This is a genomic window from Chitinophaga varians, assembly GCF_012641275.1.
Lineage (GTDB): Bacteria > Bacteroidota > Bacteroidia > Chitinophagales > Chitinophagaceae > Chitinophaga > Chitinophaga varians_A.
Genome location: NZ_JABAIA010000001.1, coordinates 2,652,398 through 2,710,068, shown reverse-complemented (window position 1 = coordinate 2,710,068; position 57,671 = coordinate 2,652,398). Strand labels below are relative to the sequence as shown.

General features: G+C 50.2%; 51 protein-coding genes and 1 riboswitch (2 of these 52 running past the window's edge). Of the genes, 19 read left to right on the top strand and 32 right to left on the bottom strand.

Features of this window, described 5'->3' with window-relative positions; translation table 11 throughout:
* The 4 genes in view from HGH92_RS10995 to HGH92_RS10980 are tightly spaced (at most 30 nt apart) and all read left to right on the top strand, a layout consistent with a single transcriptional unit that may run on beyond the window.
* Positions 1–1,150, top strand: partial view of a SusC/RagA family TonB-linked outer membrane protein gene (locus HGH92_RS10995; RefSeq protein ID WP_168870762.1) — the 3' end only. 2,120 nt of this gene lie to the left of the window's left edge; only the last 1,150 of its 3,270 coding nucleotides appear in the window; the start codon falls outside the window, past its left edge; the stop codon is at positions 1,148–1,150.
* 9 nt (positions 1,151–1,159) lie between these two features.
* Entirely contained in the window at positions 1,160–2,803 is a 1,644-nt protein-coding gene (locus HGH92_RS10990; RefSeq protein WP_168870761.1) for a RagB/SusD family nutrient uptake outer membrane protein, read from the top strand.
* Positions 2,804–2,833: 30 nt separating this feature from the next.
* Entirely contained in the window at positions 2,834–4,114 is a 1,281-nt protein-coding gene (locus tag HGH92_RS10985) for an IPT/TIG domain-containing protein (protein ID WP_168871526.1), read from the top strand.
* A 2-nt stretch (positions 4,115–4,116) separates the two neighbouring features.
* On the top strand, positions 4,117–5,253 hold the full coding sequence (locus tag HGH92_RS10980; protein ID WP_168870760.1) for a family 20 glycosylhydrolase: 1,137 nt from the start codon (positions 4,117–4,119) through the stop codon (positions 5,251–5,253).
* Positions 5,254–5,311: 58 nt separating this feature from the next.
* On the opposite strand, the gene HGH92_RS10975 is transcribed toward HGH92_RS10980, so the two are convergent.
* From HGH92_RS10975 to HGH92_RS10960, 4 genes are all read right to left on the bottom strand, one after another.
* Positions 5,312–5,605, bottom strand: a complete 294-nt coding sequence (locus tag HGH92_RS10975; protein ID WP_168870759.1) for a DUF1330 domain-containing protein — start codon at positions 5,603–5,605, stop codon at positions 5,312–5,314.
* A 12-nt stretch (positions 5,606–5,617) separates the two neighbouring features.
* A complete protein-coding gene (locus HGH92_RS10970; RefSeq protein ID WP_168870758.1) occupies positions 5,618–6,025 on the bottom strand; it encodes a DinB family protein in 408 nt (135 codons plus the stop codon).
* Between the two features lie 73 nt (positions 6,026–6,098).
* Positions 6,099–6,935, bottom strand: a complete 837-nt coding sequence (locus HGH92_RS10965; RefSeq protein ID WP_168870757.1) for a helix-turn-helix domain-containing protein — start codon at positions 6,933–6,935, stop codon at positions 6,099–6,101.
* Positions 6,936–7,056: 121 nt separating this feature from the next.
* A complete protein-coding gene (locus tag HGH92_RS10960) occupies positions 7,057–7,413 on the bottom strand; it encodes a hypothetical protein (RefSeq protein ID WP_168870756.1) in 357 nt (118 codons plus the stop codon).
* Between the two features lie 394 nt (positions 7,414–7,807).
* Between HGH92_RS10960 and HGH92_RS33755 the strand changes: the two genes are divergently transcribed.
* Complete coding sequence (locus HGH92_RS33755) at positions 7,808–11,692, top strand: glycosyl hydrolase family 18 protein (protein ID WP_168870755.1); 3,885 nt, start codon at positions 7,808–7,810, stop codon at positions 11,690–11,692.
* A gap of 104 nt (positions 11,693–11,796) precedes the next feature.
* On the opposite strand, the gene HGH92_RS10950 is transcribed toward HGH92_RS33755, so the two are convergent.
* From HGH92_RS10950 to HGH92_RS10920, 7 genes are all read right to left on the bottom strand, one after another.
* Positions 11,797–14,256 carry a TIM-barrel domain-containing protein gene (locus tag HGH92_RS10950; RefSeq protein ID WP_168870754.1) on the bottom strand — a complete coding sequence of 820 codons (2,460 nt, stop codon included), beginning with the start codon at positions 14,254–14,256 and terminating at the stop codon, positions 11,797–11,799.
* Between the two features lie 141 nt (positions 14,257–14,397).
* Positions 14,398–15,948 (bottom strand): RagB/SusD family nutrient uptake outer membrane protein, encoded by a 1,551-nt coding sequence (locus HGH92_RS10945; RefSeq protein WP_168870753.1) that lies wholly within the window; start codon positions 15,946–15,948, stop codon positions 14,398–14,400.
* Positions 15,949–15,972: 24 nt separating this feature from the next.
* Positions 15,973–18,927, bottom strand: a complete 2,955-nt coding sequence (locus HGH92_RS10940; protein ID WP_247654867.1) for a SusC/RagA family TonB-linked outer membrane protein — start codon at positions 18,925–18,927, stop codon at positions 15,973–15,975.
* Positions 18,928–19,296: 369 nt separating this feature from the next.
* A complete protein-coding gene (locus tag HGH92_RS10935; RefSeq protein WP_168870752.1) occupies positions 19,297–20,898 on the bottom strand; it encodes a DUF6377 domain-containing protein in 1,602 nt (533 codons plus the stop codon).
* A 62-nt stretch (positions 20,899–20,960) separates the two neighbouring features.
* A complete protein-coding gene (locus HGH92_RS10930) occupies positions 20,961–21,410 on the bottom strand; it encodes a copper resistance protein NlpE (protein WP_168870751.1) in 450 nt (149 codons plus the stop codon).
* 59 nt (positions 21,411–21,469) lie between these two features.
* A complete protein-coding gene (locus HGH92_RS10925) occupies positions 21,470–22,621 on the bottom strand; it encodes an esterase-like activity of phytase family protein (RefSeq protein WP_168870750.1) in 1,152 nt (383 codons plus the stop codon).
* Between the two features lie 101 nt (positions 22,622–22,722).
* A complete protein-coding gene (locus HGH92_RS10920; RefSeq protein ID WP_168870749.1) occupies positions 22,723–22,875 on the bottom strand; it encodes a lmo0937 family membrane protein in 153 nt (50 codons plus the stop codon).
* Positions 22,876–23,131: 256 nt separating this feature from the next.
* On the opposite strand from HGH92_RS10920, the gene HGH92_RS10915 reads away from it, so the two are divergent.
* Positions 23,132–23,593 (top strand): ferritin-like domain-containing protein, encoded by a 462-nt coding sequence (locus tag HGH92_RS10915; RefSeq protein WP_168870748.1) that lies wholly within the window; start codon positions 23,132–23,134, stop codon positions 23,591–23,593.
* Positions 23,594–24,026: 433 nt separating this feature from the next.
* On the opposite strand, the gene thiH is transcribed toward HGH92_RS10915, so the two are convergent.
* From thiH to thiS, 7 genes are all read right to left on the bottom strand, one after another.
* A complete protein-coding gene (gene thiH / locus HGH92_RS10910) occupies positions 24,027–25,133 on the bottom strand; it encodes a 2-iminoacetate synthase ThiH (protein WP_168870747.1) in 1,107 nt (368 codons plus the stop codon).
* A 14-nt stretch (positions 25,134–25,147) separates the two neighbouring features.
* A complete protein-coding gene (locus HGH92_RS10905; RefSeq protein ID WP_168870746.1) occupies positions 25,148–25,924 on the bottom strand; it encodes a thiazole synthase in 777 nt (258 codons plus the stop codon).
* Complete coding sequence (locus HGH92_RS10900) at positions 25,924–26,553, bottom strand: thiamine phosphate synthase (RefSeq protein ID WP_168870745.1); 630 nt, start codon at positions 26,551–26,553, stop codon at positions 25,924–25,926. The genes HGH92_RS10905 and HGH92_RS10900 overlap by 1 nt, the downstream gene beginning before the upstream one ends.
* Positions 26,550–27,302 (bottom strand): hydroxymethylpyrimidine/phosphomethylpyrimidine kinase, encoded by a 753-nt coding sequence (locus tag HGH92_RS10895; protein ID WP_168870744.1) that lies wholly within the window; start codon positions 27,300–27,302, stop codon positions 26,550–26,552. The genes HGH92_RS10900 and HGH92_RS10895 overlap by 4 nt, the downstream gene beginning before the upstream one ends.
* Entirely contained in the window at positions 27,275–27,868 is a 594-nt protein-coding gene (locus HGH92_RS10890) for a thiamine phosphate synthase (RefSeq protein ID WP_168870743.1), read from the bottom strand. The genes HGH92_RS10895 and HGH92_RS10890 overlap by 28 nt, the downstream gene beginning before the upstream one ends.
* Before the next feature lie 12 nt (positions 27,869–27,880).
* Positions 27,881–29,737: a phosphomethylpyrimidine synthase ThiC gene (gene thiC / locus HGH92_RS10885; RefSeq protein WP_168870742.1), complete on the bottom strand. Its 1,857-nt coding sequence runs from the start codon at positions 29,735–29,737 to the stop codon at positions 27,881–27,883.
* A gap of 82 nt (positions 29,738–29,819) precedes the next feature.
* A complete protein-coding gene (gene thiS / locus HGH92_RS10880) occupies positions 29,820–30,023 on the bottom strand; it encodes a sulfur carrier protein ThiS (RefSeq protein WP_168870741.1) in 204 nt (67 codons plus the stop codon).
* 50 nt (positions 30,024–30,073) lie between these two features.
* Positions 30,074–30,177: riboswitch (TPP riboswitch) on the bottom strand.
* A gap of 283 nt (positions 30,178–30,460) precedes the next feature.
* On the opposite strand from thiS, the gene HGH92_RS10875 reads away from it, so the two are divergent.
* Complete coding sequence (locus HGH92_RS10875) at positions 30,461–30,940, top strand: lipocalin family protein (RefSeq protein ID WP_168870740.1); 480 nt, start codon at positions 30,461–30,463, stop codon at positions 30,938–30,940.
* An 8-nt stretch (positions 30,941–30,948) separates the two neighbouring features.
* Here the strand turns inward: HGH92_RS10875 and HGH92_RS10870 are convergent, their stop codons facing one another.
* The 3 genes from HGH92_RS10870 to dnaN form a co-directional block, all read right to left on the bottom strand.
* Entirely contained in the window at positions 30,949–31,200 is a 252-nt protein-coding gene (locus HGH92_RS10870) for a hypothetical protein (protein ID WP_168870739.1), read from the bottom strand.
* Between the two features lie 36 nt (positions 31,201–31,236).
* The gene (locus HGH92_RS10865; RefSeq protein WP_168870738.1) at positions 31,237–32,079 is read right to left on the bottom strand and encodes a sterol desaturase family protein; all 843 of its coding nucleotides are present in this window, start codon (positions 32,077–32,079) and stop codon (positions 31,237–31,239) included.
* Positions 32,080–32,407: 328 nt separating this feature from the next.
* Positions 32,408–33,526 carry a DNA polymerase III subunit beta gene (gene dnaN, locus HGH92_RS10860; protein WP_168870737.1) on the bottom strand — a complete coding sequence of 373 codons (1,119 nt, stop codon included), beginning with the start codon at positions 33,524–33,526 and terminating at the stop codon, positions 32,408–32,410.
* Positions 33,527–33,910: 384 nt separating this feature from the next.
* Here dnaN and HGH92_RS10855 point away from each other — a divergent pair, with 384 nt between their 5' ends.
* From HGH92_RS10855 to HGH92_RS10820, 8 genes are all read left to right on the top strand, one after another.
* Positions 33,911–35,170, top strand: a complete 1,260-nt coding sequence (locus HGH92_RS10855; RefSeq protein WP_168870736.1) for a pyridoxal phosphate-dependent aminotransferase — start codon at positions 33,911–33,913, stop codon at positions 35,168–35,170.
* A 577-nt stretch (positions 35,171–35,747) separates the two neighbouring features.
* A complete protein-coding gene (locus HGH92_RS10850; RefSeq protein ID WP_168870735.1) occupies positions 35,748–36,353 on the top strand; it encodes a TetR/AcrR family transcriptional regulator in 606 nt (201 codons plus the stop codon).
* 12 nt (positions 36,354–36,365) lie between these two features.
* Positions 36,366–36,980: a TetR/AcrR family transcriptional regulator gene (locus tag HGH92_RS10845; RefSeq protein ID WP_168870734.1), complete on the top strand. Its 615-nt coding sequence runs from the start codon at positions 36,366–36,368 to the stop codon at positions 36,978–36,980.
* 10 nt (positions 36,981–36,990) lie between these two features.
* Positions 36,991–38,349 carry a TolC family protein gene (locus HGH92_RS10840; protein ID WP_168870733.1) on the top strand — a complete coding sequence of 453 codons (1,359 nt, stop codon included), beginning with the start codon at positions 36,991–36,993 and terminating at the stop codon, positions 38,347–38,349.
* A gap of 66 nt (positions 38,350–38,415) precedes the next feature.
* On the top strand, positions 38,416–39,486 hold the full coding sequence (locus tag HGH92_RS10835) for an efflux RND transporter periplasmic adaptor subunit (RefSeq protein ID WP_168870732.1): 1,071 nt from the start codon (positions 38,416–38,418) through the stop codon (positions 39,484–39,486).
* A 21-nt stretch (positions 39,487–39,507) separates the two neighbouring features.
* A complete protein-coding gene (locus tag HGH92_RS10830) occupies positions 39,508–42,690 on the top strand; it encodes an efflux RND transporter permease subunit (RefSeq protein WP_168870731.1) in 3,183 nt (1,060 codons plus the stop codon).
* A gap of 169 nt (positions 42,691–42,859) precedes the next feature.
* Complete coding sequence (locus HGH92_RS10825; protein WP_168870730.1) at positions 42,860–43,744, top strand: hypothetical protein; 885 nt, start codon at positions 42,860–42,862, stop codon at positions 43,742–43,744.
* Between the two features lie 138 nt (positions 43,745–43,882).
* Entirely contained in the window at positions 43,883–44,842 is a 960-nt protein-coding gene (locus tag HGH92_RS10820) for a hypothetical protein (protein ID WP_168870729.1), read from the top strand.
* Here the strand turns inward: HGH92_RS10820 and HGH92_RS10815 are convergent.
* The 7 genes from HGH92_RS10815 to HGH92_RS34155 all read right to left on the bottom strand — a co-directional run bounded on the left by HGH92_RS10815 (position 44,772) and on the right by HGH92_RS34155 (position 52,012).
* A complete protein-coding gene (locus HGH92_RS10815; RefSeq protein WP_168870728.1) occupies positions 44,772–46,358 on the bottom strand; it encodes a transferase in 1,587 nt (528 codons plus the stop codon). The genes HGH92_RS10820 and HGH92_RS10815 overlap by 71 nt on opposite strands.
* 93 nt (positions 46,359–46,451) lie before the next feature.
* Complete coding sequence (locus tag HGH92_RS10810) at positions 46,452–47,867, bottom strand: nicotinate phosphoribosyltransferase (RefSeq protein WP_168870727.1); 1,416 nt, start codon at positions 47,865–47,867, stop codon at positions 46,452–46,454.
* A 22-nt stretch (positions 47,868–47,889) separates the two neighbouring features.
* A complete protein-coding gene (locus HGH92_RS10805) occupies positions 47,890–48,795 on the bottom strand; it encodes an NUDIX domain-containing protein (RefSeq protein WP_168870726.1) in 906 nt (301 codons plus the stop codon).
* A gap of 249 nt (positions 48,796–49,044) precedes the next feature.
* The gene (locus HGH92_RS10800; protein ID WP_168870725.1) at positions 49,045–49,731 is read right to left on the bottom strand and encodes an NUDIX hydrolase; all 687 of its coding nucleotides are present in this window, start codon (positions 49,729–49,731) and stop codon (positions 49,045–49,047) included.
* Between the two features lie 12 nt (positions 49,732–49,743).
* Entirely contained in the window at positions 49,744–50,151 is a 408-nt protein-coding gene (locus HGH92_RS10795; RefSeq protein ID WP_168870724.1) for a hypothetical protein, read from the bottom strand.
* 11 nt (positions 50,152–50,162) lie between these two features.
* A complete protein-coding gene (locus tag HGH92_RS10790; protein WP_168870723.1) occupies positions 50,163–50,558 on the bottom strand; it encodes a nuclear transport factor 2 family protein in 396 nt (131 codons plus the stop codon).
* A gap of 128 nt (positions 50,559–50,686) precedes the next feature.
* Positions 50,687–52,012, bottom strand: coding sequence for a M28 family peptidase (locus HGH92_RS34155; protein WP_168870722.1), 1,326 nt, complete (start codon positions 52,010–52,012; stop codon positions 50,687–50,689).
* A 199-nt stretch (positions 52,013–52,211) separates the two neighbouring features.
* On the opposite strand from HGH92_RS34155, the gene gcvT reads away from it, so the two are divergent.
* From gcvT to HGH92_RS10770, 3 genes are all read left to right on the top strand, one after another.
* A complete protein-coding gene (gene gcvT / locus HGH92_RS10780; protein ID WP_168870721.1) occupies positions 52,212–53,300 on the top strand; it encodes a glycine cleavage system aminomethyltransferase GcvT in 1,089 nt (362 codons plus the stop codon).
* Positions 53,301–53,451: 151 nt separating this feature from the next.
* The gene (locus HGH92_RS10775) at positions 53,452–53,925 is read left to right on the top strand and encodes an SRPBCC family protein (protein WP_168870720.1); all 474 of its coding nucleotides are present in this window, start codon (positions 53,452–53,454) and stop codon (positions 53,923–53,925) included.
* Between the two features lie 18 nt (positions 53,926–53,943).
* Positions 53,944–54,666, top strand: a complete 723-nt coding sequence (locus HGH92_RS10770; protein WP_168870719.1) for a 2-phosphosulfolactate phosphatase — start codon at positions 53,944–53,946, stop codon at positions 54,664–54,666.
* 69 nt (positions 54,667–54,735) lie between these two features.
* Here the strand turns inward: HGH92_RS10770 and HGH92_RS10765 are convergent, their stop codons facing one another.
* Positions 54,736–55,107, bottom strand: a complete 372-nt coding sequence (locus HGH92_RS10765) for a DoxX family protein (protein WP_168870718.1) — start codon at positions 55,105–55,107, stop codon at positions 54,736–54,738.
* An 84-nt stretch (positions 55,108–55,191) separates the two neighbouring features.
* Positions 55,192–56,079, bottom strand: coding sequence for a helix-turn-helix domain-containing protein (locus HGH92_RS10760; RefSeq protein WP_247654918.1), 888 nt, complete (start codon positions 56,077–56,079; stop codon positions 55,192–55,194).
* Positions 56,080–56,164: 85 nt separating this feature from the next.
* On the opposite strand from HGH92_RS10760, the gene HGH92_RS10755 reads away from it, so the two are divergent.
* Positions 56,165–57,070: an MBL fold metallo-hydrolase gene (locus tag HGH92_RS10755; protein WP_247654866.1), complete on the top strand. Its 906-nt coding sequence runs from the start codon at positions 56,165–56,167 to the stop codon at positions 57,068–57,070.
* A gap of 41 nt (positions 57,071–57,111) precedes the next feature.
* On the opposite strand, the gene HGH92_RS10750 is transcribed toward HGH92_RS10755, so the two are convergent.
* On the bottom strand, positions 57,112–57,585 hold the full coding sequence (locus HGH92_RS10750) for a cytochrome P460 family protein (RefSeq protein WP_168870716.1): 474 nt from the start codon (positions 57,583–57,585) through the stop codon (positions 57,112–57,114).
* Between the two features lie 4 nt (positions 57,586–57,589).
* A protein-coding gene (locus tag HGH92_RS10745; RefSeq protein WP_168870715.1) for a cytochrome P460 family protein crosses the window boundary here: on the bottom strand, positions 57,590–57,671 show its 3' end. The gene runs 854 nt beyond the window's last position; 82 of the gene's 936 nt are visible here — the last part of the coding sequence; its start codon lies beyond the right edge, outside the window — the gene reads right to left on this strand; it ends in the stop codon at positions 57,590–57,592.

Below are 57,671 nucleotides of genomic sequence, written 5' to 3'. Positions count from 1 at the left end.
TTTCTCCCACGGTTATGTGGGCAATGACCAGGTGGGCAACGGCCGCTGGCTGTATATCTCTGATTTTGCCAAAACCGATGGTTTTACTTTCGGCAGCGTAGCTTCCGGTGTGGGCGGGTATGTGGAAAACAGGATCGGTAATACTGCCATCACCTGGGAAAAGGCCTCCAAAACGGATCTTGGCATAGAAACAGGCTTTCTGAAAGACAAAATAAAACTGAACGTCGATCTGTTCCGCGAGCTGCGCAGCGATATTCTGACGCAGGCAGGCTCCATACCCGGATACCTGGGCATTACGGCTGCGCTGAACCGCAACCTGGGCCGTGTGTTGAACAGAGGTGTGGAAGTGGAGCTGAATGTGAACGCCAACGTCGGCAAAGTGGGCGTCTTTGCGAAGGCCAACTATCAATATGTAAAAAACAGGATACTGGAGATGGACGAGCCCAAGCTGGCTTACGCCTATCAAAGCCAGGTAGGCAATCCTATCGGCTACGGGCTGGGATATATTGCAGAAGGCCTCTTCCAGAGCAAAGACGAAATTGCCAAAAGCCCGAAACAAACGTTTGCTCCTTTAATCCCTGGAGATATTAAATACAAAGACATCGACGGAAACGGTGTTATAAACGAAGCAGACCGTGTGATGCTGCCCATGCTGAACGTGCCGACAGGATACTTCGGCGTTACCCTGGGAGTTGATTACAAAGGCCTTGATATGAGCGTATTGTTCCAGGGCGCTACCGGCGGCCGCCAGATGTACTCTGCGCAGCTGGTGTACAATTACCGTGAAAGCTACCGCCCTGTCCACGAAGGCCGCTGGACGCCGGAAACAGCCGACAAGGCCACTTTCCCCGCGCTGCACCTGGTGGAAAGCAATATGTCCAACAACTTCATCAGCTCTACTTACTGGATCAGGAAAACGGATTATATCAAGCTGAAAAACCTGGAGATAGGCTATCGCCTGCCGCGTGAATGGATGAAAAAAATCAAGCTCAAGACAGCGCGTGTATACGTGAACGGTATGAACCTGGTAAGCTGGGACCATGTGAGGGACCTCGGTGTGGACCCCGAAGCGAATACCGCAGACCGCTGGGGATGGCAGCCATATCCCATCATGCGCATCTACAACGCCGGCATTACCATCAACCTTTAAACCACGATCATGAAACTAACAGTGAATATAAGAACAGGTATACTGTCAGCATTGATACTCTGTATCTGTGCCTGTAAGAAAAACTACCTCGACAGAAAACCCAGTGACCTGATCACGGAGGAAGAGGTGTTTAAAAATATCGAGAATGCAGAACGCTTTGTGAATACCACTTATCAGAGCCTGCCCAATATATTCCAGACAGGATGGCCCCTGAGCAGCGCCACGGACGAAACCAATCAGTCGATTGACAATTCCAGCGCAGACGCAGGGAGTTTTAACACCGGTTCCATGAGCCCGTCCAATTTTCCGCTAAGCTGGCAGTGGGACGAGTACTACGGAAAAATACGTGCCTGCAACATCTTTCTGAAGAACTACGATAAAGTGCCTAATGACCCCAATTATCCCGACCGCCGCTCCCGGCTAAAAGGTGAAATACTGGTGCTGCGTGCCTTTTATTATTTCCAGCTAGTGGTCCGCTGGGGAGAAGTGCCGTTGCTACAACAGGTAGAAAACCCTTTCGATAATCCGGAAGGCATCTATTTTAAACGTAACAGTATCGCCGATGTGCTGGGAGCGGTTATTAAGGACCTGGATGAAGCCGCGTCATTGTTGCCTCCCTCCTATGCAGAACGTCCCGGTAACTGGGGACGGGCATCGAGAGTGATCGCGTTGTCGCTGAAAGGCCGCGCCCTTTTATACTTCGCAAGCCCGTTGTACAATCCTGCCAATGACCAGAACCGTTGGACACAGGCCGCCAATGCCTGTAAAGCCGCGCTGGACTCAGCCCTCACCAACGGCTATACGTTGAATGATAATTACGGTGAGATCTTTACCCAGTATTTCAACAAAGAAGTGATCTGGAGCAGGCCCGCGCCCGGCGCATTTGGCGATGGCGGCATCGACCGGGAAATGAACCCACGCGGCGCTAACGGTTACGGCAACGTAAACCCCATACAGGAACTGGTGGACGACTATGAAATGAAAAATACAGGACTGCCGATTACTGATCCGGCTTCAGGCTATAATCCTCAGCGCCCCTACGAAGGCCGTGATCCACGCTTTTATGCTACCATTCTGTATCCTGGCTGTATCTGGAAGGGCCGTCCGCTCAACCCCAACAGCGATGACGCTCCCCGTCCAGGCCAGAATGCTACCGGATACTGGCCACGCAAGTACCTGCTGGAAGGGGTGAACCTGTTTTCCAGCACCGGCGCCACTGATCGTAAATGGGTGCTGATCCGCACAGCTGAACTGTACCTCAACTATGCAGAGGCACAGAATGAAGCTGTCGGTCCCGGTGCTGACGTGCTCGGCGCACTCAATGCCGTCAGAGGCCGTGCCGGTATCCCTGCTGTCAACAGCGGTACTAAAGCATCCATCCGTGAGCGCATCCGCCATGAAAGAAGGATAGAGCTGGCGCTGGAAGCCCACCGTTTCTGGGACGTGCGCCGCTGGAAGATAGCGGAAGTCACTGATAACAGAGAGATACATGGCGTAACAATTACCGGCAGTGGTAATGTAACCTATAGCTACCCTGTTGTGGAGAAACGTGTTTTTGATCCCAAACGCGCCTACTGGCTGCCCGTTCCGCAGGCGGAAATGGACAAAGTGAGCGGCCGTAATCCGGAGTTTGTCCAGAACCCGGGCTGGTGATAATGGCTTCATCCCAAAATCTAAAATGACATGAAACACATCCGATATTATTTTCTGCCGCTGCTGAGCATACTGGTATTCAGCAGCTGTCAAAAAGAAGAGACATTTAAACATGATGCCTCCTCTCCGATCGTCATCGATAAATTTACGCCGGCAGCGGGCGGCTCCGGCACGGAAGTACTGATCTATGGCAGCAATTTCAGTCCGGACACCAGTCGTATAACCGTTACCGTAAATGGCGTAAAAGCTTATGTGGAAGGCGTAGTGGAAGACCGTATCCTGGTTGTGGTGCCCCGTAAAGCCGGTACCGGTAAAATATCGGTTACCATCGATGGGCAGGCAGGCGTCAGCAAAGAAGACTTCAATTATCAGACATCTTACGTGGTGAGCACGCTCGCGGGCAACGGCTCCGCCGGATATGCCGACGGGAAAGGGCTTGCGGCCGCTTTTAATTTCGGTAACCGCTGCGGCCTGGATATCGATGCCGATGGCAACCTCTATGTGGCAGAAGCTGAAAACCGCCGTATCCGTAAAGTAGCGCCCGACGGCACTGTTACCACGCTGGCCGGCAGTGGCAAAAACGAATATGCAGAAGGCAAAGGCATGGAAGCCTCATTTTACCTGCCTATGGACGTAGTAGTGGATAAAGACGGCAATATTTTCACTTCCGATCCGGCGGCATGGACGATCCGTAAGATCACCCCCGACGGCACGACATCGCTCCTGGGCTGGTTCGAAGCCTGGGGCATCGGCATCGATAAAAGAGACGGTACACTGTATTACACTGACGGCAAAGGCAGCGGCAGCGTGTATAAAGTAAAACCGGATGGCAGCGCAGACCAGATCATCACCGGCCTCTCCTATCCCTCTGACGTGGCAGTAGACAGTAAAGGCAACCTGTTTGTGGTGGTGAACGGAAACTCGATTATTCAGGAATACAAGTACGGCACCTGGGAAAAAGGCGTTACCATCGGTCAATCCGGTGCCACAGGCCTGGTAAACGGCGCTGCCAGCGACGCCAAATTTGAATACCCCTGGATGATAGCGACAGATACCCATGACAACCTGTATGTGGCCGGCAATGGTACCTGGGACGGATCATCTGTCAATACCAATCAGTGTATCCGCTTCATCGCTGCAGGTACCTGGCAGGTAAGCACCTACACTGGCGGCAGTACCGCCGGTTTTGCAGATGGAACAGGTGCCGCCGCTTTATTTAACGCACCAACCGGCGTAACGGTAGGAAAAGACGGCACCGTATACGTAGTAGACAGAAAAAATAATCGCATCAGAAAAGTAATTGCAGAATAGTTATGGGAAAAAAAGCTTTAAGATGGATATTGTTATGGGCGGCTGTTATCACCGTCCTGCAACTCAATGCGCAGGACAACCGTTCCTTTAAATGGAATGAACTGCCGGTTAGAGGCCTGATGATGAGTGTACCCGCCAAACAGGATATTCCGCTGTTCTGCGATTTTATCAGAAAAGCGTTGCCCAAAGAAGGGGTTAATACGCTCGCCCTGCGCATTGAATGCTGGTACCAGTATGAAACACACCCGGAGGTAGTGGAACCCAATGCCATCAGTAAAGAGGGGCTGCAGCAGATTGTTCAGGCCTGCCGTGATGCAAAGGTGCGCTTCATTCCCATGATGAACCTGCTGGCCCATCAGAGTGAACAGTCGGAGATAGGGAAACTGTTGAAACAATATCCGCAGTTCGATGAATCGCCGGATTACAATCCGCCGGTGCCCTGGAAAAACGGCGGTATGTTCGACTTCTACAGCAAATGTCTTTGCCCGGCGCATCCCGATCTGCCTAAGCTGCTGTTCCCTATGATGGATGAACTGATTGACGTATGTGGTGCCGACGCATTGCATGTAGGGCTTGATGAAGCATGGATCATTGGGTATGATAAATGCCCCCGCTGCGGTGGTCGCGACAAATCAGAAATATTGGCCGAATACATCAACCTGTTGCACGCCCATCTCAAACAAAAGGGCTGTGAGATGTGGATGTGGAGCGATCGCCTGATAGATGGTAAAACGACCAACCTGCTTGCCTGGCAGGCAAGTATGAACGATACACATCGTGCTATTGACCGCATCCCGAAAGATATTATGATCTGCGACTGGAAATATGAAAGCGCTCCTCCTACCCCGGCTTATTTTGCTTTGAAAGGATTTAATGTACTGGCGAGCGCCTGTTCTAAGACTGATGTGGCACTGGCACAACTGGACCAGATACTGGCTGGCCGCAAAGACGGTACCCGTGCGGATTTCGCGATGCCGGTAGCGGAGCGTATGAAAGGTGTTTTTGAAACGATGTGGATCAACAGCAAGGATTTTATCAATGCCTATTACGGCAAAGGAGATTATACCTCCGGTGCAAAAGCCAATGCGGATACTTTTAAAGCGTTGTTCAAAGGCATTCGGGATGCCGCCAAACGGTAACCATGTTCATGATATTCGTAAATGCGGGGCGCTCTTCCAAAAGGGCGCCCCGCCTGTATCAGGGGGTGAATGCTTTCACCAATACCATGGTGCAGTTGCGTACTGCCTTTAACCTGATGGCTTTCAGTGGTTGGTAGGCAGGGTCCTGATAACACTGTAATGCCGCTTCCTGTGAAGGAAACCGGATGATAGCGTTCATCATGCGGGGAGTGCCTTCCACTGCCATGCCTTCGAGATCTGACGCCACCACCGCGGCGCCGTATTTTTCCAGAAGGGCTATCACGCCTGGTGGATACTGGCTGAAAAGCTCCATGTCAATGATATCGTAGCTGTTAATATAGTATACTGTCATATGAATCGAAGATTAATAGGTGTATTCCGGTGGTGTAACGCCCTGGCAGCGCAGGTAGGTCGTTGCCTGGCCGCGGTGGTGCGTAATATGGTCCAGTGTGGCATAGAAACCGTGAATGATGTTTTCATCAGTATCAGTTTTCTCTATACTTTTTTGTAAGATGTTGAAGCATTCAGACAGATATGCCTGTGTGGCTGCCGCATCTTTGGTGACAGCAGGCGGGTTCCAGTCGGCCTGCTTCCGGAGAATATAGTTTTCATTGCACCAGGTAATTCCATAGCCAATATGATGCAGTAGGTCATTAAAGCTCCAGGTGGCGGTATCCGGTTTAAAGGCATAGTTGTCTGCCGGCATGGCTGCGGCCACGTTCATCGTGTATTGACGGGCATTCTCCAGCGTGCTTAATAATTGTGCTTTCATAAACATAACAAGTTGTTTGATAGCACAAAACTATGGCAGGCTGTCAGGCTGGATTTAAGAAAAATTGCTGTTTTTACCGCCGCATTTGGGATGGCGCCAGGCCGAATTGTTTTTTATAGGCGGCGGAGAAATGTTCGAGGCTGTTGAAGCCTGTATCAAAGGCGATGTGTGTTACCGGTTGGCTGCTATGGCGTAGCTGGAGATGGGCTTCTTTTAATCTTACCTGTAGCAGGTAGTTATAGGGGGTGATGCCTGTCATCTGTTTGAACAGCCGGTTAAAATGAAAGGGGCTGAGATGACCGGCTGCAGCCAGTTGTGGGAGGGTAATATCTTCAGAAAGATTTTCATTGATAAATGTTTTTACGGAAGATATCACCGGCAGATGATTTCTTTTTTGTTTGTCTGTCAGCGGTGGGATGACTTTGTGCTGCCCGCGGGAAAGGACCAGCGAAAACAATTCCAGCATCATTTGCTCTACCCACAGGCGGGGAAAATGTGGTTTTTGCAGCAGGTTGAAAATGCGGTGATGCAGGTATTCCATTTCGGGCGTAGCTTTTATCAGCACCGCATGGAGGTCAGGGTTTTTCAGGAACCATGACAGTTCCCGGCCCTGTTCTTCCAATTGATCGACATTAACTGCCGGAAAGGAGAATATCGTGCACTGGTCCGGCATTTCGTGGACATGTCCTACCCGGTGTTCGTATCCGGGCTTACACACAAGGAATAAGCCGTTAAAAGCGTCCAGGTCATTCCGGAACACTTTGAAAACAAAATTCCCCTGTCGGATGAAAGCAATGGAAAACGTATCCTGGTGTTCCCAGGCAGACAGGTTACACTGCTGGCACTGGCACAGAAAGTTATGCACATTGCCGATAGGCGACTGATAAATATTTTGAACGATAGCTTCCATAGTTGCAGTTAGCGGTCTGTTTGCTGTGTTGTTCGATTGTTTACATCGTTAATGTGTTAACAGCCTGCCTGCAAAAATAAACAAATGATGTCTTTAATAAGGTAGACGTTGTTGACAATAACTAAAATGGAATTCCTTCCACAGGAACCGTTATATCGCTTAGAAAATAGGCGTCTTCTATTTCTTCCGGTTCCTCCAGCCAGCGCGGATATTTTTCCGGTGTGTTAAAGTGTTGCTGCAATAACTTCAGCAAATGTTCGGAAGCAATATGAGCTTCTTTCAGGATGGCTTCTTCCTCAGCTTTGCTGAGAAAAGACTTTCGTCCTTTTTTGCCCGCTGTGGGATAATGGCACCTCATTTTGCGGTAAAACGTTGGTTCGCTCCAGTTACACGCGGTACATACCATCTGGCGGAACTTTCCACAGAAGATATTAAAAACGGAATAAACGTCTCTGAGTAAGTTAGGATCTGAAGTCATTTTGTTTTTTGTTGTGCGTGAGGGAAAGTAAAATCAGCACTCTGAAAACAACGATCACATGATGCTGAAAGCAAGTTAACCAATCAATACGCAAAGGATTTGCGTGCTCCTGTTTTTTATCATCCATACGGCAAAGGAATCCTTACGATATATAATCCATCCGGCAGCAAATATGCAGCAGTGCCGATGAAAAAAATTTTTTTATCGCATAGTACTTTTTTAAAATTGTGCCGACTCCCCCATCGTGCTGTTTTTGCGTGAAACCCTTAATGTTTTAGTATAGATCTGAAAACCTTACAAACGATAGCCTAGCATTAACCCGAACGCACATGTAATTCCCTTTGAGGTGAGCACTAGTTTTTATTAACCATTATCTTAACAAACAATCATCACTATGACACCAAAGTCTACCAATGGAGGCGCAGCATTCCGCTGTCTTGCATTCGTCTGTTGGCTGTTACTGTCACTATCGCCCGGTACCTTCGCCCAGGTGAGCCCGACTGTTCCTGCCACCACTCAACAACACAACAAACAGGTGATCGGTTACATCACCCAATGGGATGCCTGGAAAAATGTGGCAGGCACTGTTCCCCTGGGCGGTTACAATCATCTGAATGTGGATTATTCCCAGTACACCATCCTGAACTTTTCGTTCTTCGGCGTGGCGAACGACGGATCGCTGCACAGTGGCGACTTCCGCAACAAAAACATCTACCAGGTGGGCGCGGTACAGGCACCTGCACCCCTGGTCAATGAAGACATTTACAGCAGCTGGGACATGTACCTGCTGTATGGCGAACTGGACGTGCTGTACTACATCCCGGACAACAGTTACGCTTACTCTCTCGGCTACCGCAACGGCGGCAGCGGATGGACCAACGTCAACACCGGAAAGTCAGGCAGCTTCCCGCTGTCTGTGCCCAAACAGGGCGGCGCTCCCGGCGTGATAGACCTGGCCCACCAGAAAGGGGTGAAAGTACTGGCTTCCATCGGTGGCTGGAGCATGTGCAAACACTACCCGGAAGTAGCTGCTGACCCTACTAAAAGAGCCAAATTTGTAGCCGGCTGCCAACAGCTGATCAGCATGGGCTTTGACGGTATCGACTTCGACTGGGAATATCCCAACGATGCAGGGATGAACATTGAACACTACAGCACCGCGGACTATACCAACTTCGCGATACTGCTGGAAGCTGTAAGAGCAGCCATCGGCCCCAATAAACTGATGACCAGCTGCTTCTCCCCCGCACTTGCCAAACTCCCGGGCTTTGACTGGCCGCGCCTCAACAACGTCCTCAATTATTTCAACATGATGACGTACGATTACAACGGCGGATGGTCTAACAAAGCTGGTCACAACTCCCCCCTGTACGAATACCCCGGCCAGGAATTTGCGGGATTCTCGCTCGACGCCACCACCAAAGGGTTGCGCGCGCTCGGCATCAACATGAGCAAAGTGAACCTCGGTGCGCCTTTCTATGGCCGCGGCGTAATCACCACCGGCACCGCCGCCCTGAACGCACCTACCACCAAACGGGCCGAAACCGTGCAGCCTGACGGCCCTATCCAAACCTGCGCAGACTATACCAACTGGGCAAAAGACGTATGGGACGGAACTCCCAACTACAGCTACATCCTCAATACCACCGGCTCCGGCTCCGGTTGGACCGACAACTGGGACGATGTGGCCAAAGCGCCTTACAAAACAAAAGGCAACTTCTTCCTCAGCTATGACAACGAACGTTCTGTTGCAGCCAAAGCGCAATATATTAAAGACAATGGCCTGGCAGGCGTGATCATCTGGCAGGTATACGGCGATATGACCAACATGACCAGCAGCACTGTGCCTAAAGGAAAACTCATCTATTGCCCCAACACTAAAAATCCGCTGGTAAACAAAATCAATGAAGTGTTTGCCACCGGCGGCAGTGGTACCAATGTGCCTCCTACTGTAAGCATCACATCGCCGGCTAACAATGCCACCTTCACCGCTCCCGCCGGCATTACCATTCAGGCTGCCGCCAGCGATACCGATGGCCAGGTGATCAAAGTAGACTTCTATAATGGCACTACCCTTTTGGCTACTGACAGCGCGGCTCCATACAGCTATGCGTGGAACAACGTGCCGGCCGGCAATTATACCATTAAAGCCATCGCTACAGACAATAAAGGGGCTTCCACCACTTCTTCTTCAGTAAGCGTGGTGGTAAATACCTCCGGTCCCGGTCAGCCCGGCGACTCCGGCAAGGTCATTGTAGGTTACTGGCAGAACTGGGGATCTCCTACGGACGCTTCTCCGTATATCCCTCTCCGTAATGTCAATCCCAAATATAATGTGATAGAAATTGCCTTCGCTGTCAGCGGATCTGATCTGGCCACCATTTCCTTTGTGCCGGAAAACGTAACACCGGCGCAGTTCCTGTCAGACGTGCAGTACCTGCAGTCGCAAGGCAAAAAAGTATTGTTGTCGCTGGGTGGCGAAAACGGCTCACTGAACCTCTCCACCGCTGCAAAGAAACAAGCTTTTGTCACTTCCATGAAAGCACTGCTGGACCAGTACAATTTCGATGGTTTTGACCTGGATATAGAAGGCGGTACCAACCTGCAGCTGGACAATGGCGACAAGGATTTCACCAATCCTACCACAGCCAAGGTACAGAACCTGATCGCAGGCGTAAAAGAAATCATCGCCTATCGCAAAGGCCAGGGCAAAAACTGCTGGCTCACCATGGCGCCGGAAACCTACTATGTGCAAACGGCCTATGGCTCTACTTATTCACCCCTGGTAGGCGCGTACCTGCCTATCATCTACGGACTGCGTAACGAACTCACTTTCATCCAGACGCAATATTATAATACCGGTTCCGTAATGGGCCTCGATAACGGTGTATACAACCAGGGCACTCCTGATTTTATCGTATCGATGTCTGAAATGTTGTTGAAAGGCTTCCCCGTATCGGGCACCACACAAACCTTCCCGGCCTTGCGCCCGGACCAGGTGGCCTTCGGTCTTCCTGCTACGGCCAGCGCTGCCGGCGGTGGTTATATTGCTCCGGCCAATGTGAAAAAAGCGCTGGACTACCTGATGAAAGGACAGTCCTTCGGCGGTACTTATCAGCTGCGTAATGCGGCAGGATATCCGGGCCTGCGTGGTATCATGACATGGTCCATTAACTGGGATAAAGCTAATGGCGATGAATTTGCCAATAACTATTACGATTACTTCTTCGGCTCTGCGCCAATCAACAAACCACCGGTGGTGAACATTACATCACCTGCCAACAACGCCACCTACACCGCTCCGGCTACCGTAAATATTCAGGCCGCAGCTTCCGACAGTGATGGTGTGGTAACCCGCGTGGCTTTCTACCAGGGCAACACCCTGCTGGGCGTAGACAGCGTAGCGCCATACGCCTGGACCTGGAACAACGTTGCGGCCGGCAGCTACAGCCTTACCGCTAAAGCTACTGACAACAAAGGGGCTACTACCACTTCTGCCGTGGTGAACATCAGCGTAACTTCAGCGGGCAACAAACCGCCGGTAGTGAATATTACTTCTCCTGCCAATAACGCTACCTTCACCGCTCCGGCTACCGTGAACATACAGGCGGCAGCTTCCGATAGCGACGGGGTGATTACCCGCGTTGCCTTCTATCAGGGCTCCACCCTGTTGGGCACAGACAGCGTAGCGCCTTACACCTGGACCTGGGGCAATGTGGCGGCAGGCACCTACAGCCTGACTGCCAGGGCAACAGACAACGGTGGCGCCACTACGATTTCCGCTGCGGTAAACATTACTGTAAACGGCGGCAGCAATAACTGCAATGGTATTCCGGCATGGTCCCCTACGACTGCTTATAATGGCGGCGCACAGGTGGTGTATAACGGTAAAGTATACTCTGCAAAATGGTGGACACAGAACGAACAACCGGATATCAGCACCGGCGATGGCAAACCATGGAAATATGTCCGTGATTGTACCGGTGCGACAGCAGCCATGGCCGCTTCTCAGCCGGAACAACTGACTGTCTATCCGAACCCGGTAACAGGTAGCAACCTGCAGATACTGGTGGATGCACCTGCCGGTGAGAAACTGCTGGTGGAAGTACTGGACCTGAAAGGAAGCGCTCCTTTATTGCAACAGATACATACCGCCAATGCAAAAGGCAATATACCTTTACGCGTAGATATGTCTAAAGTGCCGAATGGTACCTGGATTATCCGGGTGACCGGCCAGCAAAGCAGGAAAATCTGGCGTAGTAAAGTAGTGAAGCTGTAAAGAAAACCGAATATATAAAAAGCGCAAAGCAGTCCACCGTGGCTGCTTTGCGCTTTTTGCATTTAAAAAGGCCCCCCGGAAAATCCAGGGGGGCCGTTCTTTTCTCATAAACCCACGTTAAGAAGCTCGTTACTGTTGGCAAAGGTGGCCACTTGTACCGGACAGCTTTCAGCCGGTATAAATGATCCCTGCGGATCAAACCGGGATATGGGTGATAAAAAAGAAAAAGGACCTGCGCTGACAGTTGTCGCGCTACCGTTGACGGTTATACGCTGTTTGCTATCAAACCCGTGCAGGATCAGCTTAATGTGATGAAACTGGCTGCCATAGCTACCCTTTGGCCTTTGCAGCGTCAGTGTTTGCTGCGCCGGATCGTAGGTAATGGCCCTTTCATAGAAATCACCTTTTTCGTACGAGAAGCTTTCGCCGTCATCTTCGTAGTATACGAACGTATTAGGCTGACTGCCTTTATATAGATGAAGGAAAAGCGTATCAGCAGGTTTTTCGCGGGTAGATTGCACCAATGATTGCATGGGCACAATGCTGCTTTCTTTTACATATACCGGTAAGGTTTTGATATTGAGGGGTGTGATGATGTCTTGTCCGCCGGTGGTGACGGCGTCTGTATAGAGATTGTACCATTTCCCTTTAGGGAAATAAATACTGCCAAAATCTTTTGTGCTCTCAAACGGAGCGATCATATACGCGTCGCCAAACTGGTACTGGTTCTGGAACCGGGTATCATACACCTGCGGATCGAAGGTGTTTTGAAGTGCGAGGGTGCGCATAACAGGCATGCCTGTACGACTGGCGGCGTACATAGTGCTATAGAGATAGGGCAACATATGATAGCGAAGGTTTACATAATTGCGGGTGATCTCCAGTGCTTCCTCGCCGAAAGCCCATGGCTCTGCGGACTTGGTGTTGACGCCGGTATGGTTCCTGAAATAGGGAATGAAGGCGCCAATCTGCATCCAGCGGGTGTAGAGGCCAACGGAAGGATTGCCGGTGAAGCCGCCCACGTCCATGCCGGCAAAGGGAAAACCGCTGACACCGAGGCTGTTCAGGAGCCGTACGCCCAGCAGCATATGGTCTTCTTCTGCTCGGTTGTCACCTGTCCAGATGGCGCTGTAGCGCTGACTGCCGGAATAGGCTGCACGGGTGAGCAGGAACGGCCGTTTTTGAAGGGCCTCGCGGGTACCTTCATAACTGGCGCGTACCATTTGCAGGCCGTAAATATTATGCGCCTGCAGATGTGTGGTCGGGTGTCCTTCGTAATCAAAGATCACGTTGTTTGGCATTTTCTGGCCCCATGTGGCAATTTCATTCATATCGTTCCAGATGCCGCTGACACCGTCACGGATATACGATTTTACCTGGCTTTTCCACCAGCTGCGGCCTTTCTCACTGGTGAAGTCCGGGAAATGGCACCAGCCGGGCCATACCTGTCCGGTGTAGTTTTGGCCGTCGTTGTATTTAATGAAGATATTTTCCTTTTTTCCGTTTTCGTAAGCGTGATAACCTTCTTCTACCTTAATGCCGGGATCTACGATAACGGTTACACGAAAACCCATATCTTTTAAGCGGCCGGTGAGCTGTGCCGGATCAGGGAAACGGTCTTTATTCCAGGTGAACAGTTTGTAGGCATCCATATAGTGGATATCGAGGGTGATGCCATCGGCCGGGATTTTCTTTTCCCGTAAAGTTTGAGCGATCCGGTATACTTCCGTGTCAGGATAGTAACTGTAGCGGTTCTGCTGATAGCCGAGGCTCCACAACGGAGGCATGGGCATCCGCCCGGTGAGGCTGGTATAAGACCGGATGATGTCTGCCATCTGCGGATGATAGATGAAATAGTAGTTCATTTCTCCTCCCCTTGCACCGAAGGAAGAGAAACGATTGTTGCTGGCGCCAAAGTTAAAATCGCTCTGATAGCTGTTATCGAAGAAGATGCCGTAGTTCTGCTGGTGGTGAATACCGATATAAAAAGGAATGGTGGCATAGATGGGGTCACGGTTAGCAGCATAGCCAAACACGTCGGAGTTCCAGTTCGTATAGCCTTCCCCTTTACGGTCCAGGTTACCTGTCTTTTCACCAAGCCCGATAAACCGTTCGTTTTCCTGCATTTTTTTGTAGGTCGTCACCTCGTCGCCGATCCAGGAGGTACCGAGGCCGGCTTCATCTTCGCTGATCACATCGCCCGAAGGGCTGAAAAAGCTGACCGCAAAAGGGGCTTTCTGAATCCGCATTTTTAGGGAATCAGTTACAATATTGATTTCACTATTGTTTTGGGTGATTTGTGCTTTTACGGGTAATGGTTTTGCTGTTACGGCGTAAGAAAAGTCCGCTGGCAGCGGGCGCTTGTCCATTCTTACCCGGATAATGGACGGGCTGTATACAGTGACCTCCGCAAAAGCATTGGTCGTTTTTATTTTTACCTGTTGACCGGAAATGCTGACGCTGTTGACATTTCCTGCCGGCACCACCTGTGTTTGAGCGGTAAGCGGGAGGCGCGTCAGCAATAATAACAGCAGCGAAAAAACCGGTAGCGGAATTTTATTCATGGGATGATGATTTGATGAAAAAACCTCCCCCGGACGCCTGATGAGACCAGGCGCAGCAGCGGGTAACAGGTAAAAATAGCCGGAGGATATACCGGGAACAGTGCCGCTCAGGGCACTATTCCCGGTAATGGAAAATATGGTTTAGTAACCTGGGTTTTGTGTCAGGTTTTTGTTGACAGCAAGATCGCTGGTAGGAATCGGGAACAGCAGGTTCCTTGGGTTATCAACAGGTTTCAGTTGCCATGGCTGCAGGAACTTGCCAAAGCGGATCAGGTCCTGTCTTCTCCAGCCTTCCCAGTAAAGTTCGCGTCCTCTTTCGTCCAGCAGGGAGTTCACGTCCAGTGCGCCCAGCGGGCTGGCGCCACGGGCAAGCCGTATTTCGTTTACCAGTGCCAGTGCGCCGGCAGCATTACCGGTACGGAGCAGTGCTTCAGCTTTCATGAGCAGCACGTCTGCATAGCGGAAGAAAACATAGTCGTTGCTGGCTTCGTTGTTGTCCTTAGAGTTCTGGGAGGTAAAGAAGTCCGGGATATATTTAATAACGCGGATACCGGTTACTTCCAGATTGGCGCCGGACTCTTTAAGCTGCACATCACGGGTGAAGGCCAGCGGATTGCCTTTACGGTCTTTCAGCGGGTTATGGTTTACATCGTATTGCTGGCCGATGAGGAAACCGGCGAGCATGCCGCAGGTGTCGGTAAGGCCGGTATAGGCGCCGCCTCTCCTTCTGTCTGTTGCTTCAAACTTGTCATAAAAATCGGAGAGCGTGGTAAAGCCGTTCCAGCCGCTGGGCGTCATGTTGTAGTGAACGGTGAATTTCCAGCGGGCATAGGTAGCGTTACCCTGACGTACGGTGCTGAAGCCGGGGCCATTTTGCTGTGTGAAGATATTTTCAGTGGACTTCACATCGTTGTCGCGGGCGAAGTTATCGAAGTAGTCGGACGCCAGTTTGTAGGCGCCGGTGGCTTTGATCTGATCGGCGAGCGTGATCACCTGTTGCATATCGGCAGCATCAAAGGTCGGTGCGGCCCTGTTGATAAATGCGCCTTTATTAAGGTAACATTTCATCAGCAAGGCACGGGCGGCATCCTGGTTGGCCACATAGGCGGCTGTTGCAGGACGTGCGCCCAGATCAGGAAGGATGGCGTTCAGCTCGGAGATGATATAATCCAGCGCTTCCTGTGTTTTCAGCACTTTAGGCGCGTTCAGCAAGGTGTCTGTAGGATTCCTGAAAGGCACCTGTCCCCAGAGGTCCACTACGGTGAACATGGAGAGGGCGCGGAGGAAGCGGGCCTGTGCGGCCTGGTTCTTACTGGGTTTGAAATTGAGCACGTTACTGGCGCTGAACTGAAGTGTCAGCAGATTGGTAAAGGCACGTTGTATGTGCGCGTGGTCTGCGTTCCAGGTATGTTCATGGAGGGAGCGCCATACACCGTTGTCATCCCAGTCGCCGCCACGGGTGGGGCCTAAGGTTTCGTCTGTTGACATCTGCGAGAGTCCCCAGCTGTTATCGAATTCCTGGTATGGCAGCTGCATGTTGTCATAAGCGCCTTTTAACAGGGCCGGTACTTTGATCACAGAGTCGGCATCTTTCCGGGTAATGGTGGAGCCGAGCTGTTCATTGAGCCCGCAGGCCTGAAAGCCTACGACAGAGGCGATTACGATAGCGGATCGGAAAATATGTTTAGTCATGATAGCAGTTTTTAGGTGAATGGTTTACAAGGAAAACAGGATGCCGAGCATGACCGTTCTGGCTGTTGGGTACGGACCGTACTCGATGCCGAAGGAGGTCACCCCATTCACGTTTTTATCGGTATTCACCTCAGGATCGAAGCCGCTGTATTTGGTGATCACGAAGAGGTTTTGGCCGGTGGCATACACCGCTGCGTTTTTCAGGACGCGGCCTACGTTGCCAATGTTATAGGTAAGCGTCACGTTGTCCAGTTTGAAGAAGTTGCCTTTTTCGAGGTAACGGGAAGACACGGTGATAGGATTGGAAAGTGCTTCGCCGTTGCCCAGTATTGACTTGGCAATGTTGCGGGAGCCAAGGTTGCCGATTGGCAGTACAGTGTTAGCGGTATTGTTGTATACCTCGTGGCCGAACGCGCCGTGGCCGCTGGCTGCCAGTACCCACTTTTTGAATACCACTTCGGTGTTGACACCGAGCAGCACTTTCGGGTTGGGATTGGTGAGGTAATACAGGGTATTGCCATTGTCGGTATATACTGCCTGACCTTTATCATCGAAGCCTTCGAACTTGCGTACGTAGAAGGTGTTCAGCGGATAGCCGTTGGCCAGCCGTTGTGCGGTGGCACCGGAAACGCCCTGGCCGCTGATGGCGCCGGTGAGCACCGGAGGACCGTCATAGTTTTTCAGTTCGTTATGCAGGAAGGTGCCGTTTACACCTAATGTCCATCTCAGGTCTTTTTTCCGGAGAATGTCTCCTTTGAGGGATACTTCCACCCCGTTGTTGATCACATTGCCTGGCAGGTTGATCCAGTAGGTGGAGGCAGGTGCCGGCTGGATGGCGGGGAAGCTGAACAGCAGGTTGCTGGTGTTTTTATAGAAGTAATCCACACTACCATAGATGCGGTTGTCCACGATACTGAAGTCCACACCGGCGTTGAACTGTTTGGAGCTTTCCCATTTCAGGTTGGGATTGGCAACGTTGGTGAGAGCGGCGGAACCGGAGGCGCCCAGGCCATATTGTTCCTGTGCCGCGCCGGCAGGGAATTCCTGGTTGCCCGTAGAACCATAACCTACTCTCAGCGCGAGGTTGTTGATGGTTTTATTGCCTTTCAGGAAGTCTTCTCCGGTAATGTTCCATTTGGCGGCGAAAGATGGGAAATAGCCGTATTTGTTGTTGGAACCAAATTTACTGGAGCCGTCGGCCCTCAGGGTACCGGTGAGGATATATTTGTCATAGAGATTGAAGGTCGCTCTTCCAAAGAAGGACTGCAGCTCTGAGCTGGGGTTCCGGAAGGAGCTGATATTTGTATTGGCCTGGGTAGGAGCCTGAAGGATATCAGTATACTTCACAGCGTAGGTAGGAAACCCGGTAGCGCCAAGGCCCATGCCGGCATAGTCAAACTTCTGGTATTCATGGCCCACTACGGCGTTTAAGTTGAAGGCAGAAGTAATCTGTTTGTTGAAGCTCAGGGTGTTGGTCAGCAATTGGGTGGTCAGCTCTGCATTGCCATAGTAGGCCTGCCCCTGTTTCATGATACCTGGGATATTAATGAAGGATGCTACCTGTGTTTCCCTTTTGCCCACCTGATGGTTAATGCTGTACAGGGCACGATATTCCCAGTTGTCATTGAATTTATAGTAGGGAGAAATGCTGGCCAGCACGTAGCTGATGTTTACCTTGTCGTCATATGCTTCAGACATGGCTTCCGGATTCACGGCGCTGCCCTCACCCAGGATGTTAAATGATCCGTCGGCATTCCGGATAGGCATGGTCGGGTTCCACTGGAGGGCCATGCTGATAAGGCTACCGGTGAAACCGGCGTCGTTGGTGATGGGGGCCAGCTGTTCAGTGGTTTGGGCGGCCATGATATTATAATCGATACCCAGTTTTTTGCTGTCGAGGAACTTATTCTGACCGTTGAGGGTAGCGGTATATTTTTTCAGGCCCGACTTTTTGACGATACCTTCCTGGTCCTGTACACCGAAGGAAGCACGGTAACGACTGGTTTCATTGCCGCCGCTCATCGCCACATTGATATTATGGGTGATACCAGTGCGGAGGATGGATTTCATCCCGTTGGAGCTGCCACCGTAATCGCCGCCGGACAGGTTGTAGGTTTTAAGGGCGGCGCGGTATTCGTCGGCGTCCAGTACGTCCAGTTGTTTCATGATGTTGCTGGCGCCCACGGAATAGCCTACATCGAGGCGGGTAGCACCAGGCGTGCCTTTCTTGGTGGTGATGATGATAACGCCGTTGGCGCCGCGGGAGCCATAGATGGCTGTGGCGGAAGCGTCTTTCAGCACGTCCATGGAAGCGATATCGCTGGAATTGATGAAGTTGAGCGGGTTGGCGTCTGGCGTCTGGCCAAGACCGCTGACATTAATGGCGGGCCGGGCTACACGTCCGTCGAGCGGCACACCGTCTATTACATACAGGGGTTGGTTGCCGGACCTTACGGAAGACACGCCCCTGATGCGTACAGTGGCGGAAGCGCCGGGAGCGCCGCTGTTGTTGAGTACCATCAGGCCGGATACCTTGCCCTGGATCAACTGATCAGGGGCGCTGGTGATACCACGGTTAAAGTCCGCGGCTTTTACCTGGGAGATGGCGCCGGTAATATCTTTTTTGCGGGTGGTGCCGTAACCAACTACCACTACGTCGGTCAGGGTAGTGTTTTCAGCCACCAGTTTTACATCTACATGAGTTTTGTTGGCGATGCTGACTTCCTGTGCGGTTTGTCCGATAAAGGAAATAATCAGGGTATTGGCGTTGGCGCCAACAGATACCTTAAAGTTACCATCAGGATCGGTGGTGGTCCCGCTTTTAGTGCCTTTGATTTGCACGGATGCACCTGGAATAGGGGCGCCTTTGTCATCTGTAACTTTACCTGTCACGGTCCTGTTCTGGGCCATGAGCAGACCCTGTAAGAACATGAAACATGTGCACAGGAAAAGATGCCTGAAAAGTCGTGTTTTCATCATAATGTGGATTTTTGAGCAGTGAATGAACTGTTCTGTTTACCGTGGATTTAAAAACTTAGATTCAATTTGGTTGCTGAATGTAGAGCAGGCTCGACATGCGGAACAACGTGGATTTATAAATTAACTGGTTTACGTGGGCGGCAATGATGCCTTGGTTTATTGGCTTTTTTAAATTCAGATTATTGGTTTATGCTTCCTTTTTGTCAAAGTAAGAAAGCAATGCTCAGGTGAACAACTTATACAGGATAAATATAGAAAATAAAAGGCTATTTTGAACAGGTTGTGATCGTATCTTTTTGATAAACAATAAAATACAAACAAATATATTTTTTACATATATTGATGGTATTCGCCATTTTTACCCCCTTTTTAAAGGGCTTTAATGGCCATGATCCGGTTTTCAAATTCTTCATTGGGCACCAATGAACGTTTTTTGATTTTGGTCTTATAGGCGTAAATGGTGTTGACGGAATACTCCAGTATCCGGGCAATTTTTTCATTATCAGTGATGCCTATACGAATAAGGGCAAAAATCCGGATGTCTGTATTGAGTAATTCATTTTCCCGAAGGACTACCTGGTTGACCGGTTCAAACAGGTTATTAAATTCTTCCACGAAATGAGGGAATATCTTTAGAAACACCCGGTCGAAAGTGGTGAAAAGATCTTCCCGTTCCTGCCGGACATTGATATTATTTATAAGATATTTTAACTCGCTCGGCTTGTTTTCGGTTAATTTTTGTTCAAGCGTCTGTTTTAATTTTTCAATCTTGCTGATATAGGACGCGTAGATATTAAAACAATAGCCGACGTATTCTTCCTTTATCTTATTGGCTTCCAGTAATTGATTGTTGATTTCCTGTTGTTTAAGATGTGCTGCGGTGATGATCTCCTGGGCGACTTTCAGTTTGCGCACCTGCCTCGTGACTGTGATAGCGAGTATCACCACCGCAATCAGCAGCAATGTCACAATGGATGCATAGATGAGCAGCGATCTGGTTCTTTCTTCGGCTGTATTGACCCTTTCCTGTTCAATGATGGGTAAAATACTACTAACCTGCACTTTTCGTTGTCTGGCGCCATAGAATGCTGCCTCGGCGACAGCTTTTTCAATGAAGTGCGAGGCGTTTTTGATATCGCCTTTTTCAAAAAGCAGGGTGGCCAGGGTATACATGGCCATGGTTTCCTTGGTGGAGGATTTAATATCTGCGATGGCAGAACGGTACATCAGCTCAATAGCGGTATCAGTCTCATGGGCGTGCAGGTATATATACCCCAGCGTACAGGCGGCAACGGCCAGCTGCCGGTAGTTGAGCCCAGGCTGGTTAAGATCAGGGTAACTGTTACGGGCAGCGGCGAGATTGCCCATCTTGTAATATTGCAGCCCTCTGTTATACTGATATTCGAAAGAAGATGGAGGCAACAGGTGAAGGGCTGAGTCCATATATATACTGCCCTGGTGAATATAGGAAGGGGAATAATACCGGTCCTGGTTATAGTCTGCCAGATCATAATAGAACCGGCTTTTCATCAGATAATACTGGCTGCGGATACTGTCGGGCATGCCGGTCACATCAAGGCTGTTGAGAAAGGCGGATGTCTCTGTGAACATGCCGGAAGACAACAGGATAAAACCAATTCTGGTGCGGGCATAGGTGAGGCGCTGCTGGTCCTGCATTTCCCCCGCCACCTTTTCCATAAGGCGGGCATATACAAAGGCAGAGTCAAAATTGAAAACTTTGTACTGCTCGTATAATAGCTGGTATATATGGTAACGGACGCCCGGGTCGGTGCCGGCATTGGCAAGGGTACGTTTGATACTGTCGATGCCTTTCATTTTCAGGGCGTCGTACACAGCTGCATTTTCAATGCTGCGGTTTAACTCCTTCAGCAAACTGTCCTGTGGAGATTTTCCAAACACATACATCTGCAACGTCAACAAAGCCATCAGGCAGCCTAAAATACGCGTCATAATTTTGGAATGATAAAGTCACTGGTCGGAGCTAAATTTAAGCGACTTTTTTGATATATCAGTTATTCACTGACGCGTTTGAGGCTATAGGTCATAGCACCTGGGACAGCCTGTTTGTCCTTGTCCAACTGACGGAGCACATCCCCTGCCCTGCGGAAATAACGTTGAAGGTTCTGGTCTTTGTCCGGGTTAAGCTGTATGATCTCAGCATCTTTGTCTTCTGCGTCGCCATGCAGCACCTTATAGTTGCCCTCACTGTGAAAAGTCTGATCTTTCCCGGCTACTCCCTGGTAGGTTTCCTTGAGTTTGAAGCCCAGCTCCCCGTCGGGGGCGTTCTCCTCGAGGCTAAGGGTGGTAAGGATGCCGCTGCAGTCGGCACAGGGAAGGGTGCCGGTATAGGTGACCCAGACAGGGGAAACGGCACTGCTGTCAGGATGGCCGGCCTGCTGGCCGGAGCGGGTATGCTGACAGGCAAATAGGGCCATGGCAGATAATAACAGGAGGTATTTCATAACGATGAATGATTTTTCCGTATAACAACCAGGGCCGGTATTTAGTTAATGCCCACAGGTCAGGGAATCAGCTCAAAGACAAAAAACTGGCTTTCTTCTGCGGCGGAGAAGTTGTTATCTGCCGCAAACACCAGGCTTTTATGACCATTGGGCAATACAGGTCCGAAAGTTACGCCTTCAATGTTATCTATATATTTCCCAAGGGAAGCGAAATCAAAAAGTAAGGATTTGGTAACGGTCTTCACACCATTGGCAGTTTTCAGTGAGTTGATATCACTGATGTCCGTGGCGCCGTGAAGGTCCACCAGGAACACTTTGATGGTGCAGTCTTTCACGCCGGAAGAAAAAGAGCGTTCTATGGACAACAACTGATGATCAGACAACACCAGGATATCGGAGATGCCGTTTACCTTAAATGCATTGGCGGGAATGGCCGGATATGCAACGGGTTCTAAGCGGTAGGCATATTGCGCCACCGGTTGCAGGGTTTTGTTGTCATATTTGATCAGTCGTGTAAGCGCTGTGGTGTCTCCTACGTCTGCACGGGGACCGTCTTCATAGCGGGGTTCTTCCAGGCTGACGAACGTGTGGCGGTAGTCCGGTGTAAAGCCGAGGCCTTCAAAGGCGCCATTACGCCGGGGGCCGTTGTCTGTGGCCTGCATACGGAACTGCGATGGCAGTGCGAAAGAATCCAGGTAGTGACCGTCTATAGATATTTCATATACGCCGGGGTTGGTGAGGATGGTGTCTTTGGTGTTCACAATCCGTTCTCCTTCGCTGCTCCATACCAGGCACCCCTTTTGGGCGTTGTAGCGCAACGCTTCGGGATCGGGCGTCAGCGCCGGATTGACTTTTACACCGGGATAAGGTTGCCCGTTCTGTTGCAGCAGCGTCGTCATGCCAGTAAAGCGAACGCTGTCAAACGACTGGGCGGAAAAGTAAAGTTTGGCCGTATAAAAGCGGGCTGGTGCCAGTTCGGAACGGTCATCACAGATCATATAATACTGCTGCCGTGAAGCGTCGTAATCTATGCCGGAGAGCCCGCCGGTAACGGTGCCCATAAAAGGCATGTTATGCGGTATGGTCTGCTCCCCGATGAGCCGGAGCCTGCCGAAGCCGGCGGCAACAGATTTGGTAGCAGGACGGGTACTGGCGCAACTGGCGCCTAAAGCCACGGCAACAATGGCCAGCAAAAACCGGGATACTTTCATGGCGGCAATTTAAGACAAATACGAATTACGGATTACGAATTACAAAATCGGGCTTTTGAAAAGTCATCCTTTGTTATTCGTAATCCGTCATTCGTAAGGTCTTATACCGCTCTGCCGCGAATAATGTTAATTAAGATGGCAATGATAGCTAGTACCAGTAGTGCGTGGATCAGGGCACCGGCAGAATATACAAAGAACCCCAGAACCCACCCGATAACGAGAATGACGGCAATCAGATACAACAGGTTACTCATGTTTTAAGGATTTGGTCCGCCTATTCTGCTAAAAAATATATGCCAACGCTGATAAAGCGCTTATATACAATATATAGGGGGGAGAATAAATGCTGTACAGGTGTGGAATCGCTTCCCCCATACGGAGAAAAAAAAGGACGGGTGAAGGAAAGCCTGATGACTGAAGTATCTGGTAATAAAGGCTGTGCAAAATGGTCGCATTTTTGGGTTGTTGCAGGCAGAGACTATCTTTTTAATCCTAAAAATTTACCGGAACATGCAACAACAAGAAACAATCGCCGAAGTAATCAGCGACCTCGTCAAGATCAATAACGACAGGATGGAAGGGTATCAACAGTCGATGGATGCTACTGATGATGTGGATTTGAAAGCGCTTTTTCAGCGTATGATCGATGACAGCCGCCGGTATGCCTCCCAGCTGTATGATGAATTGGTGGCGCTGGGTGAGCAGAGGCGCTTCGGCACTACAGCTGCCGGCAAGCTATACCGTACGTGGATGGAGATAAAGACCGCTTTTACCGGCCATGACCGGCATGCTATTCTTTCTTTTTGTGAATATGGAGAAGATGCGGCACAACGTGCCTATAGTGCGGCGCTCCGGTCAGATACGCCCATGTCCTATCGTCTCAGGGAACTGATAGCCGATCAACAGAAGTCATTACGGAATGATCACGATATCATCAAGACTTACAGAGATGTACAACGGATCGTGTATTAACGTGCGAAAGGATTTTTTTGTGCAGCAAATTGATGATTGTTCATTTTGTTCAAACTGAAGCTAAATACGGTTGTTCAGGAATAGCATTTTATTTTTGGATAGCGGTATTCCAATCATACTTATTTTTATAAGTAATATGGCAACTACGGGATTTTTCGGTACAAGGCTGCTTCATCAAGGAAGCAGCCTTTTTTTATGCCTGTAACCGAACCTGGTTTCCCGCACAACGATGCCGCTGACAGCCCGGAAACCGGGAATTTTGTTCACCGTTCATAAAATCTGTTCATTTTGTTCATTTTTAATGCACACTACTTTTATATCTGCGCTCATCTTATCTTTAAAGAGATTGAGAGAAGTTATTACCCCTTGTAATATTGCTTTTAACCAGCTATGAAAAACAACAAAGGTGGCCCGGTGGCCACCTTCTTTTATGTTAGCCCAATACCTGGTCCCAGTCTTTCCATACCGGTTCATAACCGCTGTTTTTCAACATGGCGGCGATGGCGGCTGCGCTTCGTTCGTCGGATATTTCAAACTGTTCAAGCGATTGCCGGTCGGCGGCGTAGCCTCCGGGATTGGTGCGTGATCCGGCGCTCATACTGGTAATGCCGAGCCGGATAATGTGGTCCCTGAAAGATTCCCGTTCCCGGGTGGAAATACTCAGTTCCACTTCCTGATTAAAAAGGCGGTAAGCGCAGATGAGTTGTACCAGCTCCCGGTCATTCATTTCCACTTTAGGTTCCAGTCCGCCGGAGAAGGGACGCAGGCGTGGAAAAGAAATGCTGTACCGCGTTTGCCAGTATTTTTTTTCGAGATACTGAAGATGCAGTGCTGTAAAAAAGCTGTCGGTACGCCAGTCTTCAAGACCTATCAACACCCCCAGCCCCATTTTATGAATGCCGGCGCGGCCCAGTCTGTCGGGCGTTTCCAGCCGGTATTGAAACGATGATTTGCGTCCTTTGGGATGATGCTTTTTATAGTCCTCCTGATGGTAGGTTTCCTGATATACCAGCACGGCATGTAGCCCCAACGGTATCAGGGCGGCGTAATCCGCCTCGTCCATCGGTTGCACTTCCATGGAGATATGGGCAAAATGGGGACGTAACAGTTGCAGTGTTTTTTTGAAGTAGTCGAGGCCTACTATCTGATGTGCTTCGCCGGTTACCAGCAGCACATGGTCATATCCCATCTCTTTGATGACGGCCGTTTCCTGTAGTATCTCCGCTGGGCTGAGGGTTTTGCGCCGGATCTTATTGTCCAGGCTAAAGCCGCAGTAGGTGCAGATATTCTGGCATTCATTGGAGAGATACATGGGGATATATAACTGCATGGTATTGCCAAAGCGCTGCAGGGTGCGCTGATGGCTCATTTCAGCCATTGGTTGCAGGTAGGCGGCTGCCGCAGGTGAAATGAGGGCGGCAAAATCATCGAGGGTGCGGCGCTGGTTATGCAGGGCCTGCTCCACATCTGCGGCTGTTTTGTCGTAGATGCCTGCCTTTACCTCGTCCCATTGATATTGCTCAAAAATGTCTTTAAACATGATCGCAGTTTTGATTAAGCTTCGTCGAGAAAAGCCACCAGCGGGCTGGAGGCGATGGCGTGGGTACTGGTGGGCGCCAGGCCGGCTTCATAGGCCATGCGGCCGGCTTCCACGCCCGCTCTGAAGGCCGCGGCCATTTTTACCGGGTCTTTGGCCACTGCCAGTGCAGTGTTGACAAGAACGGCGTCTGCGCCCATTTCCATGGCCATGGCGGCATGAGAGGGCGTGCCGATGCCGGCGTCTACCACTACGGGCACATTGCTTTGTGCGATGATGATTTCAAGGAAGTCGGCGGTACGGAGCCCCTTGTTGCTGCCAATAGGTGAGCCAAGCGGCATAACAGCTGCGGTACCTGCGTCTTCGAGCCTTTTGCACAGCACCGGGTCTGCGTGTACATAGGGCAATACCACGAAGCCCAGTTTTACCAGCTCCGTGGCGGCCAGCAGGGTTTCTACCGGGTCGGGCATCAGGTAACGGGGATCAGGATGTATTTCCAGTTTTATCCAGTTGGTTTCGAGTGCTTCCCGCGCCAGCTGAGCGGCATAAACGGCTTCTTTGGCGGTACGTACGCCGGAGGTATTGGGCAGCAGCTGTATATGCGGATGATGCAGATGCCGCAACAGGTCATCTGCCTGCTGTTGCAGGTCCACCCGCTTCAGGGCGACGGTCACCAGCTCGCTGCCGGAGGCCAGCAGGGCTTCTTCCATCAGCGGGGCGGAGGCAAACTTGCCGGTGCCGGTAAACAGGCGGGAGGTAAATGTCCGGCCTGCGATGGTGAGTGGTTGTGTCATCACTGTTTGTTTAAAAGGTCATAAATATGTTGTACCAGCAACCGTTGCCCGGTTGCCTGTGTAATCAGCCCGCTCACGGCTATGCCATGGATGCCGGTCTGTATAATGGCGGGAATGTCTGATTCCATAATTCCGCCAATGGCCACTACCGGCGTATTGATCTGCTGCTCGCGCAAGGCGGCCATGATCGCCTGATAACCTTCAATGCCCAGGATGGGGCTGAGGTTTTGTTTGGTGGTGGTGAAACGGAAAGGCCCAAGGCCTACATAACTGGCGCCGTTCTTAACGTGTGTGAGCACATCGGAGAGTGTATTGGCGGTGCCACCGACTATTTTATCGGTGCCTACGATAGCCCTCGCAGCGGCCACCGTCATGTCCTGGAGGCCAACGTGCACACCGGCGGCGTCAACGGCAACGGCTATATGCGGATAATCGTTGATGATCAGCGACACGTTGTACCGGTCGCAGAGGGCTTTGGCGGCAGTAGCTACCGGCAGCACGTTTTCGTGCGTTTCGTTTTTAATGCGCAGTTGTACCAGCTGACAGCCGGCGTCGCACGCCGCCCGGATGTTATCGAGGTGGCTGCGCCGGTCTGTTTGCTGGGAGATATAATGCAGTTTGTTGATCATATGTGATGATATCCGGTTAATGAAGGATGACTGGACAATAAATTTTCCGTATAGGCTTTGGCGTTAGCACATGCGTCGGAAAGTGAATGGCCAAGTGCCAGATTGGCCGTGATGGCGGCAGACAACACGCAGCCTGATCCGTGTTTGGGATATACCCGCTGGGTGCCGGCGGAAAACCGCTGTTCTTCGTTGCCGGTGTACAGCGTATCCTCTCCGGGCCTTGCCTGATGATGGCCCCCTTTGAGCAGTACCGCACAGTGGGCAGATAGCTGTTTCGCTGCCGCGTCGCCATCGTCGAGGCCCGCCAGCAGCATGGCTTCGTGATAGTTGGGCGTGATCAGGTACAGCTCTGGCAGCAGCTCCTGCCATGCCTGCCTCGGGATGCTGCTGTGAAAAGCATGTCCGGCAGAGGCTTTCAGCACCGGGTCAACGATAATGCGGATACCGGGCGACAGCAACCTGATGGCACGTACCAGTTCCAGCAGGGACTGTACATCTGTCATGATGCCGATCTTGCAGTAGGCCACCGTTTCGGTGGCCAGCAGCGGCTTTGCCTGCGCCAGGATACGTGGCAGTGATAGCCAGTCCACGGAAATGAAGTCGCTGGCGGTTTGTATGGTAAGTGCCGTGCATACGCCGAGGCCATACACGCGGTGCTGCTCAAAAGTCTTGATGTCTGCCAGCAGACCGGCTCCCCCGCTGGGGTCGAGGCCTGCAAAGCTCATGACGACTGGTCGTTGCTGTTCCATCGTTGTTGTATGCGCTGATAAATGGTGACTGCTTTGCCGGGTTGTTGCCAGATGGCGCCTAATACGGCGGCGCCATCGAAATGCCAGGCTTTCAGCTGATGAATGTTGGAGGCGTCCACCCCTCCCAGTGCGAGTACCTGTCTGCCCTGCTTGTCTGGAAGAGGCTGCGCAAAGCGGCCATGGTGACCGGTTTTGGAGATACTGTCGAAAACAGGGCTGAGCAGCAGTACGGAAAAGTGCGGCGGCATCGTGGCAATAGCCGTGGTATCATGTATGCCGGTGCTGCACAGCGGGAACCGTGAGAGCGCGGGGGCATCGGTACTGTAGCGGGCTTTCTCGCTGAGATGCAGCCCTCCTGCCGCGAACCGGCTGCTGATGTCAGGCTGATCGCGGACAATGATACGCGGATGCCATTCCGGCGCTGTTTTCTCCAGGAAGGCCAGATAGTCGGCCGTTTGCCAGGAGGGTTTGCGCAGCAGAATGTAGCTGGCGCCTGCCTGTAACAGATCGGCGACGATCTTTTCTTCTTCGTATATACGTTCTGGTGAGGTGACGACCCAAATCATCGGCAGCTGGTTTTATTGATAGATTTCGCCTCCCTGTTCAGCGAAGGACCGGGCTTTTTCCTGCATGCCTGTTTCTAGTGCGGTGGCATCGTCCAGCCCTTCCCTGGCGGCGAAATCCCTTACTTCCTGCGTGATTTTCATGGAACAGAAGTTAGGGCCGCACATAGAGCAGAAGTGGGCGATTTTAGCGCCTTCCGCCGGCAGTGTTTCATCATGGTATGCGCGGGCGGTCTCCGGATCGAGGGAGAGGTTGAACTGGTCTTCCCAGCGGAATTCAAACCGCGCCTTGCTGAGGGCGTTGTCGCGGTGTTGTGCGCCAGGGTGGCCTTTAGCAAGATCGGCGGCGTGGGCGGCGATTTTGTAGGTGATCACGCCCTGCCGTACGTCTTCTTTGTTAGGCAGTCCGAGGTGTTCTTTCGGCGTAACGTAGCAAAGCATAGCGGTGCCGAACCAGCCGATCATGGCCGCGCCGATACCGGAAGTGATGTGATCGTAACCGGGCGCGATGTCGGTGGTGAGGGGGCCCAGGGTATAGAAAGGCGCTTCGTGACAGTGTTCGAGCTGCTTGTCCATGTTTTCTTTGATCAGGTGCATGGGCACGTGGCCGGGTCCTTCAATCATCACCTGTACATGATGTTTCCAGGCTATTTTGGTGAGTTCGCCCAGTGTTTCCAATTCTGCGAACTGTGCCGCGTCGTTGGCGTCGGCGATGCTGCCGGGACGGAGGCCGTCGCCGAGGGAGAAGGAAACGTCATACGCCTTCATGATTTCGCAGATATCTTCGAAATGGGTATAGAGGAAGTTTTCCTTGTGATGGGCCAGGCACCATTTGGCCATGATGGAGCCGCCGCGGGAAACGATGCCGGTTGTTCGTTTAGCCGTTAACGGTATATAGCGCAGCAATACGCCGGCGTGGATGGTGAAGTAGTCAACTCCTTGTTCGGCCTGTTCAATCAGTGTGTCGCGGAAAATTTCCCAGGTGAGGTCTTCTGCTTTGCCGTTTACTTTTTCGAGTGCCTGGTAGATGGGTACGGTACCGATGGGCACGGGTGAGTTGCGGATAATCCATTCTCTGGTTTCATGGATGTTTTTGCCGGTGCTGAGGTCCATGATGGTGTCTGCGCCCCAGCGGCAGGACCATACGGCTTTTTCCACTTCTTCTTCGATGCTGGAGGTAACAGCGGAGTTGCCGATGTTGGCATTGATTTTCACGAGGAAATTGCGGCCGATGATCATGGGCTCACTTTCCGGGTGGTTGATATTGGCTGGTATGATAGCGCGTCCGGCGGCTATTTCCTGGCGTACGAATTCGGGCGTGATCTGTTTTTTAGGAATGTTGGCGCCCATGCTGTTGCCCGGATGCTGGTGCCAGAGCGGGCTGTTTTCCTGGTAGTATTTTTCTGCGTATTGATTTTCGCGGATGGCGATATATTCCATTTCCGGCGTGATGATTCCCTGTTGTGCATAGTAGAGCTGGGTCACATTCCGGCCGGGCAGTGCGCGCAATGGTTGGGCGGTGATGCTCATGCCTGGCATGTTGTCGCCTGTTTGTTGCAGCTGCCGTACATAAGGGCTGGTATACTGCGGTAGTTGTTCCACGTCTCCCCTGCCGGTGATCCAGGATTCACGCAGCCTGGGCAGGCCGCGGGTAACGTCTATGTCGATGGACGGGTCGGTATATGGGCCGCTGGTGTCATATACCACTACCGGTTCATTGGGCACGGCATCGCCTTTGCGGCCGTGAATACGGGTGTCTGTCAGTGTTATTTGCCGCATGGCGACTTTTACAGGATGGATAGTCCCGCTGACATATATTTTTTCTGAGGCGGGAAAGGGCGTGCGGCTGATGGCCACGGGTTGTTTTTGCATGAGAAAGGATTTTGTGGACATGAGAATATCGTTCCGTTATGCATATATAACGGTAATGGTTAAACGAAATAAGGAAACCGAACTATCCGCCCTGAGTGGCGCGGATGATCGTGATACTGTCTGACGGCTGCAATGGCTGGTCATTCCACGAGTTTCGCGGGACCACCTGGTCGTTGACCGCAACAGCAATACCTTTTTGGGCGGAGAGTTGAATAAACTGTAAGAGCGCAGCAATGGTTATTCCTTGCTGCACCGCATAAAGTTTATTGTTTACAAGCACTTCCATGCGTGTTGGAATTTAAGTGAAACAATAAACTTTAAGGATGTGGAAGATGAGAAAGTTCAGTTACTTTTCCCTACGGCAGTATGAGCTGCTTCAGGTACTGAGGGTATCATCTCAGCTTATCCCGGGTACGGGATAAACACCCCTAAAGTGAGGGATAAAAGTAAGAAAAAAATAATAATTGCAGGAGGATAATTTTCCGGGCGACGGATGGCTGTGGCAATCATACCCCAAAAAAGAATCCGGATAAATAGCTTTTAATAACGTAAACGGTTATACGAAATATGTGGGTGTTGAGCGATATCCGATATGATTTAGTATGTATGACTGGCCGTGATAAGCTAACGATGTTGAAAAGAATAAGGAGGAGCGCACAGCCTGATTGACGGTGGGGTTAAAAAATATCTTTCGCATATACCGGTAATTCGTAATTTAGTTTCATGTTAATAAAACAGTTACCGTCACTATTGCCATTATTATTGTTATTGGTAGCGTGTAAGTCAAAGAAAGCACCTGTGCCGGAAGAGGCAGCGCACGACAGCAGCCTGGTAGTGGTTACAGACAGCAGCAATGCCGGCGTTACCGACAGCATCGCTGCTGTAACTGATACGCTGCGGGTGGACACAGCTAAGCTCATAGGGAAATGGATACAGCCTGTAGCAGGGCTGGACAAGGAGATGCAGGGGTTTCAGCTGCGCAGGAACGGTACTGCAAAGTCTATCAACATGTATACGCTGGTATATGAAAAATGGGCGTTGAACAATGACACGCTGTTTTTATGGAGCCATTCGGAAGGCGTAAAGGATACGGCTGCCGTTATAGACACCACCATTATCAGGGAGCTGTCCGACACATCACTGGTGCTGTTTCCGTTGAAGGCAGCGGAGGGGTATACAGACCGGTATCGCCGGAGCCGCTAGTCATGTCTTTAGTTATACATTTGCCAGAGTCCTACCAGGCAGGCTACTACAGCCATAAAGATGCCGGCAGCGGCCAGCTGCATATCATCAATATTTTTTCTGCCGATATACAGGGATACGAGGCCTACTATACCTGCTGCTGCGCCGGAGGCGACGGCATAGGTGGGCGTTTTGGTGGCAAAAGCAAATGCTGCTGAGAGGACGCCGATGACCAATGCTGCAATGCAGGCTGTTTTTGTGAGTGCTGTTGAGTGTTGCATATGTTCGGATTTAATAAACAGGTAAAAGAATACAGTCTACAGGTTACTGCTCACTCCACTTATCTTATCATTGTTGGCTACGGTGGATTGTTCCCAGGGTACTTTCAGGAGCGGCCCTACTTCCTGGTAACGGTTGTCCCGGTATTCGTCCAGCCCGTATCGGATGGAGGTGGTATCCGGGATAAAAATGAAGGTGCCGAAAATGCGGTCCCATATCGAGAAGATATTGGCGTAATTGGAGTCTGTTTCCGGCTGATAATGGCTGTGGTGCACCTTATGCATGTCAGGGGAAACGATAATCCAGCTGAGGGCGTTATCAAGCCCTTTAGGCAGTCTGATGTTGGCGTGGTTAAACTGTGACATAAATGCAGAGAGTGACTGGTAAAACATGACCATCCAGAACGGCACGCCCATGGAGAGAATGGCCAGTAGAAGCGCACCCACGCGGAAGAGGCTTTCCACCGGGTGATGGCGTAACGCAGTGGTGGCGTCTATTTGTGTATCGATGTGGTGTATTTTATGGAACTGCCACATCCACCCTATTTTATGTTGCACCAGGTGAATGAGGTAGGCACCTATCAGGTCCAGCATCAGGATGGCCAGCAGGGTATGCAGCCACAGGGGCAGGTGCAGCCAGTATAAGAGCCCGAAGCGGGCGTTGCTGGTCCATTGTGAAGCCTTTACGATCAGGAACGCAAATCCGGTATTCACGATCACGGTGGTGAGGGTGAAAAACAGGTTGGTACCGGCATGCCGGTATTTGCTGCCGCGGAAGGTGAAACGGGGAAAGAACCCTTCGATGATCCACAACAACAGTAAACCGCCTACCAGGATAGCGGTACGGTAATAAGACGGAATATTTTCAAAAAACGTTACCATAACTGGTAATAAGATATATCCGGGAAATGTGTGTTCTCTGCTTTCTGAAATTATCAAGGTTTTCCGGCCAGGCCAACAATATCAAACGGGTGGATAGGTGGGGTATAATAAATTAAATCAGTGATTGTCTCTGTATTCCTATAAGCTGTTTTTCCTGTTTACCCCGGTTAAAAATTACGACTTTTTGGGGAATAAATAAGCGCTCTTTTCCGCCACTGGCAAAGAAAAAAGCAACCTCTTTGGAAGAGATTGCTTTATATATAAACTTTTAGCTATAAGCATATGGCTTTTAGTGTAGCCGTTCACTTTAGCGGCTGAAAAGCGGGTATTAGTTGTTCAGCATGAGCGGCATTACCAGCATCAGCAGGTCTTCATTTTCCTCTTTTTCGGAAGGTTTGAGGATACCGGCTTTGGTGGCAGTGGCCAGTTCGATGGTCACTTCATCACCTTCAGCAGCATTCAGCATTTCGATGAGGAATTTGGCATTGAAGGCGATCTGCATATCGTCGCCGGTGTACTGACAGCTCATACGTTCGTTGCCTTCAAAGGAGAAGTCAACATCCTGTGCGGAGAGCTGCAGTTCGCTGCCGGTAATATTCAGTGCTACCTGGTTGGTGCTTTTGTTAGCGAACACGCCTACACGTTTCAGGGCGTTCTGGAAATCGCTTTTTACCACGGTGAGGCGGTAAGGGTTGTCTTTAGGGATCACCACTTTATAGTCCGGGAAACGGGCATCGATGAGGCGGCAGATCATCTGTGCGCCTTCGTGCTGTACGAAGAAGTGGTTCTGGCTGTAAGAAACCTTGATTTCAGAATCGTTGTCCGGCAGTGCGGATTTCAGCAGGTTCAGCGGTTTTTTAGGCACGATGAACGTGTCTGCCTGCGGGCACTTCGCATCTGTTCTTACATATTTCACCAGGCGGTGCGCATCTGTAGCAACAAATGTGAGGCTTTCCGTGCCGAGCTCGAAGAAAACGCCGGTCATGGCCGGGCGGAGATCGTCGTTGCTAACGGCAAAGAGTGTTTTGTTGATCGCTGTTACCAGTGCTGTAGATCTCATCGTAAAAGACGTGGTGTCGTCAGCAGCCGGCTCTTTGGGGAAGTTTTCCGGATTTTCTCCCATTACCTTGTACTTGCCATTGTCTGAAGTGATTTCCACGGCGTAGGAATTCAGGTCAATGTGAAAAGTCAGCGGCTGGTCAGGCAGATTTTTCAGGGAGTCCATCAAAATCTTGGCCGGGATACAGATCCGTCCGTTCTCTTTGGCTTCCACCTCCAGCTTCACCCGCATAACGGTTTCAAGATCAGTTGCAACTACGGTCAGCTCATTTTTATCAATCAGGAACAGGAAATCCTCCAGTATGGGTAATACTGTGTTGGAATTGATAACACCGCTGATCTGTTGTAATTGTTTTAATAAAGTAGAGGAAGAAACAATAAATTTCATGGTCTATATTAGTTTGCTTGTCATTCTTAGTTGCCGGGGAGTTGTGCCCTCCTGCCTGTCTGTTCACATGGCACCCCTGATAAAAGGTGTAAATGTACTGTAAACAAAGATAGAAAGTTTTGTTATTCCCCTGAATTTCATCACATCTTATACACTAAATATAAGCGGTTTTACACAGGCTGCGCCGAAAGAAAATCACATTTAAAAATAATATAATGCTATATAAAAAGCAGAAATGCGGCACCTGGTTTAGATAAAAACCAACAATGGGCGATGGTTATTGATGATTGTAAAAAGAATATCGCTTTTCTTTTAAATTATCTTCAAATCGGTTACTTTTGCCGCGCTGAAAAAATATTCTACAACCACAAAAAATAGCAGGTTATGAAACTGTCTCATTTAGCCGAAACATTGATTGGATCAGAAATCATCAAGTTAGCAGCTGAAGTCAAGGAGAAACAGGCCAAGGGCGAGAAGATCTACAACTTCACCATCGGCGATTTTGACCCGAAGGTGTTCCCTATCCCGGTTGAATTTGAACAGGAAATCATAACTGCCTATAAGGAACACCTGACCAACTATCCGCCGGCTGATGGTATCGCCGACCTGAGAAAAGCGGTAGGTGATTTTATAGCAGAGCGTGAGGGACTGACCTACGATCCGGCCAAAGAAATTGTGATCTCCTGCGGCGGCCGCCCCATCATTTATGCTACTTTCCGCACGATCGTTGACCGTGGCGAGAAAATCGTATACGCTACGCCCTCCTGGAACAACAACCACTATACCCACTTCCTGGAAGCAGAACACGTAGTGCTGGAAACCAAAGCGGAAAACGACTTCATGCCTACCGCAGCCGAATTGAAACCGCTGCTGAAAGGCGCTACCCTCCTGGCCCTGTGCTCTCCACAGAACCCTACCGGTACCGCCTTCCACAAACAACAGCTGGAAGAGATCTGCGACCTGGTGATCGCTGAGAACAAAAGCAGGGGTGCCAACGAAAAGCCGCTCTACATCATGTTTGACCAGATGTACTGGGTGCTCACCTTCGGCGAAACACATCACTACAATCCCGTTCAGCTGCGTCCTGAACTGAAAGAATACACCATCTTCATCGACGGTATGAGTAAGGCTTTTGCCGCTACCGGCGTAAGAGTAGGCTGGGCCCTCGGCCCTGCCCACGTGATCGGCAAAATGAAAGCGATCCTCTCTCACGTTGGCGCCTGGAGCCCCATGGCAGAACAAAAAGCCGCTGCCCGCTATCTCGTACAGAAAGAAAATGTGGATAAATACCTCCAGCACTTTAAAGGCGAAATCGAAGAAAGACTGGTGAAAATCTATGAAGGCTTCGATAGCCTGAAAAAAGCCGGTCACCCTGTAGAAGCGATCGCTCCACAGGCAGCCATCTACCTCACCGTAAAACTGGACCTGGTAGGTAAAACCACAGCCGACGGCACCGCATTGCAAGACCAGGCCGCCGTTACCTCCTACATCCTCAATGAAGCGAAACTGGCCCTGGTGCCTTTCTACGCTTTCGGCGCCGCTAAAAACTCACCCTGGTACCGCCTCAGCGTAGGCACCTGCGTGAAACAGGAAATCCCTGAAATGTTCGAAAAACTGAAAGCAGCACTGGAAAAACTGAAATAGGATGATTTGATCATTTAGCTATTTTATTTAATTTATATGCCTTGTGGGGCCGGCCGGAATGGTTGGCCCCATTTTTTTCCCAGGGCTGAAGCCCTGGGCCACATTGTGTTTTGGGCTGTTTGGGCAGTGATGATATTGAGTATATTAGGTGTTGGCCTCGAAAACTTCAACAGGCCTCCGGGTTTTCTCCGTACCCGGGAGATGGGAGCAAAAGACAGGCATCGCCCGAAGGGCAAATACCGGTTATGTGGATAAGTTAGATCGGATAAAAAGTGCCCCCTTTCCCAGAGGTTAATAGTGGATAGCTAAAGTTGAGGATGATATCCACCTTTGACCCCTGATTTTTTACATGATAATTTTATTGTTGTGAAAATCTGCCGTAATCCTTACTGGTAGATGTTTTTATTGCCAATTTTCTTCCTCCGGGCTGAATAGATCAGCAGTGTCCAGACTATTAAAGTTGACTTTTTGACTTTTGTCATCGAAAAGTTAAATGCCTGTTAAAACAACCAATGTCCCTTCTATATTGAAAAAACTTCCTAATTTTGACCTTGAAACTAAAAAAGTCAAAAAGTTAATGCATACAGAGAATAAAGACGAAATGAGGGATAAGATCCTTGAGGCGGCTCTGAAGCGTTTTACTCATTATGGCGCAGGTAAGACCACGATGAATGAGATCGCAGATGATCTTCATTGCTCCAAGGCATCCCTGTATTATTATTTTCCGGACAAAAAAGCCATGCACCTGGCCGTGCTGGAGAAAATAGCCGAGCTCTATTTTGCAGAGATGCATAAAGTGGCCACTAACATCACGTCAGCCGCGAAAGCGCTGCATGACATCATCGATGTGAAGAAGGGTTTCATCAGTAAGTTCTGCCGGCTGGAGATCTTTAAAATACAAAAAGACGGCCCTACTGTTTTCCAGGAAGGTGTGAAAAAGGCCAAACAGATTGAAATAGCGTTGACAACACAGGTGATCAAAGCGGGTGTTGCTTCCGGGGAGTTTAACGTAGACAGTCCTGAACAGACAGCAGATTTGTTGGTGCAGTCCCTTGTTGGGCTGCGGTTTTCCGTGCCCGACCACTTTTCCAACGACGAAGAGCTGGACGAAGAAACATTTGAACTGGTTATAGAGAAACAGAAACTGTTAGTGGATTTTTTCATTAACGCGATGAAAGCATAAAGAGAAAAGATCATGGTAGCGAGGGAAAGAATCAAGGAGGTGGCGCTAAAACTGTTCAGAACATACGGCGTGAAAGGAGTGACGATGTTTGATATTGCCCGTGACTGCGGGATGTCCAAGAAAACAGTGTATGAACATTTTTCCGATAAACAATCGCTGATCGACGAAGGCATGCAACAGCTGCTGGACACGCACAGCACATTTTTTAAGGAAACACACGCCAACGCGGAAAATGCTATCGACGAACTGGTGCGCAGCATGAAGTATATTACCAATATGGCCAGATCGTTTAACCCGGTCATGTTGTTTGAACTACAAAAATATCATCCGGACACCTGGAAAAATATTGAGAACTTCCAGCGGGACTGTATCCTGTACGGCATTACAGAAAATCTGAAAAGAGGCATGTCGGAAGGCCTGTACCGGCAAAACCTCGATCTGAACGTGATGGCCCGTATGCGCCAGCTGCAGCTGGACGCGGCCTTCGATCAGCTTCAGTACCCGCCGGACACATTCGATATGCCGGCTGTGATGGAACAAGTCACTGCACATTTTATACTGGGCATTGCCACTATCAAAGGCCATAAGCTGGTAAACCAGTATCTGCAAATCAAAGAAGAAGAATAACTATCAACGTATGAAGCGATTAAAGTTAACGCTTATCCTCTTAATGGGGATAGGGGGATTGCATGCCTACGCTCAGGCGCCACTGACACTGCAGGAAGCGCTGAAGTTTGCACTGAATAACAACCAGCAACTCTCCAGAACAAAAATGGAAGAGGAAATGGGAAAATTCAAAACACAGGAAGTACGCGCACAAGCCCTTCCGCAGATCACTGGTAATGCTAACTATACAGATAACCTGAAACTGCCGAAGTCACTTCTGCCTGGCACCGTTATCGGTAAACCAGACAGCTCCCTGACCATCGCCTTCGGTACCCAGTATACCGCCGCGGTAGGCGCAGAACTGAACCAGCAGATCTTTAACCAGGCTGTATTTACAGGCCTGAAAGCGGCTAAAGCCGGGGAAGAATATTATACCCTGCAAACGCAGAAATCCACCGAAGACGTAATCTATAACGTGTCCGGCCTTTATTACCAGCTGCTGGTATTACAGGAAAAAATCGTGACCGTGAACAGCAATATCGAAAAGCTTACCCAGCTGGTGAATGCTACCCAGTCACAATACGAAAACGGCCTCGCCAAAAAAATTGACCTGGACCGTATCAAGGTAAACCTGACCAACTACAAAACCCAGCTCACGCAACTGCTCAACAGCGCGTCTACTCAGGCCAACAACCTGAAACGGGTGATGGGCATGCCGATGCAGTCCAGCTTTACCATCCCGCGCGCTTCTCTCAAAGAGATTGAAACCAAAGCAGCCGGCGTATTGCAGTACGATGATATGAACCTGGAAAACAGAACAGAATTTAAGCTCGTACAGAAACAACAACAACTGCAGGAGTTCCAGAAAAAAGCCTACCTGGCAGAGTACTATCCTTCCCTGTCACTCTTCGGCCGCTATTCCTACAATGGGATGAGCCAGCAGTTCCTGTTCTCTAAAAATGATCCTGCCAACGCTACTTTCTGGTATGGCGCCGCGGCCGTAGGCCTGTCGCTGCACATCCCCATCTTTGATGGTTTCGGCCGCCGTGCGAAAGTGAGCCAGGCAAATGTGGCCCTGCGCCAGCTGGCCAAACAGAAAGAGGAAATATCACTCAGTCTGAACACAGACTACGAAAACGCCAAACTGCAGGTCCGCACTAACCTGTCTACTATCCACACCCAGAAGGAGAACGTAGACCTGGCCAACGAAGTGTATTATTCTACCCAGAATAACTACAAACTCGGTCTCGCCAGCCTGACAGACCTGCTCAACGCAGAAACATCCCTCACGGATGCGCAAAACAGCTACAACGAAGCACTGCTTCAATATAAAATGGCAGAACTGGATATCATCAAAAGCAAAGGTGTCCTGAAAGAACTGCTTAACTAAAACCAATACAACGAATAAAACGATAGACCGCAACTGTGGCGGATATAAACACACAAATTATTGCAGATGAAAAAGTTTATTATCTGGGGCTTGGTAACAGTAGGTGCAGTGGTGCTGATCATGTGGAAGCTTAACGCCAATAAAAAAGCCAATGAAGCTAAAACAGCGTTTGTAAAAGAAAGTAATAGCGGCGATGTGCCCGTACTGATACAACGGGTATCCACCAACGATTTCTCCCAGGGTTTCCTGGCCAATGGCAACTTCGCTCCTATCCGTGAACTGTCTTACCTCGCCGAAACCTCCGGCCGTATTACCCGTCTGCTGGTAGATGAAGGCAGCGTGGTAAAACAAGGCCAGGCCATCGCCTACATTGACGCTGAGATCGTAAACACAGACCTCTCTTCTGCAAAAGCCAACCTCGATCAGCTCAGGGTGGATAAAGAAAGATATGAAGCCGCTTTTAAAACCGGTGGCGTTACCCAGAAACAGGTAGATGATGTGAAACTGCAGTATGACATCGCTAAAACCAGATATGAAGCGTCCAGCCGTCGTGTCAGCGATACTTACGTGAAAGCGCCTATCTCCGGTGTTATCAACAAAAAATATGTGGAACAGGGCGCCTATCTCTCCCCCGGTAATAAAATGTTTGACATTGTGGACGTGTCCCGGCTGAAACTGGCCGTAGCCGTACCGGAAGCGCAGGTAGTCACCCTGAAGAAAGGACAGAAAGTAAAAGTGACTTCCAATGTGTTCCCCGAAGCCAGCTATGAAGGCACTATCACCTTCATCGCTGCGAAAGGCGACAACTCCCTCAACTACCCGGTTGAAATGGAAGTCGGCAACGTGGCAGGCAAAGAACTGAAAGCAGGCATGTACGGTACTGCCCACTTTGAAACGCCTACTGCAGCTAAAACCATATTCATTGCCCGCACGGCCTTCATCGGTGGTGTGAACAGCAACGAGGTATATGTGATGGAAGGTAAAGTGGCTAAAAAACGCAAAGTGACAGCCGGCCAGATCATCGGTGACCAGGTGGAAATACGGGGAGGCCTCAACGAAGGCGATACCGTGATCACCAGCGGACAGATCAACCTTACAGATGGTACACCAGTAGTAGTACAGGGTGGCAATAAATAAGCGTGAACCAATTCTTGCAACATGAAGATTACTGAAGTTTCCATAAAAAGGCCCACGATCGTGGTGGTGGTGTTCACCATCCTTACGCTGCTGGGCGTCATGAGTTATAAATCGCTGAACTATGAGCTGTTGCCCAAGTTCAGCTCCCCGATCGTCACCATTGCGACGGTATACCCCGGTGCTTCGCCCAATGAAGTGGAAAGTACCATCACTAAAAAGATAGAAGATGCGATCGCTTCCATGGAAAAAATCAAGAAGATCACTTCCAAATCTTCTGAGAGCCTTTCCGTGATCACCGTAGAGCTGAATAACGATGCGAATGTGGACATCGCGCTCCAGGATGCGCAACGTAAGGTAAACGCCATCCTGGCCGACCTTCCGGGCGATGCGAAACCACCATCCCTCAATAAGTTTTCGCTTGATGACCTGCCGATCATGACGTTGTCTGCCACCGCTAAAATGGATGATAAAAAGTTCTATGACCTGGTAGACAAGAAACTGCAACCACTGTTGTCCCGCCTGCCAGGCGTGGCGCAGGTTTCGCTGATCGGTGGCCAGGAACGTGAAATACAGGTAAACGTAATCCCCGACAAACTGCAGGCTTATAACATGTCTATCCTACAGGTACGCCAGGCGGTTACCAATGCCAACATGGACTTCCCTACCGGTAAGGTGAAAACAGCCAATGAACAGATCCTGATCCGTTTGGCCGGTAAATATAAAAACGTGGACCAGCTGCGTAACCTCGTACTGAAAACCACCGCCGAAGGCAGCCAGATCCGCCTGCAGGACGTGGCCGACGTACAGGACGCCCAAAAAGATGCAGAGCGTATCGCCCGGGTAGACGGTGTAAACGCGATTGCCCTCCAGGTACAGAAACAAACCGACGCCAACGCGGTAACGGTGAGTGAGGAAATGAAGAAGGCTATCGCACAGGTAGAGAAAGACTACGCGGCCAATGGCCTCAAGATACTGGTGGCCAACGACTCTTCCGACTTTACGCTGGAATCTGCCGACTCCGTGATACATGACCTGGTGCTGGCGGTAATCCTGGTGGCCGTGGTGATGCTGTTGTTCCTGCACAGTATTCGTAGTGCCATATTCGTTATGATCTCCATTCCGGCGTCTTTGATCGCTACGTTTATTGGCATGAAACTGATGGGCTTCTCCCTCAACCTCATGTCATTGCTGGGCCTGTCGCTGGTGGTAGGTATCCTGGTGGATGACGCCATTGTGGTGCTGGAGAATATTTACCGTCACATGGAGATGGGCAAAAACCGTGTCCGTGCAGCATTTGATGGTGTGAAAGAGATAGGCTTCACCGTTACCTCCATTACCCTGGTAATTGTGGTGGTGTTCCTGCCGATCTCCCTGACCAACGAGCTGGTATCGAAGATCCTGCGTGAGTTCTGTGTGGTGGTGATGATCTCTACCATGCTCAGCTTGTTGTCTTCCTTTATGATCGTGCCGCTGCTGTCGTCCCGTTTTGGTAAGCTGGAACACATCACCGGAAAAAATATCTTCGAGAAATTCATCCTGTGGTTTGAAAAACAATTACATCGTTTTACCCTGTGGATGACCGGTATCCTCAGATGGGCGCTGGCACACAAGGCCATTACTCTGATAGCCTCCGTAGGCCTGCTGTTTGCTTCCTTTATGCTGATTGGTAAAGGATATATCGGTGGTGAGTTTATCCCGAAAGGCGACCGCGGTCAGTTCATCGTAATGCTGGAAATGCCCAAAGACGCTTCTGTACAGCAGTCTAACCAGGCTACCCGTACTGCGGAACAATATCTCAATAAAAAAGCGGAGGTGGAAAGGCTGATCACCACTGTAGGCCAGACCAGTGAAGACGGTTTTGGTACCTCCCAGTCCACCGCCTATAAATCAGAGATCACCGTGATCATGGTGCCGCTGGAAAAACGTACCGAAAGCTCTGATATCTATGCTGCCAAAGTGAAGAAAGAACTGAAGGCGCTCCTGCCCGGTGTGAAAGTGAAAACAACCGATGTGAGCATCATGGGTACGGCAGAAAGAGCGCCGGTAGAACTGGTGGTCATGGGCAGTGAGATGGACAGCGTGATGAGCTTCGCGAAAAAAGCCATGGACACGCTGAAAACCATCAGCGGTACCAGCGAGGTGAAACTGTCTGTGGAAGAAGGTAACCCGGAAATCAACGTGCAGGTGGACCGTGATAAGATGGCCGCGCTGGGCCTCACCCTCGATATGGTGGGTGGTACCATGCAAACCGCTTTCAGTGGTACGGCAGATGATTCTAAAGTGAAGTTCCGCCAGGGTGATTATGAATATGATATCAACATCCGTTTCGACGATTTCAATAAAAAGAACCTTCAGGACGTGGCCAACATTCAGGTAGTGAACGATAAAGGCCAGCTGATCAAGTTGTCGCAGTTTGCTACGGTGACAGAAGGCTCCGGCCCCAGCCACCTGGAAAGAAGGGATAAAAACACTTCCGTGTCTGTACAGTCACAGGTAATGGGACGCCCCTCCGGTACTGTAACACAGGAATTTGCCGCCAAACTGGCGAAAATGGAAAAACCAACCGGCATCAACTTCGTGTTTGGTGGCGATGCGGAAAACCAGGGCGACTCCTTCGGCACATTGGGCGCAGCTTTGCTGATCTCCATTGTGATGGTGTACCTGATCATGGTGGCGCTGTATGACAACTACATCTATCCGTTTGTGGTACTGTTCTCCATACCGCTGGCGATCATCGGTGCCTTGCTGGCACTGGCGCTGACCAACAATACGCTCAACATCTTTACCATCCTTGGTATGATCATGTTGATTGGTCTGGTGGCGAAGAATGCGATCATCCTGGTGGACTTTACCAACCAGATGAAAGAGCAGGGCCAAAGTACGTTTGACGCGCTGATACACGCCAACAACGCACGTTTGAGGCCTATCCTGATGACCACCATCGCGATGGTGATCGGTATGTTGCCGATTGCGTTGGCTACCGGTGGCGTGGCTTCTACCAAAAATGGTCTGGCGTGGGTTATTATCGGTGGCCTCATCAGCTCCATGTTCCTCACCCTGATCGTAGTGCCGGTGGTATACATGGTGGTAGATAAGGTCATGGCCAGATTCGGCATAGGCAAACTGTCTACCAAACGTTATATCAGACAACGGATGGTGGCTTCCTACGAAGAAGTGCCGTTAAGCGAAATTCACAATAACTAATTGAAGATATGTTACTAACAGTGTAACAGTTGTAGGTTTAGGTAATGGCCGGAGTACTCATACTCCGGCCTTCTTTTTTTCCTGTACTTTGATATTCATAAGTAATGCTTTGTTGTACACAACTTCTGTCGCGGTACAGGCGTTTATTTTTGTAGCCTAAACTATTCGTATGAAAATAATGACTCCCCTTTTACTGGCTGGTATGTTAGCTTCCACCACCATTCACGCACAGCAGACCATTACCGGCCTGGCCACGCCGGAAAGCGCGGTGGCCTGGAAAGACGGTTATTTTGTGTCGCAGATCGGCCCCAGGCCGGACGCCTTTGTTAAGGACGGCGACGGCAGCATTGCCTGGGTGAAAGCCGGAAAAGTACAGTCTGCCCGCTATTTCAACGATACCCTGAATGCTCCCAAGGGCCTGGAAATAATGGGTCATACCCTGTATGTGACCGATATGGACCATCTCAAAGGGTATGATATCGACAGCCGGAAAAAGGTTTTTGATCTCATTCCGGAAGGTAAAAACCGGCAGCTCAATGACCTTACCGTGGTGCATGACAGCCTGCTGGTAGTCAGCGATTGTGTTACGGGCGATATTCTGCTGGTGAATCCCCGTACGGCAGATGTGAAGCTGCTGGGCAATATTGTGGTTGCCAACGGTGTCACCTATGATGAAGCGGCTGATCAGCTGTATGTATGTTCCATGGGGCCGGAAATGAACGGGACCGGGCAGCTGTTTCACCGGAGCGTGGACAGGGCCGATGATGTTTTTCAGCCGGTAAAGAACTCCCCTGTCGGTTTGTTTGACGGGATTGTTCAGCTGGATGCCACCCACCTGCTGTTGTCTGACTGGATTACAGTAAAGGGACCCAAGGAAGGTCTGTTGCACGTATACGACCTGAAAGCAGGAACGTCTAAAAGCATGAAGGTCATCCATTCCCCTGCTGATATTGCACTGGACAAACGGCACCAGGCGTTGCTGATACCGGTAATGCTGGACGGAGAGATGGAGGTGTGGCCGCTGAAAAAGCTGTCCTTCCTTTCTCATCAGTAACAACATATGGGAAACCGGTCTCCGGTTTCCCTGTTTCGTTTAGGCGGAACAGTTGGGGTCAGATGTCTCTGCAGTCGTGGTTGGGTACAATTGACAGCGCAGGACTGGTGTTTATTTTTGAAAGATAATCCTATACGCATGAAAAGATCTATCCTTCTGTTACTGGCTGGCATACTGGCAACCACTGTTTCCCTTGCGCAGGTCACCGGCCGCCGGACTATCAAGGGCCTGCAATCTCCCGAAAGTGTAGTTGCCTGGAAAAACGGTTATTTTGTATCGCAAATGGGCTACGCACCAGACCCTGCGGCAAAAGACGGGAATGGTGCCATTGCCTTTGTTAAAGGGCGCAAGATAAAGTACCCCCGTTATTTCAACGATACCCTGCATGTTCCCAAAGGTCTCACTATTATAGGGCACACGTTGTATGTGACAGACATCGATCATCTCAAAGGATATGATATCAGGAACCGTAAAAAAGTTTTTGATCTGAACCTGGAAGACAGGGCAGGTATGCTGAATGACATTACCCCGGCGAATGACAGCCTGCTGGTCATGACAGATTCATTTAAGGGAGACGTGTGGCTGGTGAACCCTCATAGCGTAACGATGAAACGATTGGGAAACATCCCTGCTGCCAACGGGGTGCTGTATAACCCACTGACCGACGAATTGTACGTATGTTCCATGGGACCTGACATGAACGGAAAAGGGCTGCTTTGGCACAGAAAGCTGAATGTTAACGGAGATGTATTTGAGCCGGTGAAGAATTCCCCCACCGGTTTGTTTGACGGGATTGTTCAGTTGGACAGCAGCCATCTGTGCTTGTCAGACTGGACAACGGAGATTAAGATAAAGCAGGGGCCGAAGTATGGCACGCTGCATGTCTACGACCTGAGCACAGGAGATGATTTTCCTGTTTTAGTAAAACAGTCACCTGCTGATATTGCGCTGGACAAGCGGAAAGGGTTACTGATACCGGTCATGCTCAACAACACCCTGGAGATATGGTCACCGGAAGAAACGGAATCTATTTACGTGCCAGTAATAACAGGTGGGAAGCCGGGAACGGCATCGGCTCCGGTTGACCGTTCTCATTAAGGCGGAACAGCTGTGTCTTTCCTTCCAGCCTGTTCTGTACGATCCATTCGTTGCGGTAGGTGTGCGACAGGTTGTCCAGCCGCAGGCCTGCATCTTCCAGTGCTTGTTTCCAGTCGTTGTAATTCCAGAAACAGAAGGTCTCATGCATTTCGCTGAGCCAGTTATCGTGATAATCTTTTTTGAAAAGGAATTCACAGGCGTCCTGCATGGACAGTTTGCAGTAGGTGGTGCCGTCGATGGTCACCCATTCGTGCGGCAGGCGGTAGCCTTCTTCATGGCGGAAGTCCTGCGCAAAGCGATGGAACAATGCTTTGGTGGACAACTGCCCGAGCCACGCTGCCAATGACTGCGTGTTGGGGTTTTCCGGCATGGGCAGATCGTTGGCGCCGTCTGTTTCATTGAGCCACAGCAGTACGGTCTCTGTCCTGTTCTCCGGTCCTACCACGTCGCGGTTGATCCATACGCCGCCGGGCACCAGTTCCTGATAACGGTTTTGGATAAACGCTAACAGGTCTTTTCTGCTGCCGTAGGATTCTATTTCATGTGTTAAAGAAGAGGTGTGGATGGTGTTCATGCTACCTGGTTCAAACACGAGGCTGGTCACCGCATTTTTTTGTGCAAAAAATACGGAGGGGTTGGCGAATTCGCCGTTGTGCTTGCGTTGCAGGCAGATGTCATAGAGATGCCGCGACACTTCGATGCCGTAGAAATCACATTCATGCAGGCGGTCGTCTTCGCAGGCTATCTTAATCCAGGAGCCTGCAGCGCAGCCGATATCGCCGATATTGCCGGGTTGTATGTAAGGGGCGGTTTCGCGGTATTTGAGTGCTGCGATATCGTCCATCTGTTTTACGTACACATTGTAGTCACGGGTGGCGGTGAGATCACCATCGGCCCCTATGATAGGGTCTTTCAGGATTTGCTGTACTTTCTCTCCCACACCATACAATGACCAGATTTTAAAGGCCGCAGGATGTACCTGTTCGAGAACGGTGGGATTCTTGCGCCAGTCGCCGGTTTGCGCGATGAGGTTGACGAGGTCCCACGGCATGGGCTGTGTGAACCGGCTGGTGGCCGGGTCCCACTCGGCCGTAAGGATACGGAACCCTTGTTTCATGTACATTTCGCGAACGCTGGTGGAGCAGATGACCACCGTATTTTGCGGCGTAAGGTTATGTGCGCCCTCGCTGGAGTGCCGGATGGTTTTGATCGTATATTCCGCAAAGTCGTGGATCACGCCCACATCGTCGATGCCGTACACATAGGCCGGCACATCGAGGGAGTTGGAGAACTCCTGTATCACCATGGCGCGCAGGTAGAATGGTACCGGGTTGCGTTTGGTGCCGAGGTGGTTGGCGGAAGTGACGGCGAAGATGAGCCCTTCCACGGGAGAAGCGGCCAACGGTTGTCCATATACGTCTTTTTCGCCTTCCAGGCTGCATTTGATCAGGCGGTTCAGGTATTTGAACTGAAAATCGGTCAACAGGTGGTGGCGTCCGGGAATAAGTAAGTACATACGGTGAAGTTAATGGATTTCCGGAAAAAAGCCCGGGGACTGAGTCCCGGGCTGTGGAATGGGGTAACCTTACTGGAGGAAATATGAATGATGTTACAAAGCGGCTGCCTGGCGGACGGCTTCGAAAGACCATGCTTTGGTGACTTCGCCGTTTTCGAAAACAGTTTCGAGGAGGTCGTCCAGCTGAGGCGCTTCATCGAGGCCGATGGTTTTGAAGGCGCCGTTTTCTTTTACCAGTTTCAGTTTGCCGGCTTTGGATTTCTTGAAGGAGGTTTGTAACTGGCCGTTGGCGTCCATTTCCACCGGCATTTTCTGTACGTTGATGCCTTTGCCGTTTACTTCTGCATAGGCGCATTTCAGGGCAAACTCCTGGGTGTCGCGGTTAACGCGCTGGAGCAGTGCGCCACCCATGCCGAGTACCAGATTTTCGGCGCTGATACCGGCCTTTTTCAATGCTTCGAAGATACCGGGGATAGAAGAGTAGCTGATGCCGTCGCCCTGGATCACGCGTACCTGTGGTGGTAATACCTTATATCCTTTTTCATTGACGGTGAAGCCGAATTTATTCATGAGGATATCGAACACCCGCAACAGGGTTTGTATCGGATCGCCACTGTCGGGGCGAATAACGAGGGTGCCATCACGGCTCAGGATTTGTTCTTTCAGTTCGGTGCCCCAGTATTCTTCGCAGGCACGGAAGATATTGTAGGAGTCAGACACACAGGCGATGGTGCCGGTAGGGAATGTGTTGAGTACATGTTTGAAGATTTCCAGCTCTCCGGGTTCTCCCAGCATGGTAACAATGGAGTGCTCTGTAGCGGGGATAGACAGGCCGGGGGCGGCAGGTGCGTCGTAGTGACGTTTCGCGAAGATAGAGCCCGCGATGGTGTCGCTGCCGGAGAAGCTTACCAGGTGGGCGCTGCCACCGATGCCTGCACTTTCCACAGAACTGGCGCCCCGGAAACCAAAGTCGTTCAGGACAAAGTCGATGCCTCCGAAAGCTGTCGCGCTGGCGGTATCATCGTAATAACGTTTAACGACTTTTTTGATTTCCCTGGAAAGGGAGGCCACTGTGCAGGGGTACCAAACCTGCATCAGCAGGGTTTCCAGGAAGTTGGTGAGCCAGTAACATTCGGGATCGGTGTTTTCGATGGTCATGAGCACATTTCGCACGGGCACCACTGTTCCTTCCGGTACTGCTTTGATGCGGACCGGCAGTTTGCCACCGTGTTTGTCAATGATATATTCAAAGCGGCTGCGGTCAAACACATCGTTACGGCCAAATACTTCTTTCAGGGTTACTTCAGCTTCGTCCAGCTTTTCTTTGGTGAAGACGGTGCCCTGGAGGTATTCCTTCAGGAAATATTGTAACCCGTAGAATACTGTTTCATCGAATTTGCCACCGCGGCTTTCGAGGTAAGAGTAGATATGTTGTGTTCCGGGGATGTATAATTTATGGTGGGAATATTTGTAAGCATCAGCCAGGAGGATGAGATTTTCCTTTGTCATAGTAGTAAGTTTTTGCGTCTTCTTATTTAGCGTATTTATCAGCCAGTCGTTGAAATAAGGGAAGGTGTGTGTCGGCGAGTTCCTGTTTTCGGATCAGTTCCGGTATATCCGTTACCGTTATCCACTTTACATCAGCCAGATCGTCGCCTGCTGCGGGCTCGCCATAAAGCAGGTCTGTGGCGAACAGGGTGGTGATGATTTTATTTGTTTCGGAGCGGTAGCGCCAGTCATCTATTTTCACGGATGCCACATACTCCATGGCGCTGGTCTCGATGCTGCCGCATTCTTCCCGGAGCTCCCTTGCAGCAGCTGTTTCAAAGCTTTCATCTGTAGGGTCGGAGAATCCGCCGGGCAGGCGCCAGGTGCTTTCGTTGGGCTTGCGGCCTACAAGCAGCTGTTGTTTATTGTTTTTGAAGAGGGCGATGTCTACAGTGGCATATACTGATGGGAACAGGTTATAGGTATTGTAGATGATGCCGGCACGGAACTCTTCGGTGTCAAACACTTTGTCGGACAAGGCTTCCCGCATGGCGGTAGCGTTGTAGTCTTTCACCGGTGGTAATGCCTCTGTGGGGTAGCGGCCGGAATAGGTGCCCATAAAGCTGTCGCGGCTGCCGTAGAGCACAAAGGTCTCGTGCGGGAAATTGTTGTGCAGCAATTCATCCAGTTTTTTGGACCATACGGCATCGTATTTCTGATCGCTCAGGGGGAGAATAATGATTTCGGGGAACTGTTGTTTGATCATGCGCTCGCGGGTGTAGTAGTCGAGCGGGTTTTTCCGGCTGCCTTTTACCGGGCTTACGCCGAGGATGATCAGTACACGGTTGTGTTTCATTTTCACCTGCCGGATCAGTTCGAGGTGTCCTTCGTGAAGGGAAGGCGTTTGAAACCGGGCTATAATAACTCCTGTGGGCTTTGTTGTTTGCATATCCGAGCTATTTTGTGTATTTGTTACACAAATGTATAAAGGGAAATTGATATCGACAAAATATTTTTTGTAAAAAATACACAAAATATTTTAATCGATTGAATTATAATTACTTACGTTGATAATTATTTTTGCTCTCCTCTTTTTAGAGATATTCTTTACTATAAGATGTGCGACTGGCTGTTTAATACAGCGGACAACGACAACGGCAGGCTCCCCGAAATCAAAAAATCGACAATCAAAAAATCCCTAAATCTCGAAGGCCATTCCTTCTTTTTTCAGCTTGAAATACTGTTCTTCATTGAAGCTGAAAAGTTTGGCCGGGCGTCCCTGTGATACCTGCTTTTGTTTTTCGTTGTGAGCGATCAGGATACCGAGATGATTTATTTTTTTCTGGAAGTTCCGGCGGTCGATGGGCCGGTCCAGCAGTGTTTCGTATAGTTTTTCCAGGTCGGCGATCGGGAATTTCTTGTCCAGCAGTTCAAAGCCGATAGGTTCGTAGCGGATTTTATTACGGAGTCTTTGTACGGCCACGTCTATAATAGTGGCGTGGTCGAAGGCCAGTGACGGCAGGTCCTTGATATTGAACCAGGAGGCATCTTCAGCGTCGGAGCTGGCCGCCAGTTTGAAATTGGTGGGATTTACCAGGCCGAAGTAGGCAACAGACACCACTCTCCCTCTGGGATCGCGGCCCGGCAGGCCGAAGGAGTACAGTTGCTCGAGGTAGTTGATATTAACGCCGGCTTCTGTCAGCAGTTCGCGGGTGACGGCCGTTTCCAGGGATTCATCGTCCAGCACGAAGCCGCCGGGCAACGCCCAGCTGTGCAGATAAGGGTCTATGGTGCGTTTGATCAACAGCACAACGATGCCTTCCCTGGGGATATATCCGAATACGACCGCGTCTACGGTTAACCTGATGTTCTGTTTTACTGGCAAACTGCTAACGGATTATTTTGCTTTAATATAGTTTTCAACCTGGGCGGTGCCCTTGTGTAAATTTACGAATAACGGGTTTTTCACCGGATCAAATACGATGATGGTGTTCATGGACCATACATCCTGTGGCGCCGGCATTTCGATCATTACCTCGAGGCCGTTGGCCCGGTGGAACAGCAGGCTGTCTTTACCTGCGATATGTGGCTTAAAGCCCTGTTGATCGAGGTAGTCTGTGATTTCCTTGCGTAACCGCAGCGCGGAATCCATTTCCGGGGTGGATGCGGGTTTGAATTCCCGGTACACATAGCTTTTTTCGGTAATCACGTCGTACGCGTCTTTGTTCACCTGAGAATCATTACGGGTAGGGTTACACGCAAAGAGCAGGCTGGCGGCGGTCAGGATGGATAATAATATTTTCATGATATCTGGCTTTAATGTTCGTAGCAGCCGTAATTACGCTGCCGGTATATTTTCCCTTCGCGGAATTCGATGACAGTGCAGATGAATGCTTTCATCACCTGTCCCCTTCTGTATTTGCCGGCGTCCACGCCTATTTCTCCGGTCCATGTGGCTTCCACCACCAGGGTATTGCCATGCTGAACGGCTTTCAGCACGCTGTAATGCTGGGATTTCAGGATCAGTTTATTGGTGGCCATACTGTCCAGCATCAATTCAAAATTTCTTTGTTTGACTTCGGCTGACAGCTGGTTTGGATATTCTGTCTGAATAACGCCCGGATGAAAAATATCGGCAAACTCGGCCGGATCTGCTGAAAATTTTTCAAGCAGCTGGAAATACCGGTATACGAGGGCCAGTTTTTCGTCCATTAACAGGGATGCGTTGAATTAATAACAAATAAAGCAGGACGTATGTACGCAATGCAATCCGCGAATTTATAAAATTCGTGTCAATGTAATTCATTCCTGCTCATGGAAAACGCGGGGAACGGCGGGATTTATTTTTTGGCGGTACCGGTGTTGAACGCCAGTTTTTCCATATTGTCTGTTTTTCCGATGATATCATACACCAGTTTGATCACGGTGAGGGCGCCGTCATAGTTGATTTTGTCCGGGTTGTCGTCTGTTTCCGGAACATCTTTATGGGCGTGGGTGTAGAAGTACAATACCGGAATATTTTTTTTATAGAACGACACATGGTCAGAGGTGCCGGTGCCGGACGAGTCGTAAACCACCCGGGTGTCTTTGGCGGCCACGCTGCCAATGATGGCGGGCCATCCTGCGGAAGAGTGGATGCCTCCGATTTGCACGCCTCTGGAAGCGTCGAGGTCGCCAATGATGTCCATATTGATCATATAGTTCACTGACTGGAGGTCGATGCCTTCGCTGTGGGACGTGAACCAGGACGAGCCGGCGAGTCCTTCTTCCTTACCCGAGAAGGCGATGATCAGGAAGTTGTGGTTTTTGATCCGGGCGGACTTCAGCATGCGGGCCAGTTCCAGCAGGGCGGCAGTGCCGCTGGCATTGTCATCGGCGCCGTGATAGATATTGTTATTGGCGTCTTTGCCGAGATGGTCGTAATGTGCCCCGACGATCACGGTTTTAGCGGCTTTGTTATCGATATAGCCGATCACATTGGTGCCGGTCACTTTCACTTTTTTGAAAGCGATTTTCATATCGATCTGAAAAGCGTTGGCGTCATCGTTGCCCAGTATTTTGCTGATATCGCTGCTCACCCATACCGCGGGGATGCCGGCGGGGGGCATGGGTTGTTTGTGCCAGCCGTTTACCTCTGCCGGCGTTTCTTTGCCATTGTAGAAGATAACTGCCGTGGCGCCGGATTTGGCGGCGATCTGTGTTTGTTGCAGGTATTGTTCCAGCTTGCTTTTATGCGGATCGGCTTCTATTTCTGTGACGTTGATCAGCCAGATATTGTCTGGTTCGTTCACCGCGGGGAGCACTTCGCCTTTGGCGCCTTTAGCAGCGCTGAAAGGCAGGGCGATGAATTGTTTGCCGGATACCAGTTTATCATGATTGAGGCTCAGGGTGCAGTTGTCCGGCTCCCGGCCTTCGCGGATAGTGAAGGTTTGCAGGAAACCGTTGTCCCCTCTTGGGCTGACGCCTATTTGTTCGAGTTGGGAGGAAAGATAGGCAGCGGCCAGTTGCTCGCCGGGGGCGCCTGTCCGGCGGCCTTCCAGCTTGTCGCTGCAGAGATAATTGACATGCGTTTGCAGATTGGACAGGGTTTTTCGGTCATTTTTTTTCTGTGCATCTACGAACAAGGTAGTACATACCAATGGTAACAGCCAGGTTATCTTTTTCACGCAATCTTTTTTTGGGTTGCTGCAAAATTACGGAATTACCCCCTGCCAAAAGCGCAATGGGGGCAGTTCTTTTTTAAGCTCCTGTTGCATTTCAAGTATGTTTAATATGATGCTTGGTCTGAAAACGGTCATTCGCCGGGAGTGGTTTATCTTTCATAAAAGGCAAATCCCTATTTTTGCCCCGTTTTAAAAACAAAGTATGAAAAACACACCTTTTACACAGAAGCACATTGCATTGGGCGCCAAGATGGCTCCTTTTGCGGGTTACAACATGCCAATCTCCTATACGGGTATCAATGATGAGCACCAGGCGGTACGTACAAATGCCGGTGTGTTTGATGTGAGCCATATGGGTGAGTTTATTTTGAAAGGTGAACATGCGCTGGACCTGATTCAACGTGTTACTACCAACGACGCCTCCAAACTGACTGCCGGCAAAGCCCAGTACAGCTCCCTGCCTAACAACGAAGGCGGCCTGGTAGACGACCTGCTGGTATATTGCATTGAAGAAAACAACGTGTATATGCTGGTAGTAAATGCCAGCAATATCGAAAAAGACTGGAACTGGATCAGCCAGTTTAATACCAAAGGGGTGGAAATGCACGATATTTCCGATAAAACCTGCCTGCTGGCCATCCAGGGCCCTAACGCCACCAGCATCCTGCAGCCTCTGACAGACGTAGACATCGTCAACCTGAAATATTACACTTTCGCCAAAGGCGTTTTTGCCGGCGTTCCCAACGTGGTGATCAGCGCTACCGGCTACACCGGCGCAGGCGGCATCGAAATTTATTTTGAAGACAAAGACGGCGCTGCAGAAAAAATCTGGGACGCTATCTTCGCTGCCGGCGGTCCTAAAGGCCTGAAACCTATCGGCCTGGGCGCCCGCGACACCCTCCGCCTGGAAATGGGCTTCTGCCTGTACGGTAACGATATCGACGACCGTACTTCCCCGATGGAAGCCGGCCTGGGATGGATCACCAAATTCACCAAAGATTTCCCTTCACGCGCTATCTTCGAAAAACAGAAGGCAGAAGGCGTTTCCCGGAAACTGGTAGGCTTTGAAATGATCGACAAAGGCATTGCCCGTCATGACTATGAAATCAAAGACGCAGCCGGTAATGTGATTGGCCGTGTAACCTCCGGTACTCAGTCGCCTTCCCTGGGCAAGGCCATTGGCCTGGGTTATGTGAATACAACCAATGCAGCACTGGATTCAGAGATATTTATCGCCGTAAGGGACAAAGCCCTGAAAGCAAAAGTGGTGAAAGTGCCTTTCCTTGGCTAGGAATAGCGGGTGAAAGTTCTTAATTTCGGCACGCAAAGAATTTAAGAGAGCAAAGGGGCAAAGGGGATGAAACCTGTTCTTCGCTCCTTTGCTCTCTTAATTTGGTCCTTTGCACCTTTGCCAGAGAAATTATTTATTTATTGCCATATCTATGCCTATCATTCATTTAACTACCGTTATCCATGCACCACTAGAGCGGGTGTATGACCTTAGCCGGAGTATTACCCTGCATAAACGCAGTATGTCACACATGCAGGAAGAGGCCGTCAAAGGCCGGACCAATGGATTGATCCGGTTGAACGAAACTGTCACCTGGCGCGCCAAACATATCGGCAAAATGCGGGAACTGACCACCAAAATCACTGCCATGAAGGAAGGAGAACATTTTACCGATGAAATGACAGAAGGTGATTTTACCCACATGAAGCATGAGCACCATTTTAAGGAAATCGGTAACGGCACCGTAATGATTGATATCATGGAATTTGGCACTCCTTACGGCTGGTTCGGGCGGATGTTTGAAAAATTCTATCTTCAAAAATATATGACCCGCCTGCTGAAACTAAGGAATGATGTTATTAAGGACTATGCAGAGAGCGAAAAGTGGAGAGTGGTCCTTGATTAAATGCCTAAAAGCAATTGAATGACAACAACCAACAAACCCAGCCTGGAAGTATGTTTATCTCCGGCCTTATTACATCTGTATGATGTGAAAAACAGCATCGTGGTCATCATCGATGTGCTGCGTGCCACCTCTACCATCTGCACTGCCCTTTATAACGGCGCAGCAAGAGTAATACCGGTAGCTACTGTGGAAGAATGCGTGAACATCGGCCGCGCTATCGACGGCATCACCGCCGGAGAGCGCGACGGCAAAGTGGCGGAAGGGCTTGTACATGGCAACTCCCCTTTTGAATACCCCCGGGAATTCATCGAAAACAAAACACTGGTGCTGACCACCACCAACGGAACGAAACTGCTGCACATGGCCAAAGATGCCATCCAGATCGTTACCGGCTCGTTTCCCAATATCAGCGCCGTATGTGATTACCTGGTCTCACAGGGACAAAATGTGATCCTGGGCTGCGCTGCCTGGAAAGACCGCGTGAATATGGAAGACACGCTCTTTGCCGGCGCCGTGGTAAGCCGCATCCGTGAACATTTTGATGTGAACTGTGATTCTGCCACTGCCGCTGAAACCCTGTACAATACTACGAAAGGAGACATCTATACTTATATGAAACAGGCTTCCCACTACAAACGCCTGGCGAAATACGGACTGGAAAAAGATATCACCTACTGCCTCACACCTGACGGCGCTAATGTGCTGCCGATATTCAGGAATGGTGAACTGGTGCCATTTTGATATTTGTTCATTTGGTTATTTGCTTATTGAAGTCTGCCTCTAATAAACAAATAACCAAATGAATAATGATTAAATGTTTTTTCCTCCTATAATACAGGCTGCAAATACAATCATCATCGACAGCGGAAAGGCCGTGTCGGAGAAAGGCGCGCCGGAGCTGATTTTAAACAGGGTAGCTATCGCCATGGTGAACAAAAGTGCCACCGCCGCCGGCCGGATAAAGAACCCGGTGATCAGCGCAATACCCCCAGCCACTTCCGCCAGCATCGCCATAAAACCCCAGAAGACCGGCCATTGACTGATACCAACCATTTTTAGTGTTCCTCCCAGAAATGCCCACATAGCAGGGCCTCCCATGATTTTCTGAATACCAAAAACGAGGAATAATACGCCGATACCTATACGTAATACGAGAAATGCGTTTTGTTTGTTGTCTTTCATGTCTGTGTGTTTTAAAATGAAGACACAAAACTAGCGCTCATCCACAGGGATGTCCATGGATAAAATAGTGTTTGGCTTGCACATTTATGCCGGTTGGGATGTTTCCCTGAACTGTTGTGGCGACTGGCCGGTGTTCTTTTTGAAAAAGCGCGTAAAATAAGCAGGATCATCAAATCCAAGTTGGTAGCCGACTTCTTTAACGGTCAGCTCATTCAGGAACAACAACCGTTTTGCTTCCAGGAGGATACGCTCTTTAATGAAAGCGCCGGCCGTTTTACCGGTCAGCTTTTGTGTGAGCGCATTCAGCTGCCGTGGGCTTACATGCAGCTGAGAGGCATAGTCCTGCACTTCGTGGAGCTCCCGGAAATGCCGGTGCAGCAGTTGTTTGAACTGTAGCAGCTGCGTCTGCGGCTGGCCGGGCAACAGGTGCGGCTCTGACAACTGCCGTCTGCGGATACGCATGATTTCCATCAGCAGTACACGGATATACGAAAAGAGAATAGGCGTGGTGTCTTCGTTTGCCTGTTCATACTCGTCGCGTGCAATGCCCATCAGCTTCTCCAGCCGCGCGAGATCTGCCGGCTCCAGCGGTATGACCGGATAAGCCTGCATATTATCAAACAGGAAATGTCCCAGCAGCTGACTATCGGGATCGTTGCCGCTGCTGAAGAAAGAGGGGTCAAACTTCAAAGAATAGCCGGTGGTGGCCTCCCTGTCCAACTGATGCACCTGTTCCGGCGACAACAGGAATACCACCGCCCCATCAAAAGGGTACGTATTGAAGTCAATAGCGTGAATGCCTTTGCTGTTATGCAACAGCAGGACCTCGTAGTAGGTATGCCGGTGAGGGTACTGGCGCGGCATGATTTTGCCGGTATCGTCAAAAGCAGCGATCAGTACATGTTTGACAGGTACAGAAACCGTCGTGGTCACGCCATCGTTGATCCGGTGTTGGGGAATAGCAGGTCGCATGTTCAAATGTACAAGTATTTGTCGAGTATGTCCCTTGAAGACGGTGTGGCAGCGGGCTACTTTTGTTTTTCAAAACATCGATATCATGGCACAAGACAAATCAAGACGGGAGTGGCTTAAACAAAGCGGACTGGCAGTGGCAGGATTCCCGCTTTTATCTAAAATGCCCTACCTTTCTGAGGACAAACCGAAAAATATGAAACATTATATCTGTGTGACCTGTGGCGTGCAGTACGATGCCACGGCTGATGCGCCGGCACACTGCCCGATTTGCGAAGACGAACGCCAGTACGTGAATCCGGCCGGACAAAGCTGGACCACCTTTGACCAGTTGCAGAAGAGACATAAAAATATCATAGAGCTGATAGCGCCCGGGCTGTATGCCATCTATACCACGCCTGATTTTGGCATCGGACAGAGGGCCCACCTGCTGGTGACGCCCAACGGCAATATCCTGTGGGACTGTGTGGCTCACCTTGACGCCTCTACGATAGATATCATACAGCGGTTGGGTGGTATACGTGCGATTGCTATTTCGCACCCGCATTATTTTTCCACTATCGTGGAATGGAGCCATGCTTTCGGCCAGGTGCCCGTACATGTGCACAACCTGGATGTTTCCTGGCTGGGACGGCATGACGAGGTGATCAAACTGTGGGACGGCATGACGCTGGACCTGTGGGACGATATGAAGCTGATACTGTGTGGTGGTCATTTCCCCGGAGCGAACGTGTTGTATAGTCCGGCTGGCAAGGGGATGTTGTTGGTAGGTGATGTAATCCAGGTATCTACTGACAGGAAGACCATGTCGTTTATGTATAGTTATCCTAATAATATTCCGTTGTCAGCTGCGGAGGTAAAAGTGATTGACGATGCGGTGGCGCCGTACGCCTATGATGCCATGTACGGCGCATTTGGCAAGTATGTGCTTACCGGTGCAAAAGAGGCCATGGATTTTTCCGTGAAGCGGTATGTCCGGCATATTGGCTGACGCCGGATGAACGCAGCCGGGCAGGCCGGACAGCTGCGCGGTTATGGACTTACGGCTATTTTCTGACCGAGGATAAATGTTGTTCTTTCCGCTTCGTCCGTGCTGCGCTCCACTTTCCGGGGAATCTTGCCCTGGAAGCATGTATAACGGGTTTTATTTGTTGAAATGACCTCCACACGTTCTGTTTTTTGGATCGTCTGAGGGATATTGGCACCAAACCATTGCCGGTCTGGCTGCTGTTTCCAGGTAACTTCGTATAGTACAGCCCCTGCCGGATAATGTCCGTCTGTGTTCATGGCTGCATAAGCATATGCTGAAGCATTGCCATACAGCACAGTTGTTATGCTGTCTTTGGGATAGATGGCACTGGTGATAGCATAGAGCAAAAACGGGTTTTCAGGCAGATCTCCCAGCTGCGTGAGAGATGCTTCCCTGTTTAATGCCGGTTTGTTTTCGGAGCGGAAACGGCAACCAGCTATCGATATAAGAACAAGCATATAAATAATGTATTTCATTTGATCAGTTTTTAAAAGTAAAAGGAGTGGTAAATACATAGTCGTTGTCCTTTCTTGGACTATGACATGAGACACATTCCGTTGTA

What these genes read in the sequence shown, in the direction of transcription:
- gcvT (WP_168870721.1), top strand. Translation starts at nt 52,212, where the DNA reads ATGAAAAACACACCTTTTACACAGAAGCACATTGCATTGGGCGCCAAG.
- HGH92_RS10850 (WP_168870735.1), top strand. Translation starts at nt 35,748, where the DNA reads ATGCATACAGAGAATAAAGACGAAATGAGGGATAAGATCCTTGAGGCG.
- HGH92_RS33755 (WP_168870755.1), top strand. Translation starts at nt 7,808, where the DNA reads ATGACACCAAAGTCTACCAATGGAGGCGCAGCATTCCGCTGTCTTGCA.
- HGH92_RS10940 (WP_247654867.1), bottom strand. Translation starts at nt 18,927, where the DNA reads ATGATGAAAACACGACTTTTCAGGCATCTTTTCCTGTGCACATGTTTC.
- HGH92_RS10775 (WP_168870720.1), top strand. Translation starts at nt 53,452, where the DNA reads ATGCCTATCATTCATTTAACTACCGTTATCCATGCACCACTAGAGCGG.
- HGH92_RS10960 (WP_168870756.1), bottom strand. Translation starts at nt 7,413, where the DNA reads ATGACTTCAGATCCTAACTTACTCAGAGACGTTTATTCCGTTTTTAAT.
- HGH92_RS10820 (WP_168870729.1), top strand. Translation starts at nt 43,883, where the DNA reads ATGAAAAGATCTATCCTTCTGTTACTGGCTGGCATACTGGCAACCACT.
- HGH92_RS10905 (WP_168870746.1), bottom strand. Translation starts at nt 25,924, where the DNA reads ATGACACAACCACTCACCATCGCAGGCCGGACATTTACCTCCCGCCTG.
- HGH92_RS10750 (WP_168870716.1), bottom strand. Translation starts at nt 57,585, where the DNA reads ATGAAATACATTATTTATATGCTTGTTCTTATATCGATAGCTGGTTGC.
- HGH92_RS10760 (WP_247654918.1), bottom strand. Translation starts at nt 56,079, where the DNA reads ATGCGACCTGCTATTCCCCAACACCGGATCAACGATGGCGTGACCACG.
- HGH92_RS10815 (WP_168870728.1), bottom strand. Translation starts at nt 46,358, where the DNA reads ATGTACTTACTTATTCCCGGACGCCACCACCTGTTGACCGATTTTCAG.
- HGH92_RS10845 (WP_168870734.1), top strand. Translation starts at nt 36,366, where the DNA reads ATGGTAGCGAGGGAAAGAATCAAGGAGGTGGCGCTAAAACTGTTCAGA.
- HGH92_RS10985 (WP_168871526.1), top strand. Translation starts at nt 2,834, where the DNA reads ATGAAACACATCCGATATTATTTTCTGCCGCTGCTGAGCATACTGGTA.
- HGH92_RS10855 (WP_168870736.1), top strand. Translation starts at nt 33,911, where the DNA reads ATGAAACTGTCTCATTTAGCCGAAACATTGATTGGATCAGAAATCATC.
- HGH92_RS10865 (WP_168870738.1), bottom strand. Translation starts at nt 32,079, where the DNA reads ATGGTAACGTTTTTTGAAAATATTCCGTCTTATTACCGTACCGCTATC.
- HGH92_RS10810 (WP_168870727.1), bottom strand. Translation starts at nt 47,867, where the DNA reads ATGACAAAGGAAAATCTCATCCTCCTGGCTGATGCTTACAAATATTCC.
- thiH (WP_168870747.1), bottom strand. Translation starts at nt 25,133, where the DNA reads ATGTTTAAAGACATTTTTGAGCAATATCAATGGGACGAGGTAAAGGCA.
- HGH92_RS10840 (WP_168870733.1), top strand. Translation starts at nt 36,991, where the DNA reads ATGAAGCGATTAAAGTTAACGCTTATCCTCTTAATGGGGATAGGGGGA.
- HGH92_RS10755 (WP_247654866.1), top strand. Translation starts at nt 56,165, where the DNA reads ATGGCACAAGACAAATCAAGACGGGAGTGGCTTAAACAAAGCGGACTG.
- HGH92_RS10805 (WP_168870726.1), bottom strand. Translation starts at nt 48,795, where the DNA reads ATGCAAACAACAAAGCCCACAGGAGTTATTATAGCCCGGTTTCAAACG.
- HGH92_RS10790 (WP_168870723.1), bottom strand. Translation starts at nt 50,558, where the DNA reads ATGGACGAAAAACTGGCCCTCGTATACCGGTATTTCCAGCTGCTTGAA.
- HGH92_RS10950 (WP_168870754.1), bottom strand. Translation starts at nt 14,256, where the DNA reads ATGAATAAAATTCCGCTACCGGTTTTTTCGCTGCTGTTATTATTGCTG.
- HGH92_RS10870 (WP_168870739.1), bottom strand. Translation starts at nt 31,200, where the DNA reads ATGCAACACTCAACAGCACTCACAAAAACAGCCTGCATTGCAGCATTG.
- HGH92_RS10990 (WP_168870761.1), top strand. Translation starts at nt 1,160, where the DNA reads ATGAAACTAACAGTGAATATAAGAACAGGTATACTGTCAGCATTGATA.
- HGH92_RS10925 (WP_168870750.1), bottom strand. Translation starts at nt 22,621, where the DNA reads ATGAAAGTATCCCGGTTTTTGCTGGCCATTGTTGCCGTGGCTTTAGGC.
- dnaN (WP_168870737.1), bottom strand. Translation starts at nt 33,526, where the DNA reads ATGAAATTTATTGTTTCTTCCTCTACTTTATTAAAACAATTACAACAG.
- HGH92_RS10795 (WP_168870724.1), bottom strand. Translation starts at nt 50,151, where the DNA reads ATGAAAATATTATTATCCATCCTGACCGCCGCCAGCCTGCTCTTTGCG.
- HGH92_RS10830 (WP_168870731.1), top strand. Translation starts at nt 39,508, where the DNA reads ATGAAGATTACTGAAGTTTCCATAAAAAGGCCCACGATCGTGGTGGTG.
- HGH92_RS10890 (WP_168870743.1), bottom strand. Translation starts at nt 27,868, where the DNA reads ATGATTTGGGTCGTCACCTCACCAGAACGTATATACGAAGAAGAAAAG.
- HGH92_RS10935 (WP_168870752.1), bottom strand. Translation starts at nt 20,898, where the DNA reads ATGACGCGTATTTTAGGCTGCCTGATGGCTTTGTTGACGTTGCAGATG.
- HGH92_RS10965 (WP_168870757.1), bottom strand. Translation starts at nt 6,935, where the DNA reads ATGGAAGCTATCGTTCAAAATATTTATCAGTCGCCTATCGGCAATGTG.
- HGH92_RS10875 (WP_168870740.1), top strand. Translation starts at nt 30,461, where the DNA reads ATGTTAATAAAACAGTTACCGTCACTATTGCCATTATTATTGTTATTG.
- HGH92_RS10945 (WP_168870753.1), bottom strand. Translation starts at nt 15,948, where the DNA reads ATGACTAAACATATTTTCCGATCCGCTATCGTAATCGCCTCTGTCGTA.
- HGH92_RS10975 (WP_168870759.1), bottom strand. Translation starts at nt 5,605, where the DNA reads ATGACAGTATACTATATTAACAGCTACGATATCATTGACATGGAGCTT.
- HGH92_RS10765 (WP_168870718.1), bottom strand. Translation starts at nt 55,107, where the DNA reads ATGAAAGACAACAAACAAAACGCATTTCTCGTATTACGTATAGGTATC.
- thiS (WP_168870741.1), bottom strand. Translation starts at nt 30,023, where the DNA reads ATGGAAGTGCTTGTAAACAATAAACTTTATGCGGTGCAGCAAGGAATA.
- HGH92_RS10825 (WP_168870730.1), top strand. Translation starts at nt 42,860, where the DNA reads ATGAAAATAATGACTCCCCTTTTACTGGCTGGTATGTTAGCTTCCACC.
- HGH92_RS10835 (WP_168870732.1), top strand. Translation starts at nt 38,416, where the DNA reads ATGAAAAAGTTTATTATCTGGGGCTTGGTAACAGTAGGTGCAGTGGTG.
- HGH92_RS10915 (WP_168870748.1), top strand. Translation starts at nt 23,132, where the DNA reads ATGCAACAACAAGAAACAATCGCCGAAGTAATCAGCGACCTCGTCAAG.
- HGH92_RS10770 (WP_168870719.1), top strand. Translation starts at nt 53,944, where the DNA reads ATGACAACAACCAACAAACCCAGCCTGGAAGTATGTTTATCTCCGGCC.
- HGH92_RS10895 (WP_168870744.1), bottom strand. Translation starts at nt 27,302, where the DNA reads ATGGAACAGCAACGACCAGTCGTCATGAGCTTTGCAGGCCTCGACCCC.
- thiC (WP_168870742.1), bottom strand. Translation starts at nt 29,737, where the DNA reads ATGCAAAAACAACCCGTGGCCATCAGCCGCACGCCCTTTCCCGCCTCA.
- HGH92_RS10920 (WP_168870749.1), bottom strand. Translation starts at nt 22,875, where the DNA reads ATGAGTAACCTGTTGTATCTGATTGCCGTCATTCTCGTTATCGGGTGG.
- HGH92_RS10930 (WP_168870751.1), bottom strand. Translation starts at nt 21,410, where the DNA reads ATGAAATACCTCCTGTTATTATCTGCCATGGCCCTATTTGCCTGTCAG.
- HGH92_RS10970 (WP_168870758.1), bottom strand. Translation starts at nt 6,025, where the DNA reads ATGAAAGCACAATTATTAAGCACGCTGGAGAATGCCCGTCAATACACG.
- HGH92_RS10900 (WP_168870745.1), bottom strand. Translation starts at nt 26,553, where the DNA reads ATGATCAACAAACTGCATTATATCTCCCAGCAAACAGACCGGCGCAGC.
- HGH92_RS10980 (WP_168870760.1), top strand. Translation starts at nt 4,117, where the DNA reads ATGGGAAAAAAAGCTTTAAGATGGATATTGTTATGGGCGGCTGTTATC.